This window comes from Pisciglobus halotolerans (genome assembly GCF_900113675.1).
Taxonomy (GTDB): domain Bacteria; phylum Bacillota; class Bacilli; order Lactobacillales; family Carnobacteriaceae; genus Pisciglobus; species Pisciglobus halotolerans.
In genome coordinates this window covers 1-57,671 of the sequence record NZ_FOQE01000002.1, presented here as the reverse complement: position 1 = coordinate 57,671, position 57,671 = coordinate 1, and the positions used below count along the sequence as shown (strand labels likewise).

Below are 57,671 nucleotides of genomic sequence, written 5' to 3'. Positions count from 1 at the left end.
ATTTCATTTTGATTTATGTTGGTGAATTATGCACGCGCAAACATCAAGAGCTATTGATCAAAGTTGTCCAACAATTATCGCAAGACATCAAAAATATAAAGTTGCTTTTAATTGGCGATGGGGATAAAAAGAATGTTTATCAAGAGCAGATCCAAGCATTAGGCGTAGAAAATCATGTTGATCTGCTGGGGTATCGAACCGACGTCCATCAATTGATGCAAATGGCAGATATCGTTGTTTCTTCCTCTAAGCAAGAGGGGCTGCCAGTCAATATTATGGAAGGAATGGCAATAGGTTTACCTTTAGTGGTAACAGATTGCCGCGGAAACCGTGACTTAGTGCAGCATGGGACTAATGGTTTTGTGATCGAAAAGGAAAATGCAGCTTCTTTCGCGGCTGCGATAAAAAAACTATACGCATCAAAAACTTTGCGTGAATCCTTTAGCGAGCAAAGCTTACAGTTGATCGAGCAATATGGGATCGAAAAAATTTCCCAAAAAATGAAAAAGCTCTATCAGGAAACGTTACAAACGCCTATGGTTTCTCCTTTGACAACAGCATTAGCATCAGAACAAAAGAAAACAATAAGATAAGGGTGTTGACCATGACAAGACCATTGGTAAGCGTGATCGTTCCCATCTATAACGCCGAAGACTTCTTAGCTTCCTGTATCGACAGTATTTTGACGCAAAGCTTAACAGACATCGAAGTTCTGCTGATCGATGATGGTTCTTGTGACCATTCAGCAACTATTTGCCAACGATACATGCAGCAAGATAACCGAGTCGTTGTCATGACGAAAGAAAATGAAGGTGTCTCAGCGACTAGAAATGTTGGACTGGCTTTGGCAACAGGCAAATATATCGCTTTTCTGGATGCAGATGATACGTTAACGAATCAAGCACTGGAGATACTTGTTCAAACAATGGAAGAAAAGCAAGTTGACGCTGTGTTTGCCAATTATTTTTATCACTACAATGATAGAAGAATTTACCGAGCGCCAAGGATCCCAGGAGGCACTTATGCTATTGCTGAGATTCGTTCACGATTGATCGACGATGGGACCTTATCCGGTATGCTGTTTGGGTCAGTGGGAGCAGCGTTGTATAAAAGGGAGCTGATTGAACAACATCAGATTCGCTTTCAAACAGAAGTGGCTTTGAATGAAGATGGATTGTTTAACGTCATGTATTTATTACAAGCAAAAAATTGCTGCTATCTAAGCGACCATCATCTTTATGGTTACCGTAAAGAAATCGAATCCGTCACAAGCCGTTTCCATCCGCATAAAGATTTTGAAAGTGCAACCATTGCGATCGATCAGTATTGCCGATCGATCAGTCAAGAAGTTTTGCTGGATCAGCAGCTGCAAAGAAGGAAAGTCTCGATCAGTTTGTGGCAAGCTTTAAATTTATGTTCAGAGGAAAACCCAGCTTCTTATCGTGCAACCATTCAGCAACTTGAAGCGTTATTCGCTCATCGAGAGTTGCAAGCTTGTTTTCCTTATATGGAAGAAGAAAAAATGAATCGCTATAAGCGTTTTTATTACCAACTGATCAAAAAAAGAAGAACACATTTATTTTATCTGCTGACCAGATTCTTTTTGCCGACTGTTTCACGGATCGTCAAACGGTAAAAGAATGTATGCGATCACAATGATTCGCTGACTAAGGAAAGATAGCATAGGGAGCAAAAATGATAGTGCGTAGCCTTGATATCTTCAATACATTCTCTTTTTGAAAAAACGCCTGCAACACTGAAAAAAACAGCGAATAGGGATGCTATTGCTGCAGTGTTTGCATCGAGAAAGGAGTAGCAGGATGAATATTCTCTTTGTTGGCCAAAACTTACAGCAGGGCGGTGTCCAAATCGCATTGATCAATACGTTGAAAGAATTGGTCAAACAGCAGCATACGATCGATCTATTCTTATTCGGCACTGGCGACTACACCGCTGAAATACCGCCTGAAGTCAATTTTTATCAAGGAACAAAAGGATTGCAGCTTGTAGCTACGCCTTATCATAAGCTGGCACAGAAAAAAGGCAGTGTAGATTATTGGTACCGGATCGGTCTGACACTTGGTGTAAGAATGAGAGACACAAAAAGGTTTTATGCCGCTTTGTTTAAAAGACAAAAAGCGCTTGGTTCTTATGATGTTGCTATTTCTTACTTTACCGATGTTCCTTATGGTTATTTCAATCAAGGGACCAATCAATATGTAGCTGATTTTGTGAACGCACGACAAAAGATTGCTTGGATCCATAATGACCCCTTTGAAGGCAACTTTGAAGTAGACCATTGTCGTCAAGTTTATGAGAACTTTGATCGGATCGTTTGTGTTTCCGAAGCATGTGCAGTAAAGTTCAGAAAATTTTTACCGGAATATGCAGCAAAAGTAGGAACTGTTTATAATTTTTTTCCTTTAGAGGAGATCGTTGAAAAAGCCCAAAGAAACCACCGATCAGAATGTGTGGAGGATAAAGGTCATTTACCAAATACAGAAAAATCGGTAACGCAACAAGAAGCTAAAGACCGCAGAGAGATCGATTTGCCGTTCGTAAAATTGGTCACGGTCGCGCGCATCGATAATCAGCAAAAGCGCCTGGATCGCATCTTAACAGTCGTGAAAAAATTGACGAGGAGCGGTATAAATAATTTTCATTGGGAAATCATTGGTGAAGGACCTGATTTAGAAAGGAATCGGGAACAAGTTCGCTTGGCAGAGCTGGATCGTTTTATCCTTTATCGCGGATCATTGCTGAATCCTTATCCTGCAGTAGCGCAGAGTGATTTATTCGTGCTGACTTCGCAGTATGAGGGTTATCCAATGGTTGTCAACGAAGCATTGATTTTAGGTGTCCCCGTTGTCACAACTCCTTATGCAGCAGCGGAAGAACAAATCTTTTCAGGTTATAACGGCCTGATCACCAAGATGGACACTGAAGACTTGTATCAACAGCTGAAGGACTTGTTAGAACATCCTGAAAAGACCCAACAATTTAAAACCTACATCCAACAAAATCCGCTTGATAACCAAATGGCGCTACAGCAGCTGGAAAATGTGTTAGAAGCGTAAATTCAGCAGCCATTTTGAGCAGAAGAGGTGAAGTGAGAATGGAATCAAGCAAAGCGCGGCTTTTTGATGTCAGCAATCTCAGTTGTCTAGTTGGCAGTCTGTTTGTTTTACTCAAGATGGTTACAGGAAGCAACATCTTTTTGATCCTATTTCTACTAACAGCGGGAACGGCAATGTTGTTAGAAAAGTCAGAACATAAGATCAAAGTCATTTTATATTTTACACCTTGGGCTTATGCGACGAAGTTTTATTTTACCCAGACCTCTCTTTTTACCGTTCTTACGCTGGCCTATTGTTTGATCATGCTGCTGACGATTTTGCTGGACCGAACCCAGATCCCGTCCTATTACGTGATCAGCATGCTGCTTTTTGTTAGTTATATCCTCTTTTCATTAATGATGAATGCCTCCACCTCTTTAAAAGGTGCTGTCAGTTTTCTGGCAAACTTTGCCGCTGTGTATTTGGCCATCTTGTTTGTAGAAAAGCCCGACGCTTTCAAAACTTATGCGCGAACCTATGCCGCTGGGTTGACAGTTTCTAGTTTGATCGCTATGTTCGGTTCTTTCATTCCTACGATCAGGCAGTATTTAGACAGTTATTTTACTGGGTATACTGTTCATACTGCCGGTCATTTATACAACCGCTTTTCAGGGTTGGATATTGATCCTAACTATTATGCGATCCAAGTTTTGATTGGTTTATCTTGTCTCGTGATGATCATCATGGCACGGAAAGGGAAAGCGATTGATTACGTGTTAGGGATGGCACTCATCGTTTTTGGTTTATTATCTTTATCTAAGATGTTTTTACTGAGTTTAGGTTTGTTGCTGAGTTTTGTCTTTCTGTTCTTGTTTAAAAACGACTTAAAACAGCTGGGGAAAATCTTAGTATTGTTAACAGCTCTCTTTTGCATCGGTTGGGTCTATGCAAAAGATTACTTCTATGAGGCATTTTTATTCCGCTTTTTAAGTCAAGGTACGGACGCTTCTTCATTGACGACAGGCCGTTCTACGATTTGGTTCCATTACTTGTATGGTATTACAGAGAATACGAAATGGATGATGTTTGGAAATGGTGTAACAGGAGAGTACCTGAATGATGAAATATCCCATAATATGTACCTGATTGCATGGTATTATTTGGGCCTTGTAGGAATATTGATCGCTTTACAATTGTTTTTCCAAATGAACACGGTTTTGCGCAGCAACTTAAAGCGGCAAACGAGCTTATCCTTCTTCCACTATTCTTCCATTTCGCTGATTTTGCTGCTTGTTGCCAATTTCGCATTAGATTCTTTTATTATGCATTACTTTGGTGTCCATCTGTTTTTAGTGTTGGTCGGCATCAATAGTCTTGCAAAGTCATCTGAATTTGAAAAAAAAAGTCGACTGATGATGCAGTCGAATGAATAAGGAAGTGAACAAGCCAATGAATGAAAACACGACACGAAAAAATGTATTGTCCGGACTGGTTTGGAAGCTGTTAGAACGAGGAGGAGATCAAGTCATTCAGTTTGTGATCCAGCTATTGCTGGCCCGGTTGTTGTTGCCAGAAGATTATGGACTGATCGCATTGATCACCATTTTTATCGCTTTGGCCAATGTCTTTATCCAGACTGGATTTACGACTGCCTTGATTCAGGCAAAAGAAGTGGATGAAATAGATTATGCTTCCGCTTTTTATTTTAGTTCATTCCTGACTGTCTTGCTTTATCTTCTCTTATTTCTAGCAGCTCCTGCGATTGCTGATTTTTATGAAAAAGCACAACTGATTCCGGTCGTACGTGTGTTGGCCCTTTCCTTATTTTGCGGACCATTGAACTCTATTCAATATGCAGTAGTTTCTCGTAATCTTGAGTTCAAGAAATTTTTCTTCAGCAGTTTAGGCGGAACGCTTTTTTCAGGGGTCTTAGGAGTTTATTTAGCGTACAAGGGGTTCGGCGTGTGGGCCTTGGTAGCCCAACAGCTGTCCAATATTTTTATCGACACGATCGTCCTTTGGTTTACTGTCAGTTGGCGTCCTATCTGGGCATTTTCCTTTGAGCGAATCAACAAGCTGCTTTCCTTTGGATGGAAAATGCTTTTCTCCACGATGCTGGATACACTTTACACGAACTCGTATGGGTTGGTGATTGGAAAAGTGATCAGTCCTGCGATGTTGGGTTATTACAATCGGGCCAATCAGTTTCCAAGTATTATCGTGAATAACGTCAATAATTCGTTATCGACTGTTTTATTTCCCGTCATGTCCGCTAGTCAAGAAGATAAGCCGCGTATCCGCTCGATGATGCAACGTTCCCTAGAAGTCAGTTCCTTGATCATTTTCCCATTGATGACAGGACTGATCATTTGTGCCAAACCGCTCGTATTGGTCATGCTGACTGAAAAGTGGTTAGCATCCGTTTCCTTGATTCAGCTGATCAGTTTGGCCTATGCTTTTTATCCGCTGCATATTACGAATATCGTGGCTATCTCATCACTAGGGAAAAGCGAGTTGATTTTGAAGTTAGAAATCGTCAAACGCGTATTCAGTCTCTTTTGCCTCTTTATCAGTATTCCATTTGGCATTTTTGTGATCGTAGCTTTTGAGCCGCTGATCTCGATCGGAACTTTCATTTTAAATGCAAGGCAAAATAAAAGACTGTTGGGTTACGGCGTAAAAGAGCAGCTGAGCACCATTTCACCCTATTTGGTCCTTTCGATCATGATGGGGATCATCGTTTATCCGCTAGCGTACTTGCCGATAGGAAGTCTTGCAACATTGACCTTGCAAGCAGCAACGGGAGCAACTTTTTATATTGTTGCCTCTTTGATGAACAAAAACAATAGTATCCATTATTTGTTGGCTACAGCAAAAGAACTGCTTTGGAGAAAGTCAATGAAAAAAAGACCTGAACAGATCACGACCAACAGGAGGGAATATGATGAATGAAAAAATCGGCTTTATTGAATTGATTAGTCTAGTTCGAAAAAATTGGCTGCTGATTTTACTGATGGGGATACTAGGATTTGCACTTTCTTATTATGTCACCACTTATCTGATCGCCCCGGAATATCAAGCAAAGACACAGCTTTTGGTCAATCGACCTAACGCAGAAGATGCAAATATGGATCTCAATGATATCCAATCAAACATTCAGATCATCAACACCTATCGTGATATTTTGACGGATCCGATCGTGATGGATCAAGTATTGGCTCAGCTGGACGAACCGCTGACGGAAGCGGAACTAGATGAAAAAATCAATATCGTGATTCAAGAAGATTCCCAAATTTTCAAAATCGAGGTTATCGATGAAAGTCCAGAACGAGCAGCCAAAATTGCAAACTTGATTGCTTCAACATTTCAAGAAAACGTTGGAAGTATCCTACACGTTGAAAATGTGGCCATTTTATCAGCAGCCAAGGTCAATACGACACCTATATCTCCTCGTGTCAATTTCAATCTCCTGATCGGTACAGCAATTGGATTGATCATTGGCATCGGCATCAGCTTGATAAAAGGAATGATGGATACAAAAATCCATGATGAACAAGTGATCACAGAAAAATTAGGTTGGATTCCTCTAGGAACGATCTCCGAAATGCCCAAAGTTTTTATGTTGGAATCAGAAAAAGAGAAAGCGGCGATTGAAAAGAAAAAAAGAACTGAACAAGAATTAAAAGAAAAGGAGCCTGGCCATGTTCAATAAAAAAAAGAAAACCCACTATCGTCCGAAACATGAGATCGTAACGATCACGCGGCCGCAATCTTTTATTGCTGAGGAGTATCGGACTTTGAGAACCAATATCCAATTCTCTATGGCCGGCAAAAAGCTGCAATCGCTCCAGCTTACGTCAAGTAGTCCAAATGAAGGAAAGACAACGATCGCTGTCAATACGGCTGTTGTGTTTGCTTCTCAAGGAAAAAAGGTATTGCTGGTCGATGCAGACATGCGCAAACCATCGTTGCATGATCTTTTCCAAGTGCCGAATCAAAAGGGGTTGTCAACGATTTTGACGGAAGAATATCCTGATCCGGAAGCTACGATCTATCCTTTGCCTCATGAACATCTTTTTCTGCTACCAAGCGGCATTCAACCGCCGAATCCTTCCGAATTATTAGCCTCTGAACAGATGAATCGGCTGATACAGTATTTTAAAGAACAATATGACTTGATCATTTTTGACTTGCCGCCTGTTTTGCCCGTCACAGATGCACTGATCATGTCAGATAAAGTAGATGGCACTGTTTTTGTGATTCGTCATCATACCGCTCATCTGCATGAAGTCTTGCAAGCGAAAGAGATGTTAGAACGAGTGCAAGCGAATGTGATCGGAGCGGTGTTCAATGGTAAGCCGAATGATAAAAAAATATCCGGTACTTACTATAAGCAAGATGATCAATAAGCGTTACTTGTTGATCGATCAAGAAGATGAATGGAGGAGTTTCGAATATGAAACGAGAGTGGCCGACAAAAGAAATCCCACAAAAGCATTTCAAGATGATAGGGCATAAAGCAGCTTTTTTGCGCTATCCTCTCGCAAGAAAATGGTTGGGATTAATATTAGATCATCTATTGCTTCTGTTTTCTTGGACCGTTGCTTATATCTTTTTACGAAATTTGCTTTTTATCCCGCTTCCATATGCTATTCTCTTTTTGATGTCCATCTGGATCAGCCATAGCTTTGTTTCGCTGTTGACGGATACTTGTGCAACGATTTATCGATATACAGGCATTAAAGAGATGATCAAAGTGATGGGCGGATTTACCCTCTCGATTGGTGTAGCAGCAGTTTTATCGGCTGTGTTTGCTACAGGGGCAAGCTTTCAGTTTATCCTGCTCGTGTATCTCCTATCACTTTTAGCAACAGGCGGAAAATTTGCCTTTTTCAAAGCTTTGAGCGAAATGGACTTCTTGGCAAAAAAACAACCGTTCACTGCCAAAAAAATTCGGACACTCGTCGTGGGAGCAGGCGATGGAGGCAGCTTATTTATCAAAAACAGTCAACAACATTTGCCTGAACTCCAGCTGATGGGAATCGTTGATGATGACAGTCGAAAACATCACATGCGTGTTTTTGGTGTACCGATCCTAGGAGGAACAAAAGACATTCCAGCTTTGGTAGCAGCACAGGGCATTGAGCAGATCACGATTGCTATCCCTTCATTAGCCCCTGAAAACTTAGAAAGAATTTTGGATCTATGCAATAAAAGCCAAGCAAAAGTCAACTTGATGCCTTCTATTGAAGAGGTCATGAGTGGAAAGCTTTCTGTCCAACGCTTTCGTGATATTGATGTAGTCGATTTATTGGGAAGAGACGAGGTCACCTTAGACACCGAACAGCTGGCGAAAGAATTGAGCGGTAAAACATTACTCGTCAGTGGAGCAGGTGGTTCGATCGGTTCAGAAATTTGTCGGATTTTGTCTTCCTTCTCACCACGTCAGTTGATCCTGTTAGGACATGGGGAAAATTCAATCTATCAGATCCATCGTGAACTAAACAAACGATATAACGGACAAATCGAGTTGATCCCAGTGATTGCCGATATCAAAGATCGAGACCGCATGTTCGAAATCATGTCTCTTTATCAACCTTCTATCGTTTATCATGCTGCAGCTCACAAACATGTACCGATGATGGAAATGAATACAGCTGAAGCGATCAAAAATAATGTTTATGGCACAAAAAATATCGCAGAAGCGGCTAAAGAAGCTGAAGTTGGTTCTTTTATCATGGTCTCAACAGATAAAGCAGTCAACCCGCCTAATGTGATGGGGGCGACAAAACGACTGGCTGAGATGATCGTAACGAGTTTAAATGAGCCAGGCAGTACAAACTTTGCAGCTGTTCGATTTGGCAATGTTTTAGGGAGTCGAGGCAGCGTCGTACCTTTATTTAAAGAACAGATCCAAGCGGGCGGACCTGTTACAGTGACAGATTTTAGAATGACGCGCTATTTTATGACGATCCCTGAAGCTAGTCGATTGGTGATCCAAGCAGGTGTGCTAGCCAGAAAAGGAGAAATCTTCGTACTAGACATGGGACAACCTGTTAAGATTGTTGATTTGGCTCGAAAAATGGTACAAATCAGTGGTTACTCAGAATCGGAAATCAAAGTGATCGAAACGGGCATTCGTCCTGGTGAAAAGCTTTATGAAGAGCTATTAATTGCCAGCGAAAATACCGGCGAAAAAGTCTTTGATAAAATTTTTGTTGGAAAAGCTGTTCAAAAACCACTTGAAGAGATCATGTCCTTTCTAGGTACGTTGACAGGTGAGGACGAAAAAAAGATTCGAAACCAGCTGATCACTTACGCCCGTCTTCACCAACAACAAGAACCTGAAGAACAACGTCTTCAGATCCAACCTCCTGAACGAGCTGTTGCTATGGGAAAGGAGCAAATGGCTTGAATAGAAAGACACAATAAGCGAACGCTATTGATTTGATGCAAAGAAACTTTTGCTGTGATCAATGTTCGCTTTTTTTTATGGCTTTATGTTGCACAACGCTATTTGTATCTTTATCTTATGAAGAGCATCTAAATCCACCTATCGACTGCAATCTCAACCTAAATTTTTTAAAAAAAAGAGCGTTTACTTTTGTCGGGCGACAATAAATTGTAAAATGAACGTATTAAAAATGGGAAGGATGAATCGAATGGATATGTCAAAGTATCGTGTCGACCCCGAACAAAAAATGCGGCTCTCTGATTACCCTCAGTGGGAAGATGCTGGTTACACGAGAGAAGAGCTGACAGAAAAAATGATTCCTGAAAACGTAGAAAAGCTGCGAGATTTACAGTTACGCTTGCATGCCGAGGAAGAAAAGGGTATCTTCGTTATTCTTCAGGCTATTGATACTGCGGGGAAAGACGAGATCATCACCTTTATCTTTTCGCATTTAATGCCGCAAGGGCTAAAAGTAACCCCAACGAAAAAACCAACAGAAGAAGAATTGAAACATGATTTTTTATGGCGGATACATGCTGGAAAACCAGAACGCGGACAGGTTGGGATCCTCAATCGGTCTTACTATGAAGATCTTTTAGCACCAAAAGTTTATCAAGGCATAGAAGATGTGCCCATCCAGAAGAGCTTTGACAGTGAAGAGGCTTGGGAAATGCGTTGTCAGCACGTGAATGCATTTGAAAAATATATGGTCGAAAATGGGTTTCCAGTAGTGAAGTTTTTTTTATCCATTTCAAAAGAAGAACAACGCAAACGGTTGTTAGAGCGGATGAAGACGCCTGAGAAAAATTGGGAATTTTCTTTTAGTGATATAAAAGACCGAGAAAAATGGGACACCTATCAAAAAGCTTATGAAGAGATGTTGGACTTGACGTCAACCACTATCGCTCCTTGGTATGTTCTTCCAGCTGACAATGATTGGTTTGCGCGTTACTTAGCTTCTGAAGCGATGGTGCAAGTATTGGAAGAGATAGACCCTCAGTTTCCAGTCATGACGGATGAAGACAAACAAAAATTAGAAGAAGCGATTCAAAAACTAGAAAATGAAGGAAAGGAAGACGAGAGTAAAAACTCGAAGAAGAGAGAAAAGAAAAAACAATAGAGAGTCGTTCAGTAAAAAATAGCAGAAGCAGATGATTCTTTTTAGAAAAAAGCTAAAGCATCCTAAATTTTTTTAGGATGCTTTTTTTAGGTGCTGATCATGAAATTTTTATCGCAAATGGTCCGTTTGATTCCATACATTTAAAGAAAATTGTCGATGTTGATAATTTAATATGGTTACGCTTGTATTATCCAAAGGTTCGAATGAGCGAAAATCTTTCACATCTTTTCCTAAAAGAGACAATAAGGTACACATAGTCAAAATGGCGTGACCAACAAATAAAATATCTGTATCAGGAAAAGCAGCTATAGCCTGTTCAACTGTTCTTTTTCCGCGAGTGACAAGCTGTTGGTAAGTTTCCCCTTGAATCGGAGTCGGATCATACTTTTCAGGACGACGGATCAGATGCTCAAACAATTCAGCGTCTCGTTTGCTTAATTCAGCAATTGGCAGACCTTCCCAAGTGCCATAATCCATTTCCTTAAAATCATTTGAAAAATGAATGTCAAAGGGATGTGGGAATTGTTTAGTGATCAATTCTGCTGTTTCAACCGCTCGGTGTTGTGGACTCGCAATCACTTGGCTGATGTTAAAAGGAGCAAGAGCTTCACCCGTTTTGACCGCTTCTTCGCGGCTTTCATCGAGCAAAGGCGAATCGATCGCACCCCCTTGAACGTGATGGGCTAAATTTAAAGTCGTTTTTCCATGTCGGACAAAAAATAAGCGTTGCATGCAGCTCAACCTTTCTTTGAAATTTAATTTCATCGTATCATATTATCGCAAGAGAAGATAGGTCACTAAACCAATTTGAAAAATGGAGAAGTGCATTTATTCAACTTATTTATTTTTCAAAGGTATAAAGAGGAAAAAATAGTAAAAGTAAGGTGTTTGTACGGATTTTAAAAAATTGGTCCATTTTTTATAAAAATAACAATTTATAGTTGAAATATTATTTTAATGTGTTAGGATAAATATGTAATGAAAGCGATTTTAATAGAGGGGGGTGAATATTTGCTTGGATTATCTGTATTTTTAGGAGAAGGTTTGAAAGCGGAGACAAAAAATTATTTAGAGACTTTACAACAGGCTGGTTTTTCAAGTGTATTTACATCTTTGCATATACCAGAAGATGATGCAACGCTTTATAGAGAGCGCTTAGAAACACTTGGCTATTGGACGCAAGCATTGCAGATGGATCTAACAGCTGATATTTCTGGAAAGGCATTAGAAAAAATAGGTTTGACGATATCGGACCCGGTGAGTATTAAACAAACAGGCATCACGTCTTTGCGGGTGGATGATGGTTTCAGTAATCGAGAAATCGCTGATTTGAGTCATCATCTGAAAGTGGCGTTGAATGCTAGTACGATCGATGAAGACGATGTTCAAGAGTTGATTGATGATGGAGCAGATTTTAAACAATTAACGGCTTTTCATAACTATTATCCACGTCCTGAAACGGGTTTAGATAAAAAGGTATTGATTCAAAAAAATCATTGGTTGAAGAGTATAGGATTTAGGGTTGCTGCGTTCGTACCTGGTGATAAAACCTTTCGAGGTCCGCTGTACCAACATTTGCCTACTTTAGAAGATCATAGAGAGCGGCACCCATTGGCAAGTGCAATAGAACTGCAAAAGGATTGTTTAACAGATGATGTCTATATCGGAGACCCAATGATCAAAGCATTTACAATTCGTCAATTTCAATCTTATCATAAAAATAAGACGTATCTTTTAAGGGTTCGACCTGTTGCAGATTCTCAATGGTTTGATTTTATTTTGGGACAACATCAAAATCGAAGAGATCCAGCTAGAGATGTGATCCGCAGTGCCGGAGCTAGATTGAATATCCACGGAACTGTGGAACCGCAACATACTTTTATCAGAACGAAAGGCAGCGTAACGATAGACAACTGTCTTTATGGTCGCTACATGGGCGAAACTCAGATCGTAGTCAGCGACTTGCCGGCAGATGAAAAGGTGAATGTGGCTGCGCAGGTGATTCAAGAGGACAGAGATTTGCTGCAATTGATCAAAGCGGGAGACCTGTTTGAACTTCAAAATGATATTTGACGGAAAGAGGATGGCATATGGATTTAAATAAATTAACAACAGAAACTAGGAATGAACAGACAATGCATCTAGATGAGTTGTCAACGTTAGAATTACTCCAAGTCATGAATGAAGAAGATCAAAAAGTAGCTAGGGCAGTCCAAAATGAATTGCCGGCGATCGCAACGGTCGTAGATGCTGTGATCGACAGTTTCAAACAAGGTGGTCGTTTGATCTACATGGGAGCTGGAACAAGCGGCCGATTGGGGGTTCTCGATGCTGCAGAATGTGTCCCAACCTTTAGTGTAGATCCTAGTATGGTTCAAGGATTGATCGCTGGCGGTATGAAAGCAATGACGGTAGCAGTAGAAGGAGCAGAAGATGACACCGGATTGGGTGCAGAAGACCTAAAAGCCATTCAATTGACCGAAAAAGATATGGTGTTAGGGATCGCGGCTAGCGGACGCACACCTTATGTCATCGGGGGACTGACCTACGCAAAAGAAATAGGAGCCAAAACAGCTGCTTTGTCGTGCAATAAAGGGGCGAAAATCAGCCGATATGCAGAAACAGCGATCGAAGTTGAAGTTGGTCCGGAAGTGTTGACCGGCTCGACGCGTTTGAAATCTGGTACCGCTCAAAAGCTCGTATTGAATATGATCTCGACTGGTTCTATGGTTGGAATCGGCAAGGTCTATCAAAACTTGATGGTGGACGTAAAACCGTCTAACCAAAAATTGGTGGAACGTTCAAAACGCATCATTCAGCAAGCAACAGGTTGTTCTTATGAGACTGCAACTTCGGCCTTTGAACAAGCCGATCATCAAGTGAAATTAGCTATCGTGATGGTATTGAATAACTGCTCAAAAGAAGAAGCTGAACAAAAATTAAAAGCAGCAAATGGCTTTATCCGTAAAACAACCAATCAATAAAGAGGACTCTATTCAGGTAAGGAAACCAAAGGAGGATGAAACATGGCAGACCAGAAGATCGAAAGATTAGCAAACCAGATTTATCAATACGTAGGCGGAACAGGGAATGTCGGCAACGTAATCAATTGTATGACGCGAGTGCGTTTAGACATCAAAGATTACGATAGAGTCGATATTGATGGACTGAAAAAAGTAGACGGTGTTTTAGGTGTAGTGGAAGAAGAAACTTTGCAAGTCGTTTTAGGACCAGGAGTTGTTACAAAGGTAGCGAATCAAATGTCCCAAATGAAAAAAGGTCGTCCAGCAGAAGTGGACACTTCGGCAGCATCAAACGAATCGGGAAGACAAACGGCAGAAAAAACTGCTGCAGCGAATAAAGCTGAACAAAAGAAACGAAATAATACCCCATTTAAACGCGTATTGAAATCAATCGCAAACATTTTTGTTCCATTGATTCCTGCTTTTGTCGGTGCTGGGATCATCGGCGGGATCGCTTCTGTATTGGGGAATATGATCACAGCTGGAACCATCGATGCAGCAGCATGGGATAACATTGTTGTAGTATTGAAGATCATTCAAGGCGGGCTATTCACTTACTTGAATATTTATATCGGGATCAATGCAGCCAAAGTTTTTGGCGCAACAGAAGGTTTAGGTGGAATCGTCGGCGGTATTATTTATTTATCAGCAATGAATCCAGAAGCTCCGCTGCCAAATATCTTTACTGGTGAAGCTTTGGCAGCTGGACAAGGCGGAGTGATCGGTGTTGTTTTAGCTGTTTGGATCTTAGCACTTGTAGAAAAAAGTTTGCGCAAGGTGGTGCCAGATTCACTTGATGTGATCGTAACCCCTACCATTGCTTTACTAGTTGTTGGACTGATCACGATCTTCCTGATCATGCCGATCGCTGGTTTGGTTTCAACTTCTCTTGTAGGCGCGATTACTTGGGTATTAAATGTCGGCGGCGCCTTTGCAGGTTTTGTCTTGGGCGCATTGTTCCTACCAATGGTCATGTTCGGCTTACACCAAGTATTGACACCGATCCACATCGAAATGATCGCTTCTCAAGGACATACGCTTTTATTGCCGATCCTAGCGATGGCTGGCGCTGGCCAAGTGGGTGCAGCTTTTGCCATTTGGATGAAGTGTAAACAAAATAAACCATTGACGAATATGATCAAAGGATCATTGCCGGTTGGTATTTTAGGAATTGGCGAACCGCTGATTTATGCTGTTACTTTGCCATTAGGACGTCCATTTGTCACGGCTTGTATCGGCGGCGGTGTCGGCGGTGCAGTGATTGGCGCAATTGGCGGTATCGGTGCGACAGCAATCGGACCAAGTGGTGTTGCACTTATTCCGCTGATTGATAACGGCATGTGGTGGGGCTATGTAGTTGGCTTGCTAGCAGCTTACGTCGGCGGTTTTGTGGCGACCTTCTTCTTTGGTGTACCGAAAGAAGCAATGGAACCGGAAGAAATGCCTACAACCACAGTCGATGGCGAAACCGTGATCGATTATTGATAAAAATAGAAAACTTTTTAGCCAATCAAAGCTGCAGGCTAAAAAATATTCTATGAAATAATGTCAAAAAAGACTAGGAACGAAAAAGAAGTAAAGACATCAAGCAAAAAGAAAGAGCAGCGGCTATAAGAGTCCTGCTCTTTCTTAGCTTAGAAAGGAAAAGCTATGTCAGAAAACATTTTGTTGCGGATCAAAGAAAAGTTACCAAGTCTTCCGCAATCAGAAAAGAAAATCGCAGCAGTGATCTTAATGGATCCAGCAGCGGTGATCAATTTGAATGCGTCTCAATTAGCTGAAAAAGCACATTCTAGTTCGGCAGCAGTGATTCGGTTATGTCGATCACTAGGGATCAAAGGATTTGTGGATTTGAGATTGCAACTTTCTGCAGATTCGCAAAATATTCAAGAAAACGTGTATACCGACATTCAGCCTGGCGAAGATCTGGAACAGATCAAGAAAAAATTGCTGATCAATACCGGTCATGTCTTTAGCGAAACCAACCAAGTGTTGGATGCGGAAAGTGTGAAAAAAGCAGTAAACATTCTTCATCATAGCTCTGTCATTTACGCTTATGGATTAGGTGCTTCATATATTGTTGCTCAAGATTTTCAGCAAAAATTTTCAAGGATCGGTAAAGTCGTGATTTGCTCTCAAGATCAGCATTTTTTAGCAACTTCTTTAGTGGTAGCGGATAAAGATGCCGTTTTTATCGGCTTTTCAAATAGCGGCGAAAAAAAGGAAGTCATAGCACTATTGCAAATTGCGAAAAACACAGGTTTAAAAACCATTTCTTTAACTCAACCGACATCGAATACATTAGCTCAAGAAAGTGATATTGCCTTGAAAACAGCTCTTTCCAGAGAGGCGGCGTTAAGAAGCGGGGCAACGATCTCATTATTGATGCAGATGTATGCTTTAGACATTTTGTTCTTCGCTTATGCTGCTCATGATTATGAAGCGTCATTGAAAAATATTGAAATTTCTAAAGCGGCCATTCAAGATCTTTACCTGGAAAATGAAGAAAAGAAGTAATTTTGAAGGGCATTTGTTTGAAGGTTATTTCACTTTTTTTTATACTAAAGTCGGAGTTAAACTTTAGAGAAAAAAGGAGAGAGAACCATGGATCATCAGTTGAAAGAAATTGCTCAAAAGGCTTTTGAGTGTCAGCAAGTTTGTAACGAATGTTTCGATGCATGTTTGAAAGAGGAAGACGTTAAGATGATGGTTGATTGTATTCGTTTAGATCGTGAATGTGCAGATATTTGTGCGTTGGTTGCAACATTTGCCAGCCGTGAAAGTTCAGTTAAGCATGACTTGATTCAACTGTGCGCAACCATTTGCCAAGCTTGCGGAAAAGAATGCGAAAAGCATGAAGCAGAACATTGCCAAAGATGTGCTAAAGCTTGTAAAGAATGTGCTGAACTATGTCGATCTTATACAGCTTAACTACTGCTAACACAAAGAAAGCAGCGAAGAGACTGAGGGCAGCTCTCGGTCTCTTCTTTTTTTTTTCACTAAAAAGAAAAAGCACGATGAAAGGTCCTGCTGATGTAATCAAAAGCAAGCTCAAACAAAGTAAAGTGCCTTTCTACTAAAGAAAAAAACAAAGGCAGGTGAGCACTTGAAAGAAGTTCAAAGACAAGCAACGCTATGGAAGGGATTGCCGCCAAAGCGTTTTAAAAAGTATGAAAAGTGGATCAATCGAATCAAACCTGGCATCTGTGGCACGTATGTGAGCGCAGTCCTGTTGCATGATGCTTTTTTACATTCCTACCGCGTTTCTTTGGATCAACAAAAGTTGTTAAAAGGTCTAAAGCCTATGATCGAGGACCGCTTTGTTTATCGCGGTACTTTTGTGTGGGATCTATGGCTAGGGTTATCCTATGCGTCGAAAGACATAGCAGAGATCAAAGTGAAGATGAATTTACTTCCTGAACTCACAGTCGTCCGCTTGTTAGACAGTCCCGATCCTAAACCCATTGCTGTTGGAACGACTAAGCTGTTAGGAAGCAAATATAAAAATCATTGGTTAGTTGTTTATGCTTACCGATACAACAAAGAAGGAAAACTAGAATTTAAAGCATATGACAATCATGGCAGATATCAAGCAATCGTTCCTGCTTCGAAAACCATCGGATGTGTCTGGTTAGAGTACACTCAATAAGAGTAGTTGCCATATACATCTATTCATCAGATGGGAAACAATACAAATATGTAATATACAACTATATGAATGGAATAAAAAAGAGCTGATCATTCAGCCCTTTTTTTTCGATATCCGTTTATTGTTCCTACTGTACAGCAATCTTTAAAATAGGTTTCAATACTAAAACTGCTGATGCTTCTACTGGTTATCAGTTTTTAGCAAAACCTAGAGAAGTTATTTTACAACAGAAATGAATTCCTCTTGACGAATTTCATTTAAACGTTTTTTAACCATTGCCATGATCACTTCAGCATCTTCTGGATTTTCTAAATCATAATGATCGATGTCGATGACTAAAGTCGGACTTTTATCATAAGTCGCAAACCAATTATCATATTGGCTATGAAGATGAGTATAGTACTCTAAAAGGCCTTCGTTTTGGTCGATCTGTTCAAATGAACGTCCCCGTTTTTTTATGCGACTCAATACAGTTTCCAATGAGCCTCTTAAATAGATCAATAAGTCAGGAGATTTTTTCGGCATATTGTCCAATTCTTCCATCATGTTGTCCAGCAAATCTAAGTAAGTGTCCATTTCGGCGTCACTCATATTGCCTTCTTCATAATTGATTCGTGTGAATAAAGCATCTTCATAGATTGAGCGGTCTAAAACATTGTTTTTATGTCTAAAGGCGGCTTTGATGCTTCTGAAACGCGTATTTAAAAAGTAAATTTGTAAAGAAAATGCCCAACGTTTGGGGTCTTCATAAAATTTCTCTAAAATTCGGTTATCGTCTACACTTTCATAAAAAGCTTCAGATTCTAATGTATTTGCGATCAATTCAGTATAGGTGCTTTTTCCTGAACCGATCATTCCTGCTAAAACAATCACTGCATCTTGTTCCCCTTTCATATGTAACAATCGTCCTCCAATCAAGATCGTTAACTATCGCACAATAAAGCTCGCAGCTTCTTAAATGCATGGTTTAGTATAGCACATTTTTTTAGAAATTTTGGAAAAGAACTGAGAATAATTTTCAGTTTCGTTGACTAAAGCGACACCAAATGCAAGGCGACAATAGATAGGGGATTTGTTACCATTTTTTGACAAAACATAAAAGACCAGAAAGAACGAATTGGACTCTTCCTGGTCTAGTTAAAAATAAAAAAGCTGAATGTTTTTTAGTGTTGAGTAAGAGTATGTTTAGACTCTAGAAAAAAGTTGTTCTTGTGTTTTAGGTCCACACTTTCCATCGACTATCAGTCCCTGATCTTTTTGATACTGTTGAATGGCTTTAGTCGTTTGTTTTCCGAACTTTTTGTCTGGCACTCCAACAGTTTGATAACCCTTCCCAATGAGCATCGCTTGGACAGCATAGACATCCCAGCCTTCTGTACCTTGCTTGAGTACGCGTGAAGCTGCAGCGGTTTTTTTATCCCAAATACCATCTGGATATACTTTTACAGCGCGTTGAAAAAGTTGTAACACGGCTTTTTTTGTTTTGGGACCAAAACGGCCATCTGGCGAAACACCCACCGTGTATTGAATTTGAATGATCCATTCTTTTACTTCATCTGTTTGATCGGATGGTTGAAGGTATAGTTTTTGCCCAACATAGATCACTTCAGATGGTAAAGCGTTGATCTTTTTCAGTTCAGTAACTGTTAGATGATACCGCTTAGCGATTCCCCATAACGTATCGCCTTTCACTACTTTATGGGTTAGGGCAGTTGAAGGGATAATCGGTTTATTTTTCTTTTCGATGTCTTTGCGAAATTGAGCGATCGAGACGCCAAACTGTTTCAAGTAGCTGTCGGGATCAGAATGATTGGTGCCTCCAATATGCTGCGAGATCCAATGGTGTGTTTTGATGCCAGCATCCTGAACTGTACTTCCTGCATTCAAGGTCAATGGCAGTCCAGCTTCTTTAGCTAAATCTTGTAGCAGCTGAACATAAGCAGCATAATCCAATTTAAATTGTCTTTCCTGATTGGTACGAGCCAGTTCAACTTGGGCAAATGCATAAGGATTGGCTTTGCTGCCAGCGCCATATTGGATCTTTCCTGTTTTTGCTAATTGAATGACTCTTCCGCCGCCTCCAACCCAATGGCTAGTAAAAGCACCTCCTTGTTTTGCTTGCTGAGTCATATATCGTACTTCTTTCTCTAATGCGTCAGTTCCGGTATTTTTCGAATTCCCCGACTCATGAGCGATAATAAATACACCTTTTTTCAAAGATTTTTGCGGAATATTCAGTAACTGTTTTTCAATTGTATAGGTCATCATAACATCTCCTTTATTATGATTTCATTTGAATTTCGGAATAGAAGGGCAGTAATTTATGTCTTATTTTTTTGCGACGTTCATAAATCGTTTTGCGGCTAACGCCATATTTTTTTGCTGCTTCAAGGGTGGATAAGCCTTCAAAGACCAAGTCAAGCAATAGTTGCTGCTCAACAGAAGTAAGGCAACCTAACATGTTTTGAAAAAGTTCATTTTCTTCAAAGAAAAAGAGATCTGTCGAAGAATAGCCATTCAAAAAAACGGGTTCTTCAGGCATAAAACATTCTCTTTCTTTTCGTTTTTGCGCTTTGCGCATATTGTCCATAAAGTGCCAATAAATCTTTTGATAAGCAAAACTGACGAAGCTGATGTGTAATCTGTTTGACTGCTCAATCGGATAAGGGTAGCATTCATACGCTTCTACTAACTTGAGATAACCTTGTTGAATAAAATCATCAAAATCGGGGTGAGCAGAAGAAAGATGGATTTTTTTACAAACTCCAAATACTATACCGCCGAATTGTTCGAAAAAAGCATCTTCTTCTGTAGGAAGTAATCTTCTTGTCACTGAGCTTTTTTTCATCATTTATTTTCCTTTGATTGTTGTTACAAGGCCTTGTACGCGATAAGCATAACGGATTGAACACCATAGATACAAAGGGATGATTGTCTTGGTAAAGAGTGGAGCGGAGCACTTTATTGCTTGATTTGATAAAAGCATTCTTGCCATGAACAAATAACCTTTTTTATAGGCTGGGTTTTTAATGAAAAATGAATAAAAAAATTGCCATTTTCTTATTTTTTTTAACGGAAATTGCAAAAAAAAGCATACTGATCAAAAAAGCGTTCAAGTAGCAGATTTCTCCTAAAGGCTAGAGCTGATCAAAATCGTGATCTTTTTATTTAGATAACCCTTATTTAAAAAGTATAAATAAAATCAAAAATGTTTTTCTTCTTATAGATAAAGAGGAGGATGACGGCTATTATTCCGTGGAATGTAAGTCTTTTCTTTTGCTTTCCTCAAATTATTTTTGATATGCTAAAGACAATTCAAAACCACTCTTTTCTTAAAATGATGAGACTTTATTAAGAAAAGAAAGTAGGAAAAAAATGGAGAGTGAATAGAATGCAAAGACGAGTGGAAGGAACCTATTTAACCCCTGAAGAAGTAATGCATGCTATCGAAAGACTGCTGCAAGAAGGCTATGTGGGCGAAGAAATCGTTGTGATCACCGATGATCAATCAGATTACCAATCTTTAGAAGACTTGACTTTGGTTGAAGTGGACGCCGTTGACCCGGATGCAGGCAAGTCGCTATGGGAAAAAACAAAAGAAACATTGAGTTTCGGCAACTACCATTCAGATGAAGCGTCTTCTCCGCTTGAAGAATATGGAGTAGATGGCGAGATGTCTGAACAATTTACAACAGCTCTTGAAAATGGTGAAATCGTTCTGCTTGTAGATAGCAATGCACCGGCTCACTTGGATAGTTTATCTACAGTTAATGAAGAAGTGTTAAATCACTCAGAAAAAGAAGAACCAGCAGAAACACCTACAAAAGAATCATTCGATGTAGTCACAGGTGATGAGGGCTACTTTGATCCATCGCAAGCTCAATCTTCAAGAGAAGATAAAGTTAGCAAAGGGGAAATCGATACGCATAAAGAAAGCAACGAAACGGATCAACTTCATGGTGCGATAGAGACCAATGATGGTGTAAAAGGCGATGTCCCTGAACATTCAGCATCTGTTCAAAAAAACGATGCTCAGAGTGATCAACAGTCAAATCAAAAAGACCCGGTCGAAGAAGCTAATCAATCAGATCAAAAAGATGTACAGTCTCACGAAGACGCATCCTCGTTGAAAGAAACGCCAGAATTGACAGGTGATGAGGATACAGTCAAAAAAGAACCAACTGGACATGCTTATCCAGACAACATCAATACAGGAGTAGTAGGCGGGTCAGATAAAAACCTTCCCAAAAAGTCTCCTGTAGAAGACGGCAAGCCAAATGAAGATGCGACTACTGATACAGCTCCGCCAGAAAGCGATGCATACTACAGTGACACTTATAAAGCTGCCGGCGGTAAGTCGATTGAAGACGACGAAAATAAATAACTTCTGTCCCCTTTTTAAGGTGCTTGTCGAAGGCTGAAAAGTCCTTAGGCAAGTGCCTTTTTCTATCTAACAGTACAATGGGAATGAATGGAAACGTTGTTGTACACAATAGGTTCTTCCTCTTTTAACGTTGGTAAATAAATTCCCTACAGTCGATGTGCTACTGGAATTTCTAGAGATAGGATTCTAACGAGTCTAGCATTAAAAAAATTGTTTTTTTACAGACCAACGTTAAATATTGTAGAACCACACAATAAAGGTTAAGGAAGGGCGGCAAAAACCAGACTTGTAGACGTTGATTTGGTCATTATTTTCTACAAATAAGGCGTCTTCTTTGTATCTCAAAGCCTTATTTGATAAGGTAAAAGTGGAAAAAGAGTAGACACAAAATAAAGAAAGGAAGATCGGTATGAGCAAGGAATTAGAATCACAAAAGCCAAAAAAAGATTATTTAATGAGTGATGAAAGCACAGATATTCCTCATGGTGAACAGACAGAAGATCCTCATTATAAACCAGCTGGTAAGCTCAAAGGAAAAAAAGCTATTGTGACGGGCGGAGATAGCGGAATCGGTAAAGCTGTCGCAATCGACTTTGCCAAAGAAGGAGCAGATGTTGCGATCGTTCATTTAGAAAATGATGAAGATGCACAGCGCACAAAAGACCGTTTGGAAGAAATCGGTGTACAAGCACTTGTATTTAAAGGTGATGTTGGTGATGAAGCCTTTGTTCAGCAAGTTGTCCAAGATTTGGTAAATGAATGGGGAACGATCGATGTTTTAGTCAATCATGTGGGAGAACAACATGTGCTTGAAAAAATTGAAGATATTCCTTCTGAACAGATCCACCGAACATTCCAGACAAATGTTTTCAGCATGTACTACTTCTTGAAAGCTGCGTTTCCACACTTGTCAGAAGGGGCTGCTATCATCAACACCTCTTCGATCACAGCATATAAAGGAAATCCGCTGTTCCTAGATTATTCTGCTTCAAATGGGGCTGTTGTTAGCTTTACACGTTCGCTTTCACAGCATCCGCAAATCATTGAAAAGAAAATCCGTGTCAACAGCGTAGCACCAGGACCAATTTGGACACCAATGATCCCTGCCACTTTTTCAGAAGAACAGCTTAAATCTTGGGGCAAGAGCGGTGCATTAGGAAGACCTGGAAAAGCATACGAACTGGCCGGAGCTTATGTTTACTTGGCAAGTTCAGATTCCAGTTATGTCACCGGACAGACGATCCATGTCAACGGGGGCGAGATCATCAACGGTTAGATTGAAAAAGACAAATAGGAAGGGATGCAGGTGCAAATGGAAAAAGTCATAGAAGGTTCTTATGCTACAGCAGACGAAGCCATTCGTGCTGTTGAAAGACTTGTAGACAGCGGTCGTTATCTTTCTGCGGATATCACAATCATTACAAGTAATGACAATCGCATGAAAATACTTGAACAGACAGCAGTGCAAGTAGACAAGGTCACTCCTGGAGCTGAAAAATCAGGGTGGGAAAAATTTAAAGACCTATTTACTTCTGATGAAGATGAAACAACCCTTGAACATTATGGCATTGAAAAACAGAAAGCTGAAAAATATGATCCAGAAATCAGAGAGGGGCATTATGTCATCATCTTGACTAAAAGCGGTCAAACACCGCGGTCAGACACAGAAACGTCAGCATACACTTCTGAAAAAGAAGCAAACGATGAAATGGATCAAACACCTGTTTCTGCCAATGATGGTGACAGCCGTTTGAATAACGCAGAAGTTGAACCGGTATACCATGATCAGAGTCGTTCAACTACGGACACTGATCTTAGCCGAGGTGAATATTCTGCTGATAAAGAAGCTGAAGAACAAGCTGATGACGGAGCTAAAACAACCTACACGACTAGAGACCCTCATGAAGCTTCCGACTACGAAAAAGATCAAAATAGCCGTTTAGCTGCGGGGCAAGAAACAACTGCTTATCATACTGAATATGCCAATCCAGATGCTAATGTAGGCAATGAAGATTTGTCTAACGATGACCAAAGAGAAGAACAAACCGTCACAGATCAAGGTCTCGATCGAAATACACCATTTGGCGATCGAAGAGATGATACAAGAGACATCGTAACGCCGCCGAGCGGATATTTAAATGAATTAAATCAGGCTAATCTAAGAGCAGATGATCTCCCTGGTGAGGGAACGACTCCTCTTGATGAAGAGATGCCTAGACATGGTTATGTGGATGAAAAAGACCAATCAATTCCGGCAGATCCAGAACTAAGAGCTGATTTTCCAGATAAGCCATTTGATAAAAAAGAAAATGAATAAGGTTTAGATCAGATAAGAAAAGGCGCACAAAGATTGTCTTGATTGAAAAGACAGTTTTGTGCGTTTTTTGCTGCAATGACGCTTGCTGCTCGAAAGTGAAGTGGTTCTTCGCATCTTTTTTCATAGCTATCAGTAGCCCTATACGTCTCCTGAAAATTCTAGCAATAGGATCATAAGGGATCTAGCATTAAAAAAAGGATTTTTTAATGACAACGTTACATATTGCAGAACCTAGAAGTTAAGGTGTGCTTAATAAAGGTGCGCTGCACGTTCTTTTTAAAACAACAGTAGCCAGTTGTCTCTTTAAAAGAAGCAAAAGATAAGTTAAAATAGAGGGGAACAAGATTTCCCTTTTAGAGTTTTGGCTAAAAGGCAATCAAAATGAGTAGACGTAAAATGATGGAAGATGAGTCATGAAGAAAGGAGCATACGATTTGGAAGCAAAACCAGAATCAAGTCAGCAGTCTGTACCGAAAATAACCAAAATCGAAACTCAAAAGCGTAAAGGACGTTATAATGTTTACTTGGATGGAGAGTATGCATTTCCAGTAGGCGAAGGCGTTTTGATTCGTCATGCTTTATATAAAGGAATGGAAATTTCAAAAGAGTTGCAGCAGCAGTTGGAGACAGAAGATGTGTACAGCAAAGCTTACAGCCGGGCTCTTGATTATTTGAGCCATCAATTACGATCTGAAAAAGAGATACGTGACGACTTGCGGAAGCATGAATTTCCTTTCGAAGCAGTTGAAAAAGTTTTGGCTCAATTAAAAGAAATGAATTACGTTGATGACTTGATGTATGCAGAAAGCTACACAAGAACAGCGGCTAATTTGAGCGGAAAAGGACCTTACGCCATTCGTCAAGAGTTAAAAAAACGGGGTGTAAAAGAAACGGATATTGAGCAGGCCCTTCTGGAGTATCCGATCGAGCAGCGGATAGAAAATGGGATTCAGCTAGCTGAAAAAGCCATTCGGCGTGCTAAAAATCAATCCTCTCGAGAAACAGAAAATAAAGTACGCCAACATTTAGCTCAAAAAGGTTTTAATGGAGATGAAATCACGGAAGTCATGCATCAACTTGCGATCGAAAAAGATGAAGATGAAGAATATGAAGCATTAAAAATCCAAGGTGAAAAAATCTGGCGTAAACAAGCCAAGTTAGTTGGACGAGCAAAAATACAGAAAGTCAAAAGTGCCTTATATCAAAAAGGCTTTCCTGGAGACTTGATCAACCGATTTATAAATGATAAAGAAATGGATGAAGAAGTTTGACAAACAAAGATAAAAAAATGGAAGTCCTAGAACTTTTCGGAGTTGAAATGTGGCCGCAAGAAAAAATCGAAGCGTTTAGAGCTGCGCTTTTAAGTTGGTATGATATCGAAAAAAGAGATCTGCCATGGCGAGAGAATCATGATCCTTATCGCATATGGGTATCAGAAATCATGTTGCAACAGACACGCGTTGAAACAGTGATCCCTTATTTCTTACGTTTTATGGAACTTTTTCCAACAATAGCAGATTTAGCAGCCGCTGATGAAGATATGCTGTTAAAAGCATGGGAAGGTTTGGGTTATTATTCTCGTGTGCGCAATCTGCAAAAAGCCGCTATTCAAATAATGGAGGATTACGGTGGCGAAATGCCCAAAGATCCTGCTGAAATCAGAACGTTAAAAGGAATCGGGCCTTATACAGCAGGCGCGATTGCTAGTATGGCCTTTCAGCTGCCTGAACCAGCTGTTGATGGCAACATTATGCGTATTTTGAGTCGACTGTTTGAAATTGATGCAGATATTGCTAAACCTGGAAATCGTAAAGTATTTGAAGCTGTACTGCGAGAGATCATCGACCCTTATCGGCCCGGTGACTTCAATCAAGCTTTGATGGATTTAGGTTCTAGCATTTGTACGCCTAAAAATTATCATCCTGAAAATAGTCCAGTAAAAGCTTTTAATCAATCATATATAAATGAAACATGGGAAAAATATCCTGTGAAAAGCAAAAAAAAGAAAGCTCAGCCGGTTTTTTATGCTGGAGTACTGTTGCGTAATGAAAAAGGCGAGTTTCTTTTAGAAAAGCGCCCTGAAAAAGGCTTGTTAGCCAATATGTGGACTTTCCCATTGATAGAACGTCCAGATTTTGAGCAGCAATTATTTTCAAATGGCAAGCTGAAGGGTACCGTTCCTGCTGCTATAACAGACAATATTGTATCTGAACTAGACAAAAAATTAACAGCAAATTACCATATTTCTCTTGTTTTAATGAAACGGCCACTTGCTGAAGCAACGCATATTTTTACTCATTTGAAATGGACGATAGCCGTTTATTTTGGGCGCGTTGAAAAAGAAAATAGCAGTGAACTCCCAGCTTCTTGTAAATGGGTAGCGCCAGAAGACTTTCAACACTACGTTTTCCCAGGTCCGCAAATCAAAATGTGGGAGGCTTACCAGAAGAAATTTAAACACAAATCCAGCAGCTTTTGAATAAAGACATGATCTCTCCATTTAAGGTGACTGTTGTGTTCAGTTTCGCTTTTTAACTTTCTTATGCTATAATAATGAATGATATGAGTGTTTTTAATGCTCTGATTGTTTTGCCATATTCTAGTTAGAATATAGAAAAGAAAGTTGGGTTAACGATGTCGCATCCAAAAGAAGGAGAATACATCACAATCCAAAGTTATAAGCATGATGGTAGCCTGCATCGTACATGGCGGGATACAATGGTTCTAAAGACAAGCAATCAATCGTTGATTGGTTGTAATGATCATACTCTAGTAACGGAATCGGACGGCAGAAGATGGGTAACAAGAGAGCCAGCCTTAGTTTACTTTCATAAGAAGTACTGGTTCAATGTGATTGCCATGATTCGCGATAATGGGGTATCGTACTACTGTAACCTTGGTTCACCAGCATTGATTGATGAAGAAGGGTTAAAGTACATTGATTATGATTTAGACATCAAAGTATTTCCAGATGGTGAAAAACGGCTGTTAGATGTTGATGAGTACGAAGACCATAGTAAAAAATGGGATTATCCGGATGATATCGATCATATCTTGAAAGAAAATGTCAAAATATTAGTGGACTGGATCAATCATGAGAAAGGTCCTTTTTCACAAGCCTATGTCGACATTTGGTATAAGAGATATCGTCAGTTGTCTCATAAGTAATGGCCTTTTGCTGGATGTGATGGTAACCGCTCGAAGAAATCGGTTCTTCAGCAAATAGTGTCGATCAAGAACAGCAAGTGCAAAAGCCTTGCCGCTAAAATCGACATCAAAAAATAAAACTGATCATTAGATAGCATCAGTTTCGCAAAAACAGCTCTAAATCAAAAAAGTGATTTAAGAGCTGTTTTTCTATGCTATAATAACAAGGAGAATTAAAAAAGGAGTGATCATATTGTCAAAAAAAAGTGGAATTGGCGTTATTTTTCTTCTGCTGTTGTCTCTAGGCGTTATTTTTTTAGGCTATCGTCATGCAGCTAACCAAAAAGAAGAAATGATGGCGCAAGCAAATGGTGCGCAACAAGATAAAAAAGAAGAAACAGCCAAAGAAAAGAACCTCAATACGGATGCTTTTGAAGAAAAACGCGATCAATTATCGATCGTCGATTACATAACTTACCTGCAACAACAGAAAGATGAAACAACGATCAGTTTTTATGGACAGTTAGCAGACGAAGAGAAATGGCCAGAAGAGGTCAAAGATTTTCTAGAAGAGCAAACTGGAAAAGAAGTAAACGCTAATCGATTGACAAAAGAAAAAACTGATACTTACCAATTAGCAGTGTCAGAGGATGATAAAGACCTAACAGAAACAAAGACCGATGTTGTCTTTTACCTATTACCATCAATCGGTGATAAGAAAAGAGATATCAGTTTAGATGATTCATCTTCTTATATCGAACGCAGTATCAAAAAAATCCAAAAAGCCTTGCCGGAATCGCTTATTGTTGCAGTAACGCCTCATCCAGACAGCAGTGAACTGGGTAACCGAAACTCCAGAACATTAGACTACACTGCATATATGGAACGCGGAATAAAAGCAGCTGAAGAGATGGAACTGCCAATATTTGACTTGCATAAAGATTTTCAAGAACAGCTAGACGATGACAAAACAGAACTTGGAAATTACTTAACGAGTGATGGCGATATTTTGAATAGCAAAGGAACAGCATTACAAGTACAGCTGTTTCAAGCATTTTTATCAGAACCCATTGATACCACAAGCGGCATTTAAACAAGATAAAGCAGGAGTTGGAAGTTCCAGCTCCTGCTTTATCTTGTCCAGAAAGATGTTGTAAACCATCTTTCTTTTATTGTTCCATGTTTTTAATATTGTCTATTTCTTGATCTTTAGACCAGTCGTATTTGCGGTAACTAGAAACAACTCGGTTTAAAAGAATCAGATTTTCTTCATAAACTAAAATGTCAGACATGATATGAATAACAGAGTTGCTGTCTCCATAATCATCTTGCAGATAAGCATCGAGTCTTGCTTCATTAAAAAAAGTTGTCATGAATTCTTTGCGCAAATCTGCTTTATAAGCTATAAAATTTACATCTTCAGGATTCACACGTCCATTAAATTTTAAAATGATCTGCTCATGAGCTGTCAGCAATACTTCTACGCGTTCACGGATCAATATACGCAAGTCGTCAGAAAAATGATTGAAGACATTTTCTGAAGCTTGCAAGGTAGAAGCTAAACGATAAGCCATCTTGGTGGTTTGGATCAGTTGGCGGTAAATCACCAGACGCCGTGATCGAATCACTTTATCTTTTTGCTTTAAAAAAGGAGTGCCTTCTTCTTTCATAAAAGTAAAATAATTTTCAACCCGTACGATTTCAGAGTGAATCCAGTTCAAGTCTTTTTTCAAGAGATCGAACTGAGTATTTTTCCGTACACTTGCACGCAGCCATTTCATGATCTCTGAAGTAACAAAGTCAAGCAAATGATACAATTTCTCTTCATACTTAGGCGGGAACACGAGTTGATTCACCAGAAAAGCGATAATGACCCCAATAAAAGTAGCTGTTACGCGAAGAATGGCAGCAGGTATAAAAGCATCTGCGTCAGCAAACATAATGACGATAGTAGTAACTACGGCATTACCGATAACAGAATCTAATTTCAGCTGATGCAAAATCGCGATTAAAATGGTACAAGCAAATCCTACAACAAAAAAATGATTGCCGAGCAATAAAGTAAAAACAGTCGCCACGATACCACCGATCGTATTCCCGATGATTCTATTCTTCATTTGGATATAACTGCGTTTAGTAGAAGGCTGTAAAGCCATGATGGCTGAAATACCAGCAAGGACACTGCCATCTGGTATGTGTAGCAATGGTGGTATGATCAAAGCTAGCGCGATTGCGATTCCTGATTTTATCGTTCGAGCACCAATTTTCATCTAAATATGTCCCTTCAAGTTTTATCTTCTGTTCATGTACATTTATTATAAAACGGCAAGAGGATTATAGCAAAAGATATCTGCAAATAAGCCGTCTAAGAAATCCTCCAGCACCACATATTGTTTGCTTTTTTCGGAAAAATGCTCGTTTGGTATTTGATTTAGCTGAGTGTATTCTATGATGCAACCACTTCACGAGTGTTCAAAATAGCAATTAGCGAAAATTATGATTAGAATGGCTTTAGGAGCAGAAACTACAAGACTGGATGGACTTTATCAAGACGTACCAAGCAATGACATGACTAAAAGCATCATTTGAATCCGCAAAAAATAGTGATGAATCAATAAAGAAAAAAGTCTACCTGCTCCACACATTCTAGAGCATCATTTTAAAATGATGAAGCAAGCAGAAAACTTTACTTTGCTTTGCTTATAAAAAGGGAGGAAATAGGATGGATTATCGGGTATCGGGTGAACAGATGAAAGCAATCGATCGCTATACGATTCAGAAAATTGGGATTCCTTCTTTAGTGCTGATGGAACGTGCAGCATTGAGTGTGGCTCAAGTGGTAGAAGAATGTTTGGGAAAAGATCAAGGGAAAGTCGCCATCATTTGCGGAACAGGCAACAACGGAGCAGATGGCGTCGCAGCAGGGAGAATTTTACACTTGCATCACCTTGATGTAACCATCTATTATGTTGGAAGTTTATCTAAGGCAACTGATGAGATGAAACAACAGCTGCGTATTGGGAAAAAAATCGGTTTGAATATCCAATTTAATGCCAAGCCAGATCTTACAGCTTATCCAATTGTGGTAGATGCTTTAATAGGCGTAGGTTTGTCAAAAGAAGTAAAAGATCCTTATTTACAATGGATCTCAGCTATCGATTCCGAAAAACATGAAATTATCGCTGTTGATGTCCCTTCTGGATTGTCCGCAACATCCGGAGAAGTTCTCGGAAAAGCAGTGAAAGCTGATTATACCGTTACCTTTGGATTGATGAAAATGGGGCTAGAAAAAGGAGACGCCAAACAATATACAGGAAAAGTCAAAGTGATGGACATTGGCTATCCTGATTTTGTGGTCGATCAAGTGATTCAAAGTAAGATGTAAAAATAAAAGCTTAAACACTTTAAAAAAAAGCTTTATTAAAAAAGAGAGAAAAAAGGCAACTATTTGCGTTGGTATCCATACCTTCTTTAAAATAATTTTTTTTGATTTTTATTAAAGAAAACGCTTGCTTTTACTCTCTTTTTTTATTATCCTACTTTATAGAAACGTTTCTATAAAACGGTTACATGAAAAACATTATTTTTTTGCCTTTTATAGAAACGTTTCGATTACACTATTAGGAGGGTTTTCGATGAGAAAGTGGAATAAGAAAGCTTTAGTAGGAACAGTGGGATTGTTGACAGCTGGGTTTTTAGCTGCATGCGGTAGCGGAAATTCAAGTGAAGAAGCCAATTCTGATACAGGTTCCAACTCTAGCAAGGAAGTTTCTTTCTGGTTCATGGGAGATGGAAATGAGCAAGTTCAACCTATTTTAGATTCATTTACAGAAGAAACAGGGATTAAAGTGAATGTCCAAAGTATTCCTTGGTCGGCTGCACATGACCGCCTGTTAACAGCTGTTGCGTCCGGTGAAGGACCTGATGTAGTCCAAATGGGAACAACTTGGATGTCTGAGTTTTCTGACGCAGGCGCTTTAATGGACATTACCGATTATATCAATTCAGAAGATGAATTGAATCGGGACAACTTCTTTGAAGGAAATGTCGGCACCAATGAATTTGATGGAAAATACTACGGTGTTCCTTGGTATACAGAAACGCGTGCTCTTTATTATCGTTCCGATCTATTAGAAGATATTGGTTATTCAGAAGCACCTAAAACTTGGGATGAGTTGAAAGATGCAGCCTTGAAACTGTCTAAACGCGGAGACAATATGTACGGGTTTAATGTAGACGGCTCGGATCAAACGTTTGGGTTTATGTTTGCACGCCAAAATGGTTCCAAACTGCTTGATAAAGAAGGAAATCCGCTTTTCAATCAAAAACCTTTTGTAGAATCAGCTGAATACTTAAATAGTATGATCCAAAATGGGTCTGCACCTGCTCAAGATCTAGGAATCGATATCTCTCAATCATTTGGCGGAGAAGGGATCGTCCCAATGTTTATTAGTGGTCCATGGATGATAACGGCAATTAATGAAAATGCTTCTGATATTGATGGAAAATGGGCAACAGCTGTTTTACCTGCTGGTCCTGAAAATAATCTTTCTAATACAGGAGGTGCTAACTTATCCGTATGGAATGGTACAGATAATACGAAAAATGCAATTGAACTCATTAAATTTATGTCAAAACCTGAAAACCAGCTGACTTTCCTTGATACTTCCAGTTCGCTCCCAGCAGTTAAAAGTGCATGGGAAGACGAAAAGTTGCAAGGTGATAAAATTGCACCATTTGGTGAACAATTAGAAAGCTCTGAACATATGCCGCTTATGCCAAAATGGGAAGAAGTAGCACAGAAATATCTAGATTATTGGGAACAAATCACTGTAGGAGGAGCAGACATTCAAGATACGCTAGATGCTTTCAACAAAGATGCCGCATCTATTTTGAAAAAATAACGCTTCTTAGATGTTAGTGAAAGACAGAAAAGTGAACAAAGGTTTTGGGTTCATTTTTCTGTCTTTTTAGTTTTGGAAGATATTAGGAAGGATGAATAACATGAAAAGTAAAAAAGCTCCTTATTTTTTTATTGCGCCGGCTTTGATTCTACTGTTCTTTTTTTCTATATTACCCATTTTTATTGCTCTTATCATTAGTTTTACAGACATGAGCTTAGCGGGCCTAGCAGATTACTCACGGATTAACTTTATGGGGGTCGAAAACTACACGAATATATTAAGCGACCCATCATTTCGGCAGTCCATTTTGAATACCATTTATTATGTGATCATCGGTGTGCCATTAGTTGTTGCACTTTCAATGGGAATTGCTATTTTGATCAATATGGGGAAAGGGAAATTCTTTTCTTTCATGCGTTTGATTTTCTATTCTCCTTCAATCACTAACATCGTAGCCATTGCAATTGTCTGGTCTTTTCTCTTTAATCCAAGTGACAGTATCGGATTATTTAACCGATTGCTTCATACTATCGGCTTAGGGCCGATTGCTTGGCTGCAAGACCCAAGAATAGCTAAGCTATCTTTGATCATTTTGGCTGTCTGGCGTGGCATAGGAATCAATATGCTGATTTTTTCAGCTGCTTTAACGAATATACCAAAAACAATGTATGAAGCCGCAGAATTAGACGGTGCGACTCAACTGCAGCAAATTCGTTATATTACCATACCGCAATTGAAATTTTCTACATTCTTTGTGATCGTTACGACGCTGATCGGATGGCTACAATTTTTCGAAGAACCTTTTGTTATGACAGAAGGCGGACCATTGAACAGCACGTTGAGTGTATCTCTATTTATTTACCGAAATGGATTTCAGTTGAATAATTTTGGCTATGCTGCTGCTGGTTCACTCATTCTCTTTGTTGTCATCATCATTGCTACACTATTTCAAATGAAGATCCAACGAAAAGAAGAAGAAAATACAATTTAATGAAAGAAAGGAGAAAGAAAAATGGTATCTATTAATCGTAAAACAAAAATTATTATTGGCATCATCTTAGGGATCTGGGGCGCATTTACGATTATTCCGTTTATCTGGATGATTCTATCTGCTTTTAAAACTAATCCTGAGATTGTGGCCATCCAGCCTAAAATTCTGCCAAATGAATGGACATTGGATAATTTTAGAGAACTATTCCAACGATTGAACTTCGGCGTCTATTTGAAAAATACTATTATCATTACCTTAATGAGTTTCGTTGGACTACTCATAAACGCTGCAGCAGGTTTTGGTTTTGCTCACTATGATTTTAAAGGGAAAAATGTGCTGTTTATTTTAGTATTAGCGACCATGATGATTCCAGGTCAAGTGACCATGATTCCAGTTTACTTAATGTTGAATGCTGTAGGGCTGACAAATACATACCTTGGCATCGTATTGCCTGGTTTAACAGGTGCTTTCGGTATCTTCCTCTTTCGACAATTTTTTTCGAATATCAGTGAAGAATTTTTTGAAGCTGCTCGTCTTGATGGAGCTGGGGAATTCTACATCTTTTTCCGTGTTGCACTTCCACTGTCGAGACCTATTTTGGCCGTTCAGGGAATTTTGGCTTTTATCGGGGGATGGAACTCATTTTTATGGCCTTTGATTATTGCCAACGATCAAAAATTCTACACACTCTCTGTAGGACTGCAGTTATTGCAAGGGCAACATGGAGCCAATTATGCCTTGCAAATGGCAGGGGCTGCCTTTATGGTCGTTCCGATTCTCATTATCTTTTTGATTTTCCAAAAATACATTTTAAGCGGCTTTAATATTTCAGGCGGAAAGTAAGAATTAAGCTTAGTAAGCAATAGGAGGTTCTTCAATTGAAAAAAGAAGCATTAAAAGCATTATTTGATCAAATGACCATCGAAGAAAAAATAGGGCAAACGGTTCAATTAGCCGCGCCTTTTTTTGAAGAAAATGAACAAGAGATAACCGGTCCACTGAACGATATGGGCATAACAAAAGAAAGCTTATGGCAAGCAGGATCGGCATTAGGAATATCTGGAGCAGAAAAAACAAGAAAAGTGCAGCAAGATTACTTGCAGCACAGTCGGCTAGGAATCCCGATGTTATTGATGGCCGATGTCATCCATGGCTTTCGAACGATCTTTCCGATTCCTTTAGGATTAGGCGCTACTTGGAATCCAGAACTGATTAAAGAAAGTGCAGCAATAGCGGCTAAAGAAGCAGCCGTTTCTGGATTGCATGTGACTTTTTCACCGATGGTCGATCTGGTTCGCGATGCGCGATGGGGAAGGGTGTTAGAGTCAACGGGAGAAGACAAGTATTTGAATCAGCAATATGCCCGGGCTTTTGTAGAGGGCTATCAGGGAAAAGATCTAAAAGAAGATTTCTCAAAAGTAGCAGCTTGCATTAAGCACTTTGCCGGTTATGGCGCACCTATCGCTGGCAGAGATTACAATACAGTTGAAATGACTGAGCGGACTTTACGTGAGCAGTACTTGCCTGCCTATAAAGAGGGCATTGATGCTGGAGCAAAATTAGTTATGACGTCTTTCAACACGATTGATGGTATACCAGCAACAGGGAACCAGAAATTGATGCGTAATCTTCTCCGCGAAGAAATGGGATTTGACGGTATCTTGATTTCTGATTGGGGCGCGATCGGCGAATTGGTTCCACATGGTGTAGCAGAAGACTTGCGAGAAGCGGCTAAACTTGCGATGAAAGCAGGAGTGGATATTGAAATGATGTCGCCAGCCTATGGAAAAGAACTGCAGCAGGTGATGGAAGAGGATCAGCAGTATGCGCAATTGCTTGACGAAGCAGTATGGCGCATTTTAGTATTGAAAAACGACTTAGGACTTTTTGAAGACCCCTATCGAGGAGCGGATGAAGCAGCTGAACAAGCAGAGATTTTTAATGGAAAAAATCGAGAAAAAGCTAGAGAAATTGCTGAAAAAGCGATGGTATTACTTGAAAATGATGGAACATTACCATTGAAAAAGGAACAAAAAATCTTGATAGTAGGACCAAAAAAAGACAGCCGCGATCTGCTAGGAGCGTGGTCCTGGCAAGGACAGCAGGAAGAAACCACAACGCTTATGGAAGCTATGTCGGAAAAGATACGGAATGAAAATATCCTTTCGATAGAAGATGAAACCGATCTTTACAATGGGCTAAACAGCTTTCATATTGCTCAAATTCATGAAGCAGATGTAATCTTAGTTGTCTTAGGAGAAAGCTCTGAAATGAGCGGTGAAGCAGCAAGCCGTTCAAATATTCGTCTCCCAGAAAACCAATTGGCTTTGCTAAGAGAACTGAAGAAGCTGAATAAAAAAATCGTTGTGACGGTGTTTAATGGACGGCCATTAGATTTAACTGAAGTCAGCAATTCAGCAAATGCGATGATAGAAGCTTGGTTCCCTGGAACAGAAGGTGCAGCGGCTTTAGTCAATACTTTATACGGCGAAGCTAATCCTTCTGGAAAACTGAGTATGTCTTTCCCTCGAAATGTTGGACAAGTTCCGATTTTTTATAATCAAGATAGCACCGGCAGACCTTTAAAAGAGGATGCGATGAGTGAAAAATATTTTTCAAGATATTTAGATGTTGAAAATACACCGCTTTATCCTTTCGGGCATGGACTAAGCTATACAACTTTTAATTTTTCAAAGCTCTTTCTTTCAGATAATAGACTGACAAAAGAGGACACCTTAACAGTGACGGTAGAAGTAACGAATAGTGGAGAGAGAAAAGGTGTAGAAACTGTTCAGCTTTATATACGAGATAAAGTTGCACGAGTCGTTCGGCCGGTAAAAGAATTGATTGGTTTTAAACAAGTGACACTAGAACCGCAAGAAACACAAGCCGTAACTTTTACCATCAATGAACATCAACTAGCCTACACACATACCGATTATTCAGTTTCCAGTGATGCAGGGGAATTTGAAGTCATGATCGGACCAAACAGCAGCGAACTGCAAGCTGCTTCGTTTTCATTGGAAAAATAGAACTGGATACAAAGATTAGATAAATCTTTATTCGTAAAATTTAGTACATGTATCTTTTAAGGAGTGGCAGGATGCAAAAAATAAAAAACAATAGAGAATCATTGATTCCTTTATCAGCAAACGGATTGACCTTTACTTTTATGCAAACAGGTGACTTATTTGAAATTTCTAAAGAAGGCATGATGCTGAATCAAGTAAACGGAAATCCAATCGATGGTTCAATGAATAACGTATACTTGCGTTTATATACAAAAAACGGCAAGATCATTTATCATCCAATGGTAGGAATCCATTCAGGCAGTGCTTTTTTTGTTGGGGAAAAGCAGGCAAAGTGGGCAGGAACTTTTGAAGGAGTAGATTATACCGTCTTTTTTGCTTTGTCAGAGCAAAACAGCTGGTTTTGGAAAGTTGAACTTTCAGGTCAAGGACGAGAAGTGGATGTTATTTATGGTCAAGATATCGGCTTAGCAGAAAAAGGTACTATACAATCAAATGAAGCCTATGTTGCACAGTATGTTGATCATAATGTCTTTGAAGATGATAGGAGAGGTTTTGTGGTCTGTTCAAGACAAAATCAACCGCAAGGAGAAAAATTCCCTTATCTCCAACAAGGTTCTTTAACAAAAGCAGTTGGTTTTTCAACAGATGGCTTTCAATTTTTCAAACCCTCTTATAAAACTAAAAATGAACCCGAAGTGTTGACAAAAGCTCAGTTGGCGAATGAGATCTACCAATATGAATTCGACTATACCGCCTTACAATCCGAAAAGACGGTATTGGAGGGCACAAAGGAAGTCCTCTTTTACAGCTTTTATAAAGAGTCGCATCCTGAAGAAATTATATCATTAGAATTTCAGAAGACGATTCTTCAATCTTGGAAAGAAATAAAAGAAGAAGAGAAGATGCGTCCGGTCCAAGCCTATCAAATAAAAGAAACGATCGGCGAACCGCTTGCCGGAAAAAGCTTAACAGAAGAAAAAATCAACCAGCTTTACCCAAAACGCTTGCAGGAAGAGTATAGTGAAGATAAGCTGCTATCGTTCTTTACGCCAGCATATGAACATGTTGTATTAAAGGAAAAAGAAGAACAGCTGGAACGGCCTCATGGGCAAATACTATTTACTGGACATCACTTAACAGTAAATGAAAATGTGATGAGTACAACTTCTTGGATGTACGGGATCTTCAATGCACAATTGGTGCTAGGCAATACAAACATGAATAAATGGCTCACAAATGCACGTAACCCATTAAACATTCAAAAAGTCTCGGGGCAGCGGATTTATGTAGCGTTGAACGGTCATTATCGCTTGCTGACAATGCCTTCGCTTTTTGAAATAGGCTTTAATTTTGCCAAATGGGTTTATGAAACAGACGAGGACACCTTTACTGTCATCAACTATACTTCCTCTGACCAAGCAGCGGTACACTTAATTGTTGAAGCACTGAGTAAGAAAAAATATCGCTTCTTTGTTACAAATCAGGTCGTGCTGAATAACGAAGAATATCAGACTGCCATACAGGTCAAACAAGATGGAAATATGTTAGCTTTTTCAGCAGATAAAACTGCTTCTGTCGCTTTTCATTATCCAGCATTGGTGTATCACTTGAAAATAAAGGGAACTTCAATGGCATTGACCGATGAAACTGCTTTTATTAAGGGAATCGATCCTGGAAGTGCTTCAATGGCTGTTTTAGCACTAGATGAGACAGATCGTTTTGAGTTGATTATCCAAGGAAGCTTGAATGGGGAATCTTTTCAGGAAAAAGAAGAAACACTAAAAACAGAAAAAGCAGCTTTTAAACAGTTTTTTGAAGAGACCATGAATCATTTTAACCTATCCCTGCCTAACAGATCAGACGCATTTCTTGAAAAGCTGAATATCATCACTTGGTGGTATACTCAAAATATGTTCGTGCATTATCTCGTCCCGCATGGTCTTGAACAATATGGAGGTGCGGCTTGGGGAACAAGAGATGTATCTCAGGGACCGGCGGAATATTTCATGGCGATGCAGGAATTTTCAAGTGTCCGTGCTATCCTTAAAACCTTATATAGCCACCAGCATATTGAAAATGGAAATTGGCCGCAATGGTTTATGTTTGATAAATACAGTGCCATGCAGGCTGATGAAAGTCATGGCGACATTATTGTCTGGCCTTTGAAACTTTTGGGCGATTATTTGACTGCGACAAATGACAACAGTCTATTAGAAGAGAAAGTACCCTATATGAAAGGCATGACAGGTGAGTTTACGAAAGAAAAATATACACTGTTTGATCACGTTGAAAAAGAAATTGCTTATATTCAAGCACACTTTTTACCTGGGACTTTTCTTTCGAGTTATGGAGACGGGGATTGGGACGATACCTTGCAGCCAAATGATGCTGCGCTTAAGAAAAGGATGGCTAGCAGTTGGACGATTGAACTGACATATCAGACTCTCAAACAATTTGAAAAAGGAATTGCCGTAAGTTATCCCAAGGTAGCGCATGAGGCGCAGCAGTTAGCAGAAGCAATCAAAAAAGATTATCAAAAGTATATTCTTACTGATGAGGTTGTTCCCGGTTTTATCCGTATGGAAGGAAAAGACAAAGTTGAGAAGGTCATCCATCCTGAAGATCAAGTAACAGGTATTCAATATCGACTTTTGCCAATGATCAGAGGAATGATTAGCGAGTTATTTACAGAACAGCAAACTGAGCAGCATTATCAGCTGATCAAGAAGGAACTGCAATTCCCTGATGGAGTACGCCTGATGAATAGACCGGCGGCTTATCATGGAGGAGTAAGCAGAAACTTCAAGCGAGCAGAGCAGTCTGCAAATTTTGGCCGTGAAATCGGACTTCAATACGTTCATGCACATATCCGCTTTTTAGAAGCAATGGCTAAAATCGGCAAAGCGGATGAAATTTGGAAAGGTCTCGAAGTGATTAATCCAATCAATATCCAGACAGCTGTTCCGACAGCCATGCGACGACAAAGTAATGCCTACTTCAGCAGCTCGGACGGTGCATTTAAGACACGTTATGCTGCTCAGGAAAACTTTGATCGGCTCAAAACACAGGAAGTTCCAGTTAAAGGCGGCTGGCGGATCTATTCAAGTGGTCCAGGGATTTATTTAAGCCAGTTGATTATGAATGTATTGGGAATAAAAATAGATAAAGAAGAGCTGTTCATTGATCCTGTATTAAGCAAAGAAGCAGATGGCATATGTTTTGATTTTTCGTACGGTGACTATCCTATTCAATATGTTTATCATGTTTCGAATGAGGTCCGAAATGAAGTTCAGATAAATGGACAATTAGTAAAAGGTAAACGCCAAAATCATCCTTATCGTCAAGGAGGTCTCTTACTAAAAAAAGAAGATGTCTTACAGGTTCTAAATGAAAAACAAAATATTATGCATATTTTTTTCAAAGAAAACAAATAAAAAATGAAATCGAATGAGTGAAATGCTCATGATAAAACGATTCATGATAGAATGGCAGTATAAAAAAATATGTAGGTGAAGATATGGTTGGAATAAAAGATATTGCTAAAAAAGCAGGTGTTTCTATTTCTACTGTTTCCTATGCATTAAACGGAAGTTCAAAAGTCACAACAGAAACAAGAGATCGTATTGTTGCTATTGCGAATGAATTGAATTACATTCCGAACATGGCGGGTAGAAACTTAAGAAGAAATAAGACGAATATCATCGGTGTATATATTTCCAGTTATAGCGGGACTTTTTACGGTGATCTATTGGATGGTATCATGCAAAAAGCCAAACAAAATGGGTATGAAATGGTAGCTTGTTCTGGAGATCGCTCCCATCTATTTCTGCCTCAACGCATGATCGACGGTGCAATCGTTCTTGATCCAGCTTTTCCTGATAAAGAGATCTTGCAATACGCAAAGCGGGGAAATAAAATCGTTGTATTGGATCGTAAAATAGAACATAAAAATATCTGCCATGTTCTCTTGGATAATAAAAAAGGATCTGAACAAGCGATACAAGCTTTAAAAGAAACAAAGGTTAAAAAAGTGTATATTCTTTCAGGACCAAAGGAAACATTTGACAGTAATGAAAGGTTATCTGCGGCTTTACAGACCTTAAAAAAATTGGCATTAAATGTTCGGATTATCCAAGGTGATTTTACAAAAGATTCTGGGAAAAGAGCAGCTAGAAGAATCGAACTGGATTGGAAAGAGCCAATCGGTATTTTTTCTTTAAACGATGAGATGGCCATTGGCTTGTATGATTATTTTCAGCAGTCTGCTTTAGTCATAGGAAAAGATGTGTTTGTTGCTGGTTTTGATGATATTTTGATCAGCAAATATATTACACCCGCGCTAGCCACGGTTTCTTATTCAAAGACAGAATGGGGGTCAATCAGTGCAGAAAAACTGTTTCAACTCATCCATAACGAAGAAACAAGAAACACGTTGATCGAAACAGAATTTATTTGGAGGGAATCTTTAGGAGAATCTAAAAATAAACTTTGATTATCAGCATTTATAAGAAAGTATATTCACGTAATAAATCATAAAAGAACGTTGAACATCAAAAAAATCAGTAGTTAGTATAAAAAAATGATTAATCATTTGGAAAAGCTGCCGGAGCGTTTATCAAAACTAAACTAACACAAAAAGATGAGACAATATAAAACACCTTCGAAATGGTATAATGAATCAACTACTATCTCGGAGGTGTTTTTGCGTGGGCAAAGACGTATATTCAAGTGAAGTAAAATGGGCGGTTGTCAAAGACAAACTCAGTGGCGAATTAACGAATTAGGAGATCATGGAAAAATACGGTATAAAAAATGTGTCACAGATTAAAACATGGATGAAGTGGTATCGAACGAATCAAATCCATCGCTTTGACCAACCAATCGGGAAACAGTATTCCTATGGGCTTGGACCGGATTCGAAAAATGAAGAAGAAAAGAAAATAGGCAGTTGGAACATCTACAGATGGAGAACGAGATTCTAAAAAAGTATTTAGAAATGAGAGAGGAGTTGAAAAAGAAGTAGTTCTTCGATTAGTGGAAAAGTTCCGAAGAAAGTATACCGTCACGGCAATTTTGGCTGCCTTGGAAATCGCTCGGTCTACGTACTACCGATGGACGAAAGAGCCAAAAAAGGTCTTATCGGAAGCGGAGTTAGCTATTACGGAACTTTGTCAGAAAAACAAATACCGTTACGGCCATCGTAAGATTCCGAAGCTCTTGAAACGGAAACATAAATTAAACTGCACCGGAATACCGTCCAACGAATGATGCAAAGACTGAACCTGCAATGCCGGGTGAAACCAAAACGTAAATGGAAATCTCAAGGAAAATCCGTGATTATTGCGCCCAATTTATTGGAGAGAAACTTTACTGCTTCTAGACCAAACGAAAAATGGGTGACTGACATTACGTATACTCAATACGGTCCGGAAACGCTGTATCTTTCGACCATTATAGATCTATATAACAATGAAATCGTCGCATATAGGCTGTATAGTCACCAACAGACACCATTGGTGATAGACACTTTGAAAGCAGCCTTGGAAGCAAGAGGGTACCCCAAAGGAGTCATGGTTCATTCAGATCAAGGATCGGTTTATACTTCCTATGCTTTTCAAGGTTTAGTGAAGGAGAGAGATTTAGTAGCCAGTATGTCCAGAAGAGGAAATTGTTGGGACAATGCAGTTATTGAGTCGTTTCATTCCAATATTAAATCAGAGGAGTTCCAGTACACGAAGTACCATTCATTGTCTTCACAAGAGGTTGTCGCTCGTGTAAATGATTATATGTATCATTATAATAACGAACGAATTCAAGAAAAATTAGACTACTACTCCCCTTTGGAATTTAGAGGAATAGCAGTCTAAGAAGGTGTTTTATTAGTGTCTCAAATCAGTATGTCAGTCAAAACCGGCAGCTTTTTATTTAGCTTTTTTCTTAAATGAAATGGAATTCTTATTTAATAACCATTACATATTGCTTTACTTATCAAAAGAAGTTAAAATATGCTTATTGAATATATAAAATCATTTGATAATCATTGATCATTTGATAAAAGATTCTCATTGAGAAGACTTTAAGGAGACGTTAAAATTGGCTCAAAATAGACTCTTAATCCAATCGATCGGAAAGTTGAAAAATAATGGCATCCGAATCACTCCTCAACGATATGCGATACTACAGTATTTAATTGAAAATGATACACATCCAACAGCGGATACGATTTATCAAGCTTTGTCTGAACGATTTCCTAATATGAGCGTGGCTACTGTTTATAATAATCTGCGTTTGTTCACAAAAATAGGATTTGTAAAAGAAATGAAGTATGGAGATGCTTCTAGTCGATTTGATTTCGCTACGACAGAACATTATCACGCCATTTGTGAACGTTGCGGAAAAATCGAAGACGTGTATTATCCAGGATTAGAAGATGTAGAATCCGTCACTGAAGATCTGACCGGGTTTAAAGTTCACACGCATCGTTTAGAGATTTATGGTATCTGCATGGAATGTCAATCTCAAGAGCAAACGAATTAAACAAAAGATTTAAACAAAAATGTACAGCAAAGGAGAGTATTTTCTTTGCTGTGCTTTTTTGATGCTACAAATGAAATAGTCACAAAATGATTGAAAAGCTTCATTTCAACAGAAAATCAAGTGGTATAGGTCAATGTAACAGTCGCTTAAAAAGCCTTTCTATCATTAAGCTATTCTTAAAACAGCTTGTTTTTTTCGATAAAAGCCGCCATAATGGAGGCAAGAGCTACATAAAATAGCTTTGAAAGAGAGGAAAGCGGATGACGACTTTAAATGATGTTGCGAAGCGGGCTAATGTTTCGAAAATGACTGTTTCAAGAGCAATCAATCATCCTGAACAAGTAACCGACGAATTAAAAGAATTGGTCTTTGCGGCCATGAAGGAATTAAACTATCGGCCTAACACAGCTGCTAAAGCTTTAGTCAACAATCGAACACTTGTGATCAAATTGTTTATTCTGGAAGAAATGGATGTTACGGAACCTTACTATATGAATTTGCTGACAGGCATCGCGCAAGGTTTGGATAAAGAACAGTATTCTCTTCAGCTGGTCACGAAAAACAATTTTGATCTCGGGCTTTGCGATGGCTATATTATGACCGGTGTTCGTCAAGAAGATTACGCTTGGATCAATGGAGCAAATAAGCCAGTGGTATTATTTGGCGAAAATGATCGCGGCTATGACTTTATTGATACGAATAATAAAAAAGGTGTTTCGATTGCAACAGCATATGCCGTTGAGCTAGGTTATGAACATTTCGTATTCGTTGGAATTGATGTCAATGAAACATTCGAACGTTCTAGAGAAGCAGGTTTTCTTGAAATTGTTCAGCATCATCAAAAAGACGCACGCATCATTCGATTTGAGAATCGGTCACGTTATAGCGCTGCTTATGTTGAAGAGAATTGGGAACAGATTGAACACAATACCGTTTTTATCTGCAGTTCAGATCGATTAGCGATTGGCGTGGAAAGAGCCATCCAAAAAATGAATGGATCCATCCCGAAAGATTTTGGTATTATCGGCCATGATGGGATATTTTTGGATCAAATCGCTTTTCCAAGATTAACTACGATCAGACAGCCGGTCGTTGAAATGGGAGAAGCTTGTGCTAAAATGATTTTGAAAAAAATCAAAGAAAAAGGGAAATCACAAGGAAAACAATTTTTTGATTCAAAGCTGATCCCAAGAGAAACAACTCGAAAACCGTCTAAGGAAAAAACATCAAGCCTTGCACTAGCTGCAGAAGATGCTGAATAAAAGCTGTATAAAAAATCGTAACAGGATAAAAATAGAGATTTTTGAAAGCGATAATAAAAAACTGTTCGATCATTTTATCCCTAACATTAGATTTTAAAGATTGAAGTGTTCACTATACCATGGTTTTATCCATACAAAAAAAGACAGACGTTGAATTGTTGCTCAGCGTCTGTCTTTTTTTGGTTCTTCTTCTAACATTGGTAAAGAAATTTCTTCCCGATTTAGCATTAAAAAAATGATTTTTTTCTGACCAATGTTAAATATTGTAGAGTCTCTTTTTTTAATAGAGATCATTAAGCGTTTAAAGGCTGTTGACCTTGGGCATAGAAAACACGGCGGTCTTCTTCAGGTACCATGCTGCCGCCTGTTGCCCAAGCAATATGAGTAGCCCGATCCATTTTATCTTCTAAATGATTTTCTGTGATATATCGGCGTCCTTCTTTCGTTGAGAAAAGACGAGCCGGTCCTGGTAATCCAGCCAATGCTGCAGGTTCGAGAAAGATGTGTTCTGTGTCTGCTATCGTTGTCAATAAACGATAAGTTTCTTCATCTTGGACCGTATAGCCTCCGCTGAAAAAGTTCTCCATAACTTTGGAAACAAAACCTGAAGTTCGAGGTACTGCCAATCCATCTGCACAAGTCACACCGTCGATCATAAAATCTTTAATAGAGACGGCATCGTGTTGATCTGTCAGCAAGCCAATCAACATGCTTGGCATATGAGTAGGTTCAGCGAAGAAGCAATGGACATGATCCCCGTAAACCTGTTTTAAGCCAAAAGAAACACCGCCAGGACTTCCACCGATTCCACATGGCAGATAGACGAAAAGCGGATGGTCTGCATCGACTAAAATTTGTTTGTCAGCCAATTGTTTTTTCAACCGATTGCCTGCTACAGTGTAGCCTAAGAAAAGGTCAACGGAATGTTCATCATCGACGAAATAGGACATCGGGTCTCTGTCTGATTCCTTGCGACCTTCTTCGACTGCTTTTGTAAAATCAGATTCGTGCTCGATCACAGTAACTCCTCTGGTCCGCAAAAAGTCTTTTTTCCATTTTTTAGCTTCAACTGACATATGGACAGTCACATCAAAGCCAAGTTTTGCACCCATCGTTCCGACGCTGATGCCTAGGTTTCCAGTCGTTCCGACAGCGATTTTATAATGAGAGAAAAAGTTTTTAAAAGTTTCGCTAGCAAAAATAGCATAATCTTCATCGATGCTTTTTAGCAGTCCATGCTCGAGAGCTAACGTTTCTGCATGTTTCAGGACTTCATAAATGGCACCGCGCGCTTTGATCGTACCGGCGATTGGCAAAGTATCATCTCGTTTTAAGTAAAAATCGCCTTGAACCGAAGTGTGATAAGCAGATGTCACAACCTTTTTCATTTCAGAAATTGGCGAAATGCCAGACTCAATGATTCCGTCAGCTTCTGCTGTTTCTGGAAATGCGATTTGAATATAAGAAGCAAAACGTTCTAAACGTTGTTCAGCATCATCTACGTCAGCTTTGGACAACGTTGTTTGTTTTGATGCTTCAACAAAGGGTCCTTTTTTCGGATTGTTCCAGAAAATCTCCTCTGTATGAATGATCTGATCCAATTCAGGATATTGATCGACCCATTCACTTAAAGACTTTCCAGCAATCACTCGCTCAAACATATCTATTTCTCCTTTTATATCGTTATTAAGCTTTCATCATTTAAATCATTCATTTTCTTATCAATAACCACTTGTTACTGTTTATTCGATATGTTCACTTAGTCAGTAAGCAAGCAAAGGAAAAAACAGTTTCAACGTTAATTAAATTGATACTAAAATTTCTAGATAAGGATAACATATTCTTCCGTGAAATACGATAAAAAAGGGGGAATAATGAAAGAATCATGTGAGAAAAAAGAAAACAAGAAAAGAGGAAAAAATCGAGTGTTAGAGCGGTAAAAGACAAACTTTGGACAGAATCGAATCTTCTGTTACCGCTAACATCAAATTACAAGTTGTAAGTGCTTTTTTGTTTGGGTAACCTATTAGGAGAGGAAACATTGAAACATCACTAGGAGGAAAGAACATATGACAGATAAATGGTGGAATCAGGGCGTAATCTACCAAGTGTACCCAAGTAGTTTTCAAGATACAAATGGAGATGGTGTTGGAGATTTGCGAGGAGTGACCAAACGCCTGGATCATATTCAAGCACTCGGAGCAACGATCATTTGGCTAAACCCAATCTTCGCGTCCCCTAAAGTAGACAACGGATATGATATATCAGATTACTATCAAATCGATCCAGTTTTTGGTACGATGGCTGATGTTGAAGAGTTGATCGAAGAAACGCATAAAAGAGGGTTGAAAGTTATTTTTGATCTTGTTTTAAACCACACTTCTGATCAGCATCCATGGTTCCAGGAAGCGATCAAAGGTAAAGACAATCCTTACCGAGACTATTACATTTGGGAAGATCAGAGTCCGGAAGGGCATCTGCCGAATAACTGGGCATCCTTTTTTGGCGGCAGTGTATGGGAGAAGGAGCCTTATGGTGATCAATACTATTTTCACTTATTTGCCAAAGAAATGCCGGACTTAAATTGGAAGAATCCTCAAGTTATGGAAGAAATGACAAAGATCAGTCACTTCTGGCTTGAAAAAGGAATAGACGGTTTCCGTCTGGATGCCTTTATTCATTTGGCAAAAGAAGAAGGGTTCCCTGATGTTGAAGCAGCGGAGGGTGAAGTCGCTTTGGCAGAGGAATTTTATTCTAACTTAGAGAATGTGACTGACTACATCAATGGTCTTGGGCAAAAACTACGGGAAGATTATCCGGATATCTTCATTGTCGGTGAAGCAGCTTCAGCAGATATCGAGCTGGCTAAAAAATATACGGATCCAGAAAATGGCGGCTGTGATGCCGTGATCACGTTCCGTTTCTTTACAATGGATGAAACACTGAAAGATCCGCGATTGCCGCTGGAGTTTCAATCTTCTAAGTTAGATATCAAAGCGTTCAAAGAAACGATGAAAGAATGGCAAGAAAACTTAGCAGATATTGGCGGACCAACATTGTATTGGAATAACCATGATATGCCAAGAATGGTTTCTCGCTTTGGAGATGAGAAAAAATATCGCAGCAATAGCAGTAAGATGTTGGCTACGTTGATGTATTTGCAAAAAGGGATGCCGATTCTTTTAAATGGGGAAGAGATCGGGATGAAAAATCTTCAGTCAGACAGTCTGGATGCTTTTACGTTAACAAATGAGCGTCAGTACATTGAACGTGCATTAAACTTTGGCTATGCCGATTCCTTTTTGCTGCAAGAGCTGAGTTCTAATACAAAAAGTGCGAGCCGAGGCGTGATGCAATGGGACGATTCCCCATTTGCAGGCTTTTCAACAGTCGAACCATGGAGCGGTGTCAATGAAGAAGCAAATTATACCGTCGCCACACAAGAATCAGATGAAGATAGCATTTTTTCGTATTATAAACTCCTTTTAAGGTATAAAAAAACACCCTTGTTTACCAAAGGCGACTTTAAGCTTCTTGAAACCAATGACAACTTATACTGTTATGAACGAACACTAGGAAACTTGACGGCGTTAGTCTGTTGCAGTTTCAGCAGTGAGGAAGAAACTTTCTGGGAAACAAAACTCAACAAATGGGATTATCAGTTGTTGCTGAATAATAATAACAACATGATCGAAGGAGACATGATCCGCTTATCTCCTTATGGGGCCGTTGTTTTAGTGTTCCATACAGAAGAAGCAGAAGACATATCTGAAAAATAAGAAGAGTTGCTGTTTTTGATAATGCAACGGTCTTAACAGTAGAATGGACAAGTAAACATGTAAAAAAGATAGAAAGAAATGAGGATTAAGAATGGATTCATCAGCACTATACCATCGACCTGATAGCGAATATGCTTATCTATACGAAACAGGACACTTTCACATTCGTTTGCGCACAAAAGCAGGCGAGATCAAAAGTGTAAAATTAATCAGCGGAGACAATTACGCTTATAATCGGGAAGAATGGATCGAAGAAGAAAAAAATATGAAGTTGTTATACCGGACGAATGTGCACGACTATTGGATGATCGATACGTACGCTCCGCATAGTCGTTTGGCTTATGCTTTTCATGTAACGGATCATTCAGGGATCGAGATCTTGTATACAGACAGAGGCGTTTATCCGTTTGAAGACCGCTATATGAACAATATCAACAGTTTCTTTCGTATGCCTTACTTCCACAGTATCGATCAGATCAAAACGCCTGAATGGGTCAAAGAAACCGTTTGGTATCAGATCTTTCCAGAACGATTCGCAAACGGCGATCGTTCAAATGATCCTGAACATACATTAGAATGGGGCAGCAAACAAAACCCGGAAAGAGATGATTTTTATGGGGGAGATCTGCAAGGTGTGATCGACCATTTGGACTACTTGATGGATCTTGGGATTAACGGTATTTATTTTTGCCCAATCTTTAAAGCACCTTCAAACCACAAGTATGATACAGTCGATTACTTCGAGATCGATCCGCACTTTGGGGATAAACAATTATTCAAGACTTTAGTTGAAGAAGCACATCAAAGAGGGATCCGTGTCATGCTGGACGCAGTGTTCAACCATATGGGGATGACTTCTTATCAATGGAAAGATGTGTTAGACAAACAGGAAGCCTCTCAATATAAAGACTGGTTCCACATCAAAGAGTTCCCTGTTCGATCATTAGAAGGTTTGTCTGCTGATGAGCTGGAAAATGTCGGACCGTTGAATTATGACACCTTTGCTTTTACTGGGCATATGCCTAAGTTGAACACTGCAAATCCTGACGTTCAACAATACTTGCTGCAAATCGCTTCCTATTGGGTACGTGAATTCGATATTGATGCTTGGCGCTTGGATGTTGCGAATGAAGTTGACCATCATTTCTGGAGATTGATGAATGCAGAAATGAGTAAACTAAAAGATGATTTTTATATGTTAGGCGAGATTTGGCATTCTTCACAAAGCTGGCTGCAAGGCGGCGAGTTTAATGCGGTCATGAACTATGCCTTTACGGAACAAATCGAAGGCTTCTTTATTAATAAATTTAGTTCCGCAAGTGGAATGGTTTCTGGTTTAAATAAACAATTGATGCTTTATCGTCAACAAACCAATGAAGTCATGTTCAATACACTAGACTCTCATGACACTCCGCGACTATTGACAAAAGCAAACGGAAACAAATATGTAGCCAAAGCTGAATTGACTTTTATGTTTACACAAATGGGTGCGCCGTGTATTTTTTACGGCACCGAAGTGGGATTAGAAGGATATGATGATCCAGATTGCCGTAAATGCATGATCTGGGATGAAGAAAAACAAGATCATGATATGATGACATTTACGAGAGAACTGATCCATTTCCGTAAAAAGCATCAGAAGCTGCTGAGCTATGGTGAACTGCTTTGGGATGATATTCATGAAGAGGAAAGAGTGATCGGCTTCAGACGGAAAGATAGTGAACAAACCTTGTATTGTTACTTCAATCAAGGAGATGAAAATTTGAAGTTGCATTATCATCGAGAAATCGAACCTGTATTCAGCCATTTGACTTCTGTAAGCGGGTATGCGGCTAAGCTGAAACCCAATGGCTTTTTGTTGTTCACGCTAGGAGATGAAGAGGAAGAAGATGAAATCTTAGCTGCTTTTTAAAATGAATAGCTAAACAGAAACCCGACAAACAGATGCCTCTTAACCAAAAATGGCAGCTGCTTGTCGGGTTAAATGTTACTCAGAAAGAAAAGGGTTTCAAAAAGTTGGATTCTTGTTACCGGTAACAGGAAGAAAACGATTGCAAAAAGAATGACCGTAAGTAATAATATGGTTGTAAACAAATAACATACATACTTTAAGGGGGAAATAAAATGATGAAAAAGTGGAAAAAAACAGCTTTAGGACTCGTTTCTACCAGCGCATTATTTTTGGCTGCATGCGGAGGCGGAAATACCGGTGATCAAAATGCTGACAAGGACACAAACGGTTCAGGAGAAACAGCAAACAACTTTGATGGAGAAACGCTAAAAGTTTCAATTGATCCAATGTATGCTGACTATATCAATGACTTAGCACCTAAATTTGAAAAAGAAACAGGTGCAACGATCGAACTGGAAGAACGAGATATGTTCGAGACATTAGAGGCACTGCCTCTTGATGGACCTGCTGGACTTTCACCAGACGTAATGTTGTCCCCATATGATCGAATCGGCGGTCTAGGTATGCAGGGCCATCTTGCTGAATATACGTTGCCAGATGATGGGCGATACGATGAAATCGATCAGCAGCAAGTGATGATCAATGATAAAATTTATGGTGCTCCTTTCGTTATTGAATCAATGGTCTTGTATTACAATGAAGATTTGATCGATAAAGCTCCTGCTACTTTTGATGAATTGGAAGCCTTAACAAAAGATGAACAATTTGCTTTTGGAAGTGAAAAAGATAAGAGTGTTGCCTTCTTAGCGAACTGGGTCGATTTCTACAACTCTTATGGATTGTTGAATGGATTTGGCGGATATGTATTTGGTGAAAAGGGCACAGATCCATCTGATGTTGGTTTAAACACACCGGATGCAGTTAAAGGTATTGAATATGCTACCCACTGGTTCAAAGACATTTGGCCAAAAGGAATGTTAGATGCTACAAGTGCTGGCAACTTTATCGATGATCAGTTTACTACTGGTAAAGCTGGCGCAGTCATCAATGGCCCATGGGCAGCTTCTAACTATGCTAAATCTGATATCAATGTTGCTGTTTCAACAGTACCAACATTGCCAAATGGCGAAGAATACCAACCGTTTGCAGGTGGTAAAGGTTGGGTCGTCAGCGAATACGCCCAAAACGTTGACCTCGGAAAAGCCTTCTTAGATTTTGTTACGAATGAAGATAACATGCAAGTTTTATACAATGATTTCACTAACGAAGTCCCAGCAAACCAAATGGTCAGAAAATCAATTATCGATGCTGATGAAGATGATTTAGCGATGGCTGTTATCAATCAATACAACGTTTCAAGCCCAATGCCTAATATTCCTGAAATGGCCGAAGTATGGGTAGGTGCTGAAACAATGATGTTCGATGCTGGTTCAGGCAATAAATCTCCAAAAGATTCTGCTGATGATTCAGTAAAAGTCATCAAAGACAACATCGATCAAAAATATTAATCATAGACGAACATTCAAAGGAATCGGCGGAGATGAGAAAGTGGTCTCTGCCGGATTTTTTTAAATAGAAGTAAAGAAAGTTGGTCATCTATCTTGCGCCGACTTGCTCATTAAAAAAAGGAGTTGAATCGCTATGGCGACTACGACAAATAAACAAAAAAAAGTAACATTTTCAAAAGAACAGCAGGCGCATATGCAAAAAGCAACATGGCTCTCCCTTATTCCTGGATTAGGTCAGTTCTATAACAAACAAATCTTTAAAGGTGTTATTTTCTTAATTATCTTTGCTCTCTTTGTTTTTCAAATGTTATTCTCAGGTGTTCATGCTTTAAATGGACTCATTACACTCGGTTCTACCCCTCGAGAAGATCATTCTCTTTTCATTATGATCCAAGGAGCTATGCAGCTCTTACTCATCTTGATTTATGCCATTTTTCATCTTGTCAATATGGTCGATGCTAGAAAAGTAGCGAAACAATCTATTTTAAGTCCTGACACAGTCAGTCATACTCCAACACAACTGTTGAAGAACGTATGGAATAATGGATTTGCCTACTTACTGACAGTACCTGCTTATATCTTGATGATTTTCACGATTGTTTTTCCTGTATTGGTTACTATTTTTATAGCTTTTACCAACTATGACTTTTATCATATACCGCCTGCGACATTGATCGACTGGACAGGTTTTGAAACATTCAAAAGTATTTTCACATTGAGTACTTATCGTGATACATTTGGCGCTGTTTTTGGTTGGACGATAATTTGGACGCTGTCTGCTACAACTTTACAAATCGTCGTAGGGATTTTTTGTGCCATCATGATGCATCAACCGTTTGTCAAATTTAAGAGAATCTTTGGCGTCATTTTACTGCTTCCATGGGCTGTACCAGCTTTTATCACGATTTTATCTTTTTCAAATATTTTCAATGATAGTGCCGGTGCAATCAATACACAAGTGATTCCGCTCTTAAACCATTTACCTTTGGTTGATATTCCGATGATTTCATGGAAGACCGATCCATTTTGGACTAAAATTGCGATCATCAGTATTCAAGGTTGGCTAGGATTCCCATATATTTATGTCTTAACTTCAGGTATTCTGCAATCAATCCCAGATGACTGGTATGAAGCTTCAGTAATTGATGGAGCAAATGCCTTGCAAAAATTCCGTTACATTACTTTACCTCAAATCTTTGCAGTAGCTGCACCAGTTTTTGTGACACAATATACATTCAACTTCAATAACTTTTCAATGATTTACCTCTTTAATGGTGGAGGACCGGGAAGTGTAGGGTCCGGTGCAGGAGCGACTGATATTTTGATCTCATGGATCTACAAACTGACGACTGGAACTTCTCCGCAGTACAATATTGCTTCAGCAATCACTTTGATTATATCCGCGATCGTGATCTTTGTGTCTCTGCTCGTCTTTAAACAGACAAAAGCATTTGAAATGGAGGATTAATCTTATGAAAACAGCAAAGAAATATAAAACACAAAAAAATCAACGCTTCTGGACAAAATTTTGGACCTATCTATTTCTCTTGTTTATTAGTGCGGTTATTCTTTATCCCTTATTGATCACCGTAACTTCTGCTTTTAAAGCAGGAAACTTAATGGCTTTCCGACTGGAATTAAATGCAAACTGGACGCTGGACAGCTTCAAGCGACTCTTTACCGATACAATGTATGGCCAATGGTACTTGAATACTTTAGTTGTCGCGATCACATCAATGCTTGTGCAAGTTGCTGCGATCACTTTAGCGGGATATGCTTACAGCCGATACCGGTTTGCAGGACGCAAGCAAACGCTGAAATTTTTCTTGCTCGTTCAAATGGTTCCGACAACTGCTGCATTGACTGCCTTTTATGTCATGGCCTTATTGATCGGTGGATTAGACCAACACTGGTTCTTGATTTTGGTATATATCGGCGGCGGGATTCCAATGAATACATGGCTGATGAAAGGCTACTTTGATACTGTACCGCTAGACTTAGATGAATCAGCTCGATTAGACGGAGCAGGACATTTTCGTATTTTCTGGCAAATTATTTTGCCGCTCGTTCGTCCAATGATCGCAGTTCAAGCCTTATGGGCCTTTATGAATCCATTTGGAGAGTATATGTTAGCTCGATTCTTGCTACGTTCTCAAAAAAATTACACGGTAGCTATCGGATTACAAACTTTTATCAGCAATCCAAAAAATCAGCAAGTGACATTGTTTGCAGCAGGCGCTATTTTGATTGCTGTTCCGATTTGTATCTTATTCTTCTATCTGCAAAAGAGTTTTGTAACCGGATTGACAGCTGGCGGTACAAAAGGTTAATAAAGAGCTGCGAGTTCAAGATTTGAAAGAAAGTGTGATAAGATGAAATTAAATGCGTTTCCCTTAAATTATTTTAAACAGATATGGACACCATCCAAATTGTTTGCAGAACGACGTGAATTGAATGTTTTTCAATTGTTTTTGATCATTGTCTTTTTAACGAGCTTGATGATCGTCCCAGTCAGTATCCATTATGCAACACTTGATTCATTTCCGATGGAAGGAACATTTAAAGAAAGCTATCAGCTGGTTGATGATTCAGTTGTCCAAAAAATGGAACAAATGCAGATCACAGATGGTCAATTAGAAGGACCGGCTTTTGAGATTGAAAAAGCGGAAGGGATCGTCGGCGCTGGTTTATCAAGCGATGAAGTAGAGACAGCATTAAAAGCCGATAATGCATTGATTTTTCAACAAGATGCTTTTCTACTGAAAGAAGGATCAAAGTCAATCGCCACTGTGCCCTATACAAAAGACGTATCGTTTCATCAAGCAGCAACCGTTCAAGCTTTTAAAGCAGAGTTATCGCGCCAATGGCTGATTCAAAATCAAGCTTATTTAACAGGTGTCTTTTCGTTGCTGCTGTTTGCGGTGATATTGACGATCAATGTGTTGCTCGTTGCAGGTTCGGCCTTATTTCTCTACTTGACCAAACGTAGCCGTCAAACTTCTATCACCAGCTATAAAGAAAGTGTGAGTGTGATGGTCAGCTGTTTGTCATTGCCGACTTTCGCAGCTGCTATCATCGGTATCTTCCGTTTTGATATCATCACAATGATCAGCATTCAAACCATTGGAATGGTTCTGTTGCTGCTGTTGGTTTATTTTAAAACACAATTTAGAGATGCTGCTTTTAAGAAGGAAAGCATTTATACAGAAACTATTTAATCAGCATCAAGAAGGCACGTTTGATGAGTAGATAAAAGCCGAATATCATTAGAAAATGAAATAGACAAATGCTGAAGGATTTAGGAGTGAAGCAATCATGAAACGATTATTTGACATTGATCCATGGAAAATAAAAACAAAGCAGCTAGATAATGAAAACAAACGACTGCAAGAAAGTCTTACTTCTTTAGGAAATGGCTATATGGGAATGCGTGGTAATTTTGAAGAAAGTTATTCTGGAGATACGCATATTGGAACCTACTTAGCTGGCGTTTGGTATCCAGATAAGACGCGTGTCGGCTGGTGGAAAATCGGTTATCCGGAATACTTCGGTAAGGTCATCAACGCTACGCAATTGATTCCAGTTGATATTTATGTAGATGAACATAAAGTCGATCTTGCAGTAGATACAGTAAAAGACTTTTCTATCAATTTAGACATGAAGCAAGGCATCCTTTATCGTCAATTTGTCTGGTACCAAGGAGAAACTGAAATTCTTTTTCATTTTAAAAGATATGTCAGTATCGTCCGTAAAGAATTGGCGGTCATTGAAATTTCAGCTGAAGTTCTAACAGGTGAAGCTGAAATTCGCTTTGAGCCAAAACTAGATGGAGACGTAGAAAACGAAGATAGCAATTATGAAGAAAAGTTTTGGCTAGGGATCGATCAAGGTGTAGGTGAGAAAAGCTATCTCACAACAAAGACGGTTGATAACCCATTTGGTATTGAACAGTTTACGGTCACTACAATGATGCAAACGTTAAAAAGTGAAGGGTACCAAGAATATAAACAGGAAGGCCATCATTTGCTTGTTTCTGAATCATTTTCATACAATATGAAAGCTGGCGAAACAGCAAAGTTATCTAAACTTGTCAGTGTGATCACAAGTCGAGATATCGAACCGGCTAAGCAAAAAGAAACAGCAGCAGCTGTCTTAAACAGTGCAATAGAAGCAGGCGTTGAAAAAGTTGAGAAAGAACATATTGAAGCTTGGGCAGATCGTTGGCACAAAGCAGATGTCAAGATTGAAGGCGACGATGAAAGCCAACAAGGAATCCGATTTAATATTTTTCAGCTGTTCTCAACGTATTATGGTGAAGATTCACGCCTTAATATCGGGCCAAAAGGCTTTACAGGCGAAAAATATGGTGGTGCTACTTATTGGGATACAGAAGCATACATTTTACCGATGTATTTGTCTGTAGCTGACGAAGAAGTTGCACGTCAATTGATCGAATACCGTTATCAGCAATTGCCGGGTGCTTATCATAATGCAAAGCAACAAGGACTGAAAGGCGCCTTGTATCCCATGGTAACGTTTAATGGTATCGAATGCCATAATGAATGGGAGATCACGTTTGAAGAGATCCACCGTAATGGCACGATTGCGTATGCCATCTATAATTATACCAACTACACTGGTAATGATGAATATTTGCTGAACCAAGGAATTGATGTATTGATGGCCATTTCTCGTTTTTGGGCAGATCGTGTTCACTATTCAAAACGAAATGAAGCATATATGATTCACGGTGTCACTGGTCCAAATGAATATGAAAATAATATCAATAATAATTGGTACACTAATACAATGGCAACATGGACCCTTCGCTATACGCTTGAGACGTTAGAAAAACTATCTCCTGCTAAACAGGAAGAATTGAAAGTAACAGAAGATGAGAAGAAGGTATGGCAAGATATCGTCAATCAAATGTATTATCCATATGACGAAGAGTTGGGTGTTTTTGTTCAACATGATGGCTTTCTTGATAAAGATTTAAGAGATACATCTACTTTAGATCCTGAAGAAAGACCGATCAACCAACATTGGTCTTGGGACAAGATCTTGCGTTCACCGTTTATCAAACAAGCAGACGTATTGCAAGGCTTTTATTATTTAAATCATGAATTCAGTTTAGAAGAAAAGGAGCGTAACTTTGCATTTTACGAACCTATGACTGTGCATGAGTCTTCTTTATCCGCTTCGATCCATTCCGTTTTAGCAGCTGAATTAGGAAAACAAGAAAAAGCTTTTGAGATGTATGCACGTACAGCTCGATTGGATTTAGATAATTATAATAATGATACAGAAGATGGACTGCACATCACTTCGATGAGTGGCGGTTGGTTGGCAATCGTACAAGGTTTTGCTGGTATGCGAACAGCTTTTGATACGTTAAGCTTCAGACCGTTTTGTCCTCAAAACTGGCAGCAGTATACTTTTAAAGTCAAATACCGAGAAAGACTGCTGGACATCAATGTGACAAAAGAAGCTGTATCTATTACCCTTCAAGAAGGCGAATCACTTTCTTTACTCCTTTACGACGAAAAAATCCAATTAACAGATACTATCTCTCGTCCAATCCAAAAGCAAGAGAAGAACACCGCACTATAAAACACACTTGCCTTAAATTTCAAACAAGAGTGGATATTACTAGAAAGCTGTCAGCAAATGATGCCGACAGCTTTTTTCATGAAGAATAAGAGACGATATTTTTGTAGAAAGAATAATAAAAATGTTCAATAAAGTATTTTATATTTTGCAAAAAAGGGAAGTCGCAGTTACAACCAGTTTCTTAAGTTTAGTTTGTTCAAGAAGCTTTAGAGGTTTACACAATGAGAACATTAAAATGTCTTTCCATTTATTAGAAGCAATGGTTAAAGAACAAAGATAAATATGCATACAATAGAAATATCTTAGGAAAGTTATGCAGAACGATTGATCATTGTCTTAGGCTAGATGGAGATGCAACACTTAAAAGATAAAAGTCAAAATTATTGAGATTGTATATATATACGTTTTTAAAAAATCATGTTAAAAAATTCAATTAAACAGTTGACCAAACAAAAGAAACTTGATATAGTTTAATGTGTTAGCAGATAGGTATTGTAACTGTTTACAATTTCTATAAAGCTACTCGAAAACGTACGGTATACTTTGACCCTATGAATTGTTTTGTATGATATTTCAAAAGTCAGAGATGCTGTTTTTACTGCTTTATGGATAAACATTCATTTTTCTAAAAAAATGAATAAAAAGCTGTTGACAAAGTTTTGACATCTTGATAAACTAACGAAGTCGCAAATAAAGGCGGACAGATAAAGAATAAATTATCGATTTTGAAACCTTTATAATGAACGTAAAAAAAAACGTTGACAAGTTTTTCACTCTTGTGATACTATTTAGAAGTTGTCGCTGAGGCAACAATAAATGCAAGAAATTAGACCTTTGAAAACTAAACAAAGTAAGACGAACCAATGTGTAGGGCGTTTTGACAAGTGTCAAAACAAACAACATTAGTGAATATTTATTCGCTAGCAATTCAATTAATGAGCTACAAGCTTCATTAAAAACGTTGAGTGAGACTCAACACTTTT

44 protein-coding genes and 1 pseudogene (1 of these 45 running past the window's edge) are annotated in these 57,671 nt (G+C 39.1%); 39 read left to right on the top strand and 6 right to left on the bottom strand.

The annotated features are described in order from the left end of the window. The 9 genes from BM057_RS01075 to BM057_RS01035 all read left to right on the top strand — a co-directional run. On the top strand, positions 1-593 hold the final stretch of the coding sequence (locus tag BM057_RS01075) for a glycosyltransferase family 4 protein (protein ID WP_092090825.1). It extends 631 nt beyond the left edge of the window; the window shows 593 of its 1,224 coding nt (coding positions 632-1,224); its start codon lies off the left edge, out of view; its stop codon occupies positions 591-593. 11 nt (positions 594-604) lie between these two features. Beyond that, entirely contained in the window at positions 605-1,636 is a 1,032-nt protein-coding gene (locus BM057_RS01070; protein ID WP_092090824.1) for a glycosyltransferase family 2 protein, read from the top strand. Between the two features lie 184 nt (positions 1,637-1,820). Continuing rightward, positions 1,821-3,077, top strand: a complete 1,257-nt coding sequence (locus BM057_RS01065) for a glycosyltransferase (protein ID WP_177186141.1) — start codon at positions 1,821-1,823, stop codon at positions 3,075-3,077. 38 nt (positions 3,078-3,115) lie between these two features. After that, a complete protein-coding gene (locus tag BM057_RS01060) occupies positions 3,116-4,489 on the top strand; it encodes a hypothetical protein (protein ID WP_092090822.1) in 1,374 nt (457 codons plus the stop codon). Further along, entirely contained in the window at positions 4,482-6,008 is a 1,527-nt protein-coding gene (locus BM057_RS01055) for a lipopolysaccharide biosynthesis protein (protein WP_092090821.1), read from the top strand. The genes BM057_RS01060 and BM057_RS01055 overlap by 8 nt, the downstream gene beginning before the upstream one ends. After that, positions 6,001-6,768, top strand: a complete 768-nt coding sequence (locus BM057_RS01050) for a YveK family protein (protein ID WP_052181842.1) — start codon at positions 6,001-6,003, stop codon at positions 6,766-6,768. The genes BM057_RS01055 and BM057_RS01050 overlap by 8 nt, the downstream gene beginning before the upstream one ends. Next, positions 6,758-7,465 (top strand): CpsD/CapB family tyrosine-protein kinase, encoded by a 708-nt coding sequence (locus BM057_RS01045; RefSeq protein ID WP_092090820.1) that lies wholly within the window; start codon positions 6,758-6,760, stop codon positions 7,463-7,465. Before BM057_RS01050 ends, BM057_RS01045 begins: the two co-directional genes overlap by 11 nt. A gap of 95 nt (positions 7,466-7,560) precedes the next feature. Further along, entirely contained in the window at positions 7,561-9,471 is a 1,911-nt protein-coding gene (locus BM057_RS01040) for a polysaccharide biosynthesis protein (RefSeq protein ID WP_092091007.1), read from the top strand. Between the two features lie 247 nt (positions 9,472-9,718). Beyond that, positions 9,719-10,630, top strand: a complete 912-nt coding sequence (locus BM057_RS01035) for a PPK2 family polyphosphate kinase (RefSeq protein ID WP_092090819.1) — start codon at positions 9,719-9,721, stop codon at positions 10,628-10,630. Between the two features lie 108 nt (positions 10,631-10,738). Here BM057_RS01035 and BM057_RS01030 read toward each other — a convergent pair whose 3' ends face one another. Then, the gene (locus tag BM057_RS01030) at positions 10,739-11,362 is read right to left on the bottom strand and encodes a histidine phosphatase family protein (RefSeq protein ID WP_092090818.1); all 624 of its coding nucleotides are present in this window, start codon (positions 11,360-11,362) and stop codon (positions 10,739-10,741) included. Positions 11,363-11,608: 246 nt separating this feature from the next. Here BM057_RS01030 and BM057_RS01025 point away from each other — a divergent pair, with 246 nt between their 5' ends. From BM057_RS01025 to BM057_RS01000, 6 genes are all read left to right on the top strand, one after another. Next, complete coding sequence (locus tag BM057_RS01025; protein WP_342708074.1) at positions 11,609-12,703, top strand: DUF871 domain-containing protein; 1,095 nt, start codon at positions 11,609-11,611, stop codon at positions 12,701-12,703. A 17-nt stretch (positions 12,704-12,720) separates the two neighbouring features. Then, a complete protein-coding gene (murQ, locus tag BM057_RS01020) occupies positions 12,721-13,614 on the top strand; it encodes an N-acetylmuramic acid 6-phosphate etherase (protein ID WP_092090817.1) in 894 nt (297 codons plus the stop codon). A 42-nt stretch (positions 13,615-13,656) separates the two neighbouring features. Next, on the top strand, positions 13,657-15,138 hold the full coding sequence (locus BM057_RS01015; RefSeq protein WP_092090816.1) for a PTS transporter subunit EIIC: 1,482 nt from the start codon (positions 13,657-13,659) through the stop codon (positions 15,136-15,138). Between the two features lie 165 nt (positions 15,139-15,303). Continuing rightward, positions 15,304-16,170, top strand: coding sequence for a MurR/RpiR family transcriptional regulator (locus tag BM057_RS01010; RefSeq protein WP_092090815.1), 867 nt, complete (start codon positions 15,304-15,306; stop codon positions 16,168-16,170). Positions 16,171-16,257: 87 nt separating this feature from the next. Beyond that, positions 16,258-16,584: a four-helix bundle copper-binding protein gene (locus BM057_RS01005; RefSeq protein ID WP_047391413.1), complete on the top strand. Its 327-nt coding sequence runs from the start codon at positions 16,258-16,260 to the stop codon at positions 16,582-16,584. Positions 16,585-16,759: 175 nt separating this feature from the next. After that, positions 16,760-17,302, top strand: a complete 543-nt coding sequence (locus tag BM057_RS01000) for a dihydrolipoamide dehydrogenase (protein ID WP_092090814.1) — start codon at positions 16,760-16,762, stop codon at positions 17,300-17,302. A 216-nt stretch (positions 17,303-17,518) separates the two neighbouring features. On the opposite strand, the gene BM057_RS00995 is transcribed toward BM057_RS01000, so the two are convergent. The 3 genes from BM057_RS00995 to BM057_RS00985 all read right to left on the bottom strand — a co-directional run bounded on the left by BM057_RS00995 (position 17,519) and on the right by BM057_RS00985 (position 20,150). After that, positions 17,519-18,196 (bottom strand): deoxynucleoside kinase, encoded by a 678-nt coding sequence (locus BM057_RS00995; protein WP_092090813.1) that lies wholly within the window; start codon positions 18,194-18,196, stop codon positions 17,519-17,521. Between the two features lie 291 nt (positions 18,197-18,487). Then, on the bottom strand, positions 18,488-19,567 hold the full coding sequence (locus BM057_RS00990) for a peptidoglycan-binding protein (protein WP_092090812.1): 1,080 nt from the start codon (positions 19,565-19,567) through the stop codon (positions 18,488-18,490). 16 nt (positions 19,568-19,583) lie between these two features. Beyond that, on the bottom strand, positions 19,584-20,150 hold the full coding sequence (locus tag BM057_RS00985) for a sigma-70 family RNA polymerase sigma factor (RefSeq protein ID WP_177186140.1): 567 nt from the start codon (positions 20,148-20,150) through the stop codon (positions 19,584-19,586). Between the two features lie 534 nt (positions 20,151-20,684). Here BM057_RS00985 and BM057_RS00980 point away from each other — a divergent pair. The 7 genes from BM057_RS00980 (at position 20,685) to BM057_RS00950 (ending at position 28,243) form a co-directional block, all read left to right on the top strand. Beyond that, complete coding sequence (locus BM057_RS00980) at positions 20,685-21,686, top strand: general stress protein (protein WP_425439005.1); 1,002 nt, start codon at positions 20,685-20,687, stop codon at positions 21,684-21,686. Positions 21,687-22,095: 409 nt separating this feature from the next. Then, positions 22,096-22,962, top strand: coding sequence for an SDR family oxidoreductase (locus tag BM057_RS00975; protein WP_092090809.1), 867 nt, complete (start codon positions 22,096-22,098; stop codon positions 22,960-22,962). Positions 22,963-22,998: 36 nt separating this feature from the next. After that, positions 22,999-24,003, top strand: a complete 1,005-nt coding sequence (locus BM057_RS00970; protein ID WP_177186139.1) for a general stress protein — start codon at positions 22,999-23,001, stop codon at positions 24,001-24,003. A gap of 413 nt (positions 24,004-24,416) precedes the next feature. Beyond that, on the top strand, positions 24,417-25,274 hold the full coding sequence (gene recX / locus BM057_RS00965; protein WP_052181838.1) for a recombination regulator RecX: 858 nt from the start codon (positions 24,417-24,419) through the stop codon (positions 25,272-25,274). Between the two features lie 17 nt (positions 25,275-25,291). Continuing rightward, the gene (gene mutY, locus BM057_RS00960) at positions 25,292-26,482 is read left to right on the top strand and encodes an A/G-specific adenine glycosylase (RefSeq protein ID WP_092091003.1); all 1,191 of its coding nucleotides are present in this window, start codon (positions 25,292-25,294) and stop codon (positions 26,480-26,482) included. A gap of 155 nt (positions 26,483-26,637) precedes the next feature. Continuing rightward, entirely contained in the window at positions 26,638-27,171 is a 534-nt protein-coding gene (gene ntdP / locus BM057_RS00955) for a nucleoside tri-diphosphate phosphatase (RefSeq protein ID WP_047391681.1), read from the top strand. A gap of 232 nt (positions 27,172-27,403) precedes the next feature. Beyond that, on the top strand, positions 27,404-28,243 hold the full coding sequence (locus BM057_RS00950; protein WP_092090807.1) for an SGNH/GDSL hydrolase family protein: 840 nt from the start codon (positions 27,404-27,406) through the stop codon (positions 28,241-28,243). A 76-nt stretch (positions 28,244-28,319) separates the two neighbouring features. Here BM057_RS00950 and BM057_RS00945 read toward each other — a convergent pair whose 3' ends face one another. Continuing rightward, on the bottom strand, positions 28,320-29,420 hold the full coding sequence (locus tag BM057_RS00945) for an FUSC family protein (protein WP_092090806.1): 1,101 nt from the start codon (positions 29,418-29,420) through the stop codon (positions 28,320-28,322). Between the two features lie 452 nt (positions 29,421-29,872). Here BM057_RS00945 and BM057_RS00940 point away from each other — a divergent pair, with 452 nt between their 5' ends. The 10 genes and pseudogenes from BM057_RS00940 (at position 29,873) to BM057_RS00895 (ending at position 43,876) form a co-directional block, all read left to right on the top strand. Continuing rightward, positions 29,873-30,535: an NAD(P)H-hydrate epimerase gene (locus BM057_RS00940; RefSeq protein ID WP_092090805.1), complete on the top strand. Its 663-nt coding sequence runs from the start codon at positions 29,873-29,875 to the stop codon at positions 30,533-30,535. Between the two features lie 250 nt (positions 30,536-30,785). After that, complete coding sequence (locus BM057_RS00935) at positions 30,786-32,054, top strand: sugar ABC transporter substrate-binding protein (RefSeq protein ID WP_092090804.1); 1,269 nt, start codon at positions 30,786-30,788, stop codon at positions 32,052-32,054. A 100-nt stretch (positions 32,055-32,154) separates the two neighbouring features. Continuing rightward, positions 32,155-33,045 (top strand): carbohydrate ABC transporter permease, encoded by an 891-nt coding sequence (locus BM057_RS00930; RefSeq protein ID WP_092090803.1) that lies wholly within the window; start codon positions 32,155-32,157, stop codon positions 33,043-33,045. A gap of 21 nt (positions 33,046-33,066) precedes the next feature. Next, complete coding sequence (locus BM057_RS00925; RefSeq protein WP_092090802.1) at positions 33,067-33,888, top strand: carbohydrate ABC transporter permease; 822 nt, start codon at positions 33,067-33,069, stop codon at positions 33,886-33,888. 35 nt (positions 33,889-33,923) lie between these two features. Continuing rightward, the gene (bglX, locus tag BM057_RS00920) at positions 33,924-36,077 is read left to right on the top strand and encodes a beta-glucosidase BglX (protein ID WP_092090801.1); all 2,154 of its coding nucleotides are present in this window, start codon (positions 33,924-33,926) and stop codon (positions 36,075-36,077) included. Positions 36,078-36,148: 71 nt separating this feature from the next. Then, positions 36,149-39,511, top strand: a complete 3,363-nt coding sequence (locus tag BM057_RS00915; RefSeq protein ID WP_092090800.1) for a GH36-type glycosyl hydrolase domain-containing protein — start codon at positions 36,149-36,151, stop codon at positions 39,509-39,511. Positions 39,512-39,594: 83 nt separating this feature from the next. Beyond that, positions 39,595-40,569 carry a LacI family DNA-binding transcriptional regulator gene (locus tag BM057_RS00910; protein WP_092090799.1) on the top strand — a complete coding sequence of 325 codons (975 nt, stop codon included), beginning with the start codon at positions 39,595-39,597 and terminating at the stop codon, positions 40,567-40,569. A gap of 214 nt (positions 40,570-40,783) precedes the next feature. After that, positions 40,784-41,944: pseudogene (locus BM057_RS00905) on the top strand (IS3 family transposase). 226 nt (positions 41,945-42,170) lie between these two features. Then, positions 42,171-42,614, top strand: coding sequence for a Fur family transcriptional regulator (locus BM057_RS00900; protein WP_047391388.1), 444 nt, complete (start codon positions 42,171-42,173; stop codon positions 42,612-42,614). 260 nt (positions 42,615-42,874) lie between these two features. Further along, positions 42,875-43,876 (top strand): LacI family DNA-binding transcriptional regulator, encoded by a 1,002-nt coding sequence (locus BM057_RS00895; RefSeq protein WP_092090798.1) that lies wholly within the window; start codon positions 42,875-42,877, stop codon positions 43,874-43,876. Between the two features lie 293 nt (positions 43,877-44,169). Here the strand turns inward: BM057_RS00895 and BM057_RS00890 are convergent, their stop codons facing one another. Next, positions 44,170-45,537, bottom strand: a complete 1,368-nt coding sequence (locus tag BM057_RS00890; protein WP_092090797.1) for a D-serine ammonia-lyase — start codon at positions 45,535-45,537, stop codon at positions 44,170-44,172. A gap of 408 nt (positions 45,538-45,945) precedes the next feature. Between BM057_RS00890 and BM057_RS00885 the strand changes: the two genes are divergently transcribed. From BM057_RS00885 to BM057_RS00855, 7 genes are all read left to right on the top strand, one after another. Further along, on the top strand, positions 45,946-47,655 hold the full coding sequence (locus BM057_RS00885) for an alpha-glucosidase (RefSeq protein WP_092090796.1): 1,710 nt from the start codon (positions 45,946-45,948) through the stop codon (positions 47,653-47,655). Positions 47,656-47,746: 91 nt separating this feature from the next. Then, positions 47,747-49,567, top strand: a complete 1,821-nt coding sequence (locus tag BM057_RS00880) for a glycoside hydrolase family 13 protein (RefSeq protein ID WP_092090795.1) — start codon at positions 47,747-47,749, stop codon at positions 49,565-49,567. A 212-nt stretch (positions 49,568-49,779) separates the two neighbouring features. Further along, positions 49,780-51,075, top strand: coding sequence for an extracellular solute-binding protein (locus BM057_RS00875; RefSeq protein ID WP_218147431.1), 1,296 nt, complete (start codon positions 49,780-49,782; stop codon positions 51,073-51,075). Positions 51,076-51,208: 133 nt separating this feature from the next. After that, entirely contained in the window at positions 51,209-52,543 is a 1,335-nt protein-coding gene (locus BM057_RS00870) for a sugar ABC transporter permease (RefSeq protein WP_052181834.1), read from the top strand. 4 nt (positions 52,544-52,547) lie between these two features. Next, positions 52,548-53,405 carry a sugar ABC transporter permease gene (locus tag BM057_RS00865; protein WP_092090794.1) on the top strand — a complete coding sequence of 286 codons (858 nt, stop codon included), beginning with the start codon at positions 52,548-52,550 and terminating at the stop codon, positions 53,403-53,405. Positions 53,406-53,447: 42 nt separating this feature from the next. Beyond that, complete coding sequence (locus BM057_RS00860) at positions 53,448-54,293, top strand: DUF1189 family protein (protein WP_092090793.1); 846 nt, start codon at positions 53,448-53,450, stop codon at positions 54,291-54,293. Between the two features lie 97 nt (positions 54,294-54,390). Continuing rightward, positions 54,391-56,688: a glycoside hydrolase family 65 protein gene (locus BM057_RS00855; protein ID WP_177186138.1), complete on the top strand. Its 2,298-nt coding sequence runs from the start codon at positions 54,391-54,393 to the stop codon at positions 56,686-56,688. Positions 56,689-57,671 lie beyond the last annotated feature (983 nt).

Excerpts from the sequence above, each read along its gene's own strand:
- BM057_RS01070 (WP_092090824.1), top strand. The coding sequence starts at position 605 with ATGACAAGACCATTGGTAAGCGTGATCGTTCCCATCTATAACGCCGAA.
- BM057_RS01065 (WP_177186141.1), top strand. The coding sequence starts at position 1,821 with ATGAATATTCTCTTTGTTGGCCAAAACTTACAGCAGGGCGGTGTCCAA.
- BM057_RS01060 (WP_092090822.1), top strand. The coding sequence starts at position 3,116 with ATGGAATCAAGCAAAGCGCGGCTTTTTGATGTCAGCAATCTCAGTTGT.
- BM057_RS01055 (WP_092090821.1), top strand. The coding sequence starts at position 4,482 with ATGAATAAGGAAGTGAACAAGCCAATGAATGAAAACACGACACGAAAA.
- BM057_RS01050 (WP_052181842.1), top strand. The coding sequence starts at position 6,001 with ATGAATGAAAAAATCGGCTTTATTGAATTGATTAGTCTAGTTCGAAAA.
- BM057_RS01045 (WP_092090820.1), top strand. The coding sequence starts at position 6,758 with ATGTTCAATAAAAAAAAGAAAACCCACTATCGTCCGAAACATGAGATC.
- BM057_RS01040 (WP_092091007.1), top strand. The coding sequence starts at position 7,561 with ATGATAGGGCATAAAGCAGCTTTTTTGCGCTATCCTCTCGCAAGAAAA.
- BM057_RS01035 (WP_092090819.1), top strand. The coding sequence starts at position 9,719 with ATGGATATGTCAAAGTATCGTGTCGACCCCGAACAAAAAATGCGGCTC.
- BM057_RS01030 (WP_092090818.1), bottom strand. The coding sequence starts at position 11,362 with ATGCAACGCTTATTTTTTGTCCGACATGGAAAAACGACTTTAAATTTA.
- BM057_RS01025 (WP_342708074.1), top strand. The coding sequence starts at position 11,609 with ATGAAAGCGATTTTAATAGAGGGGGGTGAATATTTGCTTGGATTATCT.
- murQ (WP_092090817.1), top strand. The coding sequence starts at position 12,721 with ATGGATTTAAATAAATTAACAACAGAAACTAGGAATGAACAGACAATG.
- BM057_RS01015 (WP_092090816.1), top strand. The coding sequence starts at position 13,657 with ATGGCAGACCAGAAGATCGAAAGATTAGCAAACCAGATTTATCAATAC.
- BM057_RS01010 (WP_092090815.1), top strand. The coding sequence starts at position 15,304 with ATGTCAGAAAACATTTTGTTGCGGATCAAAGAAAAGTTACCAAGTCTT.
- BM057_RS01005 (WP_047391413.1), top strand. The coding sequence starts at position 16,258 with ATGGATCATCAGTTGAAAGAAATTGCTCAAAAGGCTTTTGAGTGTCAG.
- BM057_RS00995 (WP_092090813.1), bottom strand. The coding sequence starts at position 18,196 with ATGAAAGGGGAACAAGATGCAGTGATTGTTTTAGCAGGAATGATCGGT.
- BM057_RS00990 (WP_092090812.1), bottom strand. The coding sequence starts at position 19,567 with ATGACCTATACAATTGAAAAACAGTTACTGAATATTCCGCAAAAATCT.
- BM057_RS00985 (WP_177186140.1), bottom strand. The coding sequence starts at position 20,150 with ATGAAAAAAAGCTCAGTGACAAGAAGATTACTTCCTACAGAAGAAGAT.
- BM057_RS00975 (WP_092090809.1), top strand. The coding sequence starts at position 22,096 with ATGAGCAAGGAATTAGAATCACAAAAGCCAAAAAAAGATTATTTAATG.
- BM057_RS00970 (WP_177186139.1), top strand. The coding sequence starts at position 22,999 with ATGGAAAAAGTCATAGAAGGTTCTTATGCTACAGCAGACGAAGCCATT.
- recX (WP_052181838.1), top strand. The coding sequence starts at position 24,417 with ATGAAGAAAGGAGCATACGATTTGGAAGCAAAACCAGAATCAAGTCAG.
- mutY (WP_092091003.1), top strand. The coding sequence starts at position 25,292 with ATGGAAGTCCTAGAACTTTTCGGAGTTGAAATGTGGCCGCAAGAAAAA.
- ntdP (WP_047391681.1), top strand. The coding sequence starts at position 26,638 with ATGTCGCATCCAAAAGAAGGAGAATACATCACAATCCAAAGTTATAAG.
- BM057_RS00945 (WP_092090806.1), bottom strand. The coding sequence starts at position 29,420 with ATGAAAATTGGTGCTCGAACGATAAAATCAGGAATCGCAATCGCGCTA.
- BM057_RS00940 (WP_092090805.1), top strand. The coding sequence starts at position 29,873 with ATGGATTATCGGGTATCGGGTGAACAGATGAAAGCAATCGATCGCTAT.
- BM057_RS00935 (WP_092090804.1), top strand. The coding sequence starts at position 30,786 with ATGAGAAAGTGGAATAAGAAAGCTTTAGTAGGAACAGTGGGATTGTTG.
- BM057_RS00930 (WP_092090803.1), top strand. The coding sequence starts at position 32,155 with ATGAAAAGTAAAAAAGCTCCTTATTTTTTTATTGCGCCGGCTTTGATT.
- BM057_RS00925 (WP_092090802.1), top strand. The coding sequence starts at position 33,067 with ATGGTATCTATTAATCGTAAAACAAAAATTATTATTGGCATCATCTTA.
- BM057_RS00915 (WP_092090800.1), top strand. The coding sequence starts at position 36,149 with ATGCAAAAAATAAAAAACAATAGAGAATCATTGATTCCTTTATCAGCA.
- BM057_RS00910 (WP_092090799.1), top strand. The coding sequence starts at position 39,595 with ATGGTTGGAATAAAAGATATTGCTAAAAAAGCAGGTGTTTCTATTTCT.
- BM057_RS00895 (WP_092090798.1), top strand. The coding sequence starts at position 42,875 with ATGACGACTTTAAATGATGTTGCGAAGCGGGCTAATGTTTCGAAAATG.
- BM057_RS00890 (WP_092090797.1), bottom strand. The coding sequence starts at position 45,537 with ATGTTTGAGCGAGTGATTGCTGGAAAGTCTTTAAGTGAATGGGTCGAT.
- BM057_RS00885 (WP_092090796.1), top strand. The coding sequence starts at position 45,946 with ATGACAGATAAATGGTGGAATCAGGGCGTAATCTACCAAGTGTACCCA.
- BM057_RS00880 (WP_092090795.1), top strand. The coding sequence starts at position 47,747 with ATGGATTCATCAGCACTATACCATCGACCTGATAGCGAATATGCTTAT.
- BM057_RS00875 (WP_218147431.1), top strand. The coding sequence starts at position 49,780 with ATGATGAAAAAGTGGAAAAAAACAGCTTTAGGACTCGTTTCTACCAGC.
- BM057_RS00870 (WP_052181834.1), top strand. The coding sequence starts at position 51,209 with ATGGCGACTACGACAAATAAACAAAAAAAAGTAACATTTTCAAAAGAA.
- BM057_RS00865 (WP_092090794.1), top strand. The coding sequence starts at position 52,548 with ATGAAAACAGCAAAGAAATATAAAACACAAAAAAATCAACGCTTCTGG.
- BM057_RS00860 (WP_092090793.1), top strand. The coding sequence starts at position 53,448 with ATGAAATTAAATGCGTTTCCCTTAAATTATTTTAAACAGATATGGACA.
- BM057_RS00855 (WP_177186138.1), top strand. The coding sequence starts at position 54,391 with ATGAAACGATTATTTGACATTGATCCATGGAAAATAAAAACAAAGCAG.